A 41,962-nucleotide genomic window follows, 5' to 3' on the forward strand; every position below is an offset into this window, starting at 1 on the left:
GGGTCAGGGCGGGCGGCCGTCCCGGCGCCGTGGGCCACCTGCGTGCGGCGATGGTCCCGGTGGCGTCGCTCTCGCTGGCCGCCGGTGCCGTGACCTTCCTGATCGTCCCCGACCCCGCGCTGCGGGTGCTGGCGGTGGCGTTGCCCGCGGTGACGTGCTCGGGGGTCGCGGTGAGCGCGACCCGCGGGTTCGGGACGATGCGGCCGACGCTGCTGCTCACCGGTGTGCTCCAGCCGGTGGGCCAGCTCGCCCTGGTCGCGGCGGTGGTGATGCTGGGCGGGGGTGACGCTGCCGGGCCCGGTGGCTCCGGCGACGTCGGGGGCGTCGGGGGCGTCGGGGGCGTCGGGGGCGTCGGCGGTTCGGTGCCGCTGCTGGCCGCGGCCTGGGCCCTGCCGTACCCGGTGGTGCTGTCGCTGGCCTGGCTCTGGTTGCGCCGGCGGCTGCCGAGGACGTCCCGCCGCCCGCCGGGCACCGCGTCCGAACTGTGGCGCCACACCTGGCCACGGTCGCTGGCCGCCGGGGTCCAGGCGGTGTTCCAGCGGCTGGACATCGTGATCGTGGCCTCGCTGGCGGGACCTGCCGAGGCAGCCGTCTACACCGCCGCCACCCGGTTCAAGGTCGTGGGCCAGCTCGCCGGGCAGGGGCTGGCGCAGGCGGCGCAGCCGAGGCTGGTGCGGGCCATGGCCGGGGGCGACCTGGTCGGTGCCCGCGAGCTGTACCGGTCGTCCACCCGCTGGCTGGTCCTGCTCACCTGGCCGATCTGGCTGGGGTACGCGGTGTTCGCGCCGTGGCTGCTCGGCGCCGTCTTCGGCGAGGAGTACGCCTCGGGTGCGCCGGTGGCGCTGGTGCTGGCCGCGACGATGCTGCTCGCCACCGCGTGCGGGATGGCCGATGTGGCGCTCACCGCCGCCGGGCACACCGGCGCCGGTCTCGCGTACCTCGTCGCGGCCGTCGCGACGACGGTGCTGCTGGACCTGATGCTCATCCCCTCCCTGGGCTCGCTCGGCGCGGCCCTGGGCTGGGCGGGAGGCACGGTGGTCAAGAACCTGCTGCCGCTCCGGCACGTTCACCGCCGGTACGGCCTGCACCCCTTCGGACCGCGACAGGACCGCGACCTACGAGCGCCCCGGGCCCGGAGGGGGCGGAGGACGCGGTGACTCCCGTGCTGGTCACCGGGCTGCCCCGGAGCGGGACGAGCTGGACGGGCAGGATGCTCGCCGCCGGCGGGGAGCTGGTCTACGTCAACGAGCCGCTCAACCCCCAGCACCCGCCCGGCCACTGCCCGGGCGTGCTGGACGCCGTGGTCGGGCATCGTTTCCAGTACATCTGCCCGGACGACGAGCGGGACTGGCTGCCCGCCTTCACCCGGACCGTCGCGCTGCGCTACGGGTTCCTGGCGGAGCTGCGCCGCAACCGCTCGCCGTACGACCTGGCGAGGATGGTCCGCTACGGTGCCGCGTTCACGCTGGGGCGACTGGCCGGGCGCCGGGCGCTGCTGGACGACCCGTTCGCGCTCTTCTCTGCGGGATGGTTCGCCGACCGGCTGGGATGCCGGGTGATCATCCTGTTGCGCGACCCGGTGGCGTTCGTCGGTAGCTGGCAGCGGCTGGGCTGGACGGTCCACCTCGACGAGCTGTTCGACCAGCCGCTGCTGATGCGCGACCACCCGCACCTGGAGGAGCTGCGCGCGCTCACCGGCACCCGGGACCGGATCGCCACGACCACGGCGCTGTGGCGGGCGGCCGCGATCAGCGCCACCCGCCTGGCCGACCGGCACCCGCGGATCACGCTGGTCCGCTACGAGGACCTGGCCCTCGATCCGCTGACGGGCTTCCGCGGCCTGTACGAGCAGACCGGCCTGACCTGGTCCGCCCGTGCCCGGGAGCGCGTCCGCCGCGCGTGCACGGCCGCCCCCCGGGCGGGCACCGGCGGCTTTTCCTGGCACGGCCTGTCCCGCACGGCCTACCGGCCGACGGACTCGCGCCGTGCCCTCGCCGAGGCCGGTGCCCGGCTGAGTCCGCAGGAGGCCCACCGCGTCAGGGAGCTGGCCTTCGGCGGACATCCGGCCCCCTTCCCGGCGCTTTTCCCGGACCCCCTCCCGGGCACCTGACGACCGCCGTCCGGCGGACGCTCCGTCGCGACCCGTTCCCGTGACGGCGGAGCCGAGGGCCCCCGTCAGGAGAACAGGCCGCGGAACAGCGAGACGGTGAGAAGGCGGATCGCGTACGGCAGGTCGTCGACCAGGTAGCGGCGGGACAACCTGCCCGGCTCCCCCACCAGCCGGAAGAGCCACTCCAGGCCCGCGCGGCGCATCCACCGCGGCGCGCGGCGCGCGGTGCCCGCGGTGAAGGCGATCGCCGAACCGCATCCGACGAACCAGGTGGCCGGCAGGTCACGGCGGAGGGAGGCGATGAGCCGTTCCTGCTTGGGAAACCCGAGGCCGACGAAGACCAGCCGGGGCGCGGCGGCGATCACGGCGTCCCGTACCCGGGCGTGGCTCTCGGGGTCGTCCTCGAACCCGGACGGCGGGGCGTCGGTCCCGGCGACCACGAGCGCCGGATGGCGGGCCACCAGCTCGCGGGCGGCCCGCGCGGGTGCGCCCTTCGGGCCGCCGAGCAGGTACACCGGGTGGCGGTAGAAGGCGGCGGCCTCGGACAGCGACCAGATCAGGTCGGCGCCGGTGACCCGGCCGGGGACGGGGGTGCCGAGCAGCCTCGCCGCCCACACCAGCGGCATGCCGTCCGCGACGACGATGTCGGCGCCCTCGACGAGCGCCCGGGCCCGCGGGTCGCGGGCGGCGATCCGGCCGATGTCGACGTTGGGAGTGACGAGGTGGCCGCCCCTGCCGCCTTTCAGCGCGGCCACCACATGGTCGACGATCTCGCCCTCGGTCATCGGGTCGAGCGCGACCCCGGCCACGTGTACGCGCCTGCGCAGCCGTCTGCGGGTGGCCCGGTCCGGCCGGCGTCGCCGGCGGGAGGCGGCCCGCGCCGCCCCCCGCCCGGCGACCGGCGACCCGGCCTGCCCGGCGACGGAGGGCAGGCCGGGCACCGGACCGTGACCGCCGGCGGCCCGGTGCTCGGTGGAAGCGGGACGGTGACCGGTGACGGGCGGCGGCTGTGGAGGCGCCGGGATCGGGGTCATGGCGTGGCGGGTCACGGTGGGCACGGCCCGGCCCGGTGCGGGCGGAGCGCTCCGGAGATCGCGGCGTACGACGACCCGCGGACGCTCCACCTCCTGCCCACCCGCGAACGACGCCGGCACGAACGGTGTCGGCGCGAACGATGCCGGGACGAACGATGCCGGAACCAACGGTGCCGGGACGGACGCCGTCATGACGGGCGGCGTCGTCGCGGGCAGGATCGTCATGCGCGCCGCAGGGACGGGCAGAATCGCGACCGGCGCCCCCGTGGACCGGGTCACGGGAGCCGTCGTCACGGGAGCCGTCGTCACGGGAGCCGTCGTCACGGGAGCCGTCGTCACGGGAGCGGGGCGGGCGGTCACGCGCGGGCGTTCGGCCAGGGGCGCCATCAGATACCGCGTCCCCGGTGGTGCAGGACGCTGAGCAGCCCCCGCGCGGGGAGCAGCCCGGCCGCCACCGCGAGCGCGATGGGTGCCCGGAGCTCGCCGTGCCGGGCGGTGAACGCCCGCCAGGCCCAGCGGCCCGCCTCCCGCCTGCGGCCCAGGGCCGCGTGATGGAAGGCGAGCTGACCGTAGACCCGCGCCGCGCCGCGCGGGTCCACGGTCAGATCAGGGTGCCGGGCGAGCATCCACTCCAGCCCGGCGATTCGATCGGCCCAGCGCGTCACGTACGAGGAGCCGCCCCAGCGCACCCGGACCAGGGGCCGGTCGACGTGCACGATGGGGTGCTGGGCCGCGGCGCGCAGCGCCAGGTCCCAGTCCTCGTTCTGGCCCCCGGGGGCGCTCTCGTCCACCCAGAGGCCGCCGCGCCGGAACACGAACGTCGAGGAGTGCACCATCACCATCCGCGAGCGCACCAGGTGGCGGTAGGTGACGCGGCCGGTCCCGGCCAGGCGGGGAATGCGGCGCGAGCCGTACTCGACCTCGATGGCGCAGCTGGAGAAGCGCGCCCGCGGCTCGGCCTCCAGTGCCGCGACCTGAGCGGTGATCTTGCCGGGGAGCCACTGGTCGTCGTCGTCGCAGAACGCCACCAGGTCGGTGGCCAGCGCCGCGATGCCGGTGTTGCGGGCACCGGGCAGGCCGGGGGTGAGCCGGTTGGCCATCACCCGCACCCCGCGCGCGGGCGCCCCCTCAATGCCGGGGGTCAGTGCCCTGCCGACCAGCAGGTCGGCCACCTGGTCGGCGACCCAGGCCGGGTCTCCGCCGTCCACGACGACCACGACCTCGACGGGACCGGGGTGATCCTGGCCGAGCACGGCGAGCGTGGCCGCGCGCAGCTGGTCGGGCCGGTGTCCCCGGGTGGGGATGACGACACCCACCGATGTGTTCACGCGAGTCTCCTGTGGTAGCCGTACTTGATCATGAGGGGCCAGGTCAGCGCGGTGACCAGGCGCAGGCGGCGGGACGACGCCGCGGTCCGCCAGCCGTCGTCCCTGGTCAGCTCCGTGCGGCCGACCGTGAAGCGCACCGGGTTGCCCGAGGCCGTGTGCGCCGTGGACAGCTCCGCCCAGCCGCCCGAGAGGAAGTCGAGGCGGCACGGGACGCCGATCGCGGCGACCAGGCGCCGGAGCGTGTCGGCGGGCGCGTCGAGCAGGTCCTCGTAGCGGACCCGGGTGACCGGGACGCCCCTGCGGGCCAGCAGTTCCAGCCCGAGGTTCTCGCTCAGCCAGTGCAGCGAGGTGCGGGCCGGCGACCAGTGGGTCATCAGGTGCCCGTCCTCGGGACGCGCGACCCTCCGGCGCCAGGAGTGCGCGACCGCGCGGGGGTCGCGGACCACGTGGACGACGTGGACGTCGACCCCGGCCGCCGCCAGGCAGAAGGCCAGGGAGGCGTGCTTGCTGGAGTCGATCACGACCGGGCAGTCGGCGACCTCCCCTGCGGCGTCGTACAGCCGGCGATGGGCGGCGACGTACTCGTCCAGCTCGGCGGTGCCGGACGCCGGCCACCTGCCGGTGCCCGCCTGCTCCTCGGCCAGCAGCCTGGACAGGGTCGGGATCCGCCGGGTGCGGTCCACGCGCGGCCTGAGCTCGATCATGCGCCGGGCCGTGGCCGCGGACCAGCCGCCGAACGCGCGCTCGCCGACCTTCTCCCAGAACGGGCACGACCCGAAGGGCTCGCCGCACCCGCACGCCTCGTCCGCGAGCACGCTCCTGGCCCAGAGGTGGACGACCTCGCCGAGCGGCGCGATACCGGGGACCTCCCCGAGCAGGCGCTCCAGCAACGTGGTCCCGCTACGGCCGAGACCACCGAGGAAGACCACCCGGGCGGGTGACGGACTATCAGACACAGGCACGGACCCCAACCCCACGGATACGGAACGCGACGAGGCTAGCGCGTAGCGTAACGGAGGGGTCAGAGAACGGACAAAGGATCTACCCAGTGCCAGGAACGTCGCCCCCACCACGGCACGCCGTCCCGCCGCGGGTCACCAGGTCCTGGAACGCGGACGCCCGCGCCCGCCCTCGTGTCCCTCCCGTGGCGTACGGGAGGGGCGCGACGGCCGGCGCGGGCGTCGGGCACCCGGGTGGGCGGTCTACCTGGCGTCGACGATCATCCCGGCGCCGACGGTGTTGTTGGTGGCCTCGTCCACGAGGATGAAGCCGCCGGTGAGACGGTTGCGGGCGTAGTCGTCCACGAACAGGGGCTGGGTGACCCGGAGCGAGACGCGCCCGATCTCGTTGAGCCCGAGCGAGGCGGCCGTCTCGTCCCGGTGCAGGGTGTTGACGTCCAGCCGGTAGTGCAGCTCCTTGACCAGGGCGCGCGCGCTGCGGGTGGTGTGCTTGATGACCAGCTTGGAGCGCGGGGCCAGCTTGACCGTGTCGGCCATCCAGCAGATCATCGCCTCCAGCTCCTGGGAGGCCTGGGGCTGGTTGTTCGGGCGGCAGATCATGTCGCCGCGCGAGATGTCGATGTCGTCCTCCAGCCGGAGCGTCACCGACATCGGCGGGAACGCCTCGTCGATCGGCCCGTCGAAGGTGTCGATCGACGCGATGCGGGTGGTCAGCCCCGAGGGCAGGTGCATGACCTCGTCCCCCGGCTTGAGCACGCCGCCCGCGACCTGCCCGGCGTAGCCGCGGTAGTCGTGCAGGGACGGGTCGGTGGCCCGCTGCGGGCGGATGACGTACTGGACCGGGAAGCGCACGTCGACCAGGTTGCGGTCGGAGGCGATGTGCACGTGCTCCAGGTGGTGCAGCAGCGAGGAGCCGTTGTACCAGGGCGTGTTCTCCGAGCGCGCCACCACGTTGTCGCCGTGCAGCGCCGAGATCGGGATGAACGTCAGGTCCGGCGCGTTCAGCTTGGAGGCGAACGCGGTGAACTCCTCGCGGATCTGCTCGAACCTCTCCTGGGAGTAGTCGACCAGGTCCATCTTGTTGACGGCCAGCACCAGGTGCGGCACCCGCAGCAGCGTGGTCAGGAACGCGTGCCGGCGCGACTGCTCCAGCACGCCCTTGCGGGCGTCGATCAGGACGATGGCCAGGTCGGCGGTGGAGGCGCCGGTGACCATGTTGCGGGTGTACTGGATGTGGCCGGGGGTGTCGGCGATGATGAACTTCCGCCGGGGGGTGGCGAAGTAGCGGTAGGCCACGTCGATGGTGATGCCCTGCTCCCGCTCGGCGCGCAGGCCGTCGGTGAGCAGCGACAGGTCGGTGTACTCGGTGCCGCGGTCACGGGAGGTGCGCTCGACCGCCTCGAGCTGGTCCTCGAAGATCGCCTTGGAGTCGAAGAGCAGCCGCCCGATGAGCGTCGACTTTCCGTCGTCGACGCTTCCCGCCGTAGCAAAGCGAAGGATGTCCATCAGATTCTCGGCAGGAGACCGTCGGTGTCCCGACGGGCGGCGCCGTCCCTCCTCGTGAGGTGTCGTTCTTCCGTTGCGGGGGTCGGGAGCCGGCCACCGGACACGCGCGGGAGTCCGTCCGGGCCGGGGAGGGGGCGGGGCGCTCCGCGGGGGAGCCGCCGCCCGAGCGGGGACAGCGGGGACATCAGAAGTATCCCTCTCGCTTGCGGTCCTCCATGGAGGCCTCGGAGGCGCGGTCGTCGGCGCGGGTGGCGCCGCGCTCGGTGATCCGCGTCACCGCGATCTCGTCGATGATCTCCTCGACCGTCGCGGCCCCCGACTGGACCGCTCCGGTGCAGGTCACGTCGCCGACCGTACGGTAGCGGACCGTCATGTCCACCAGCGTCTCGTCCTCGTCGCGGACGATGAACTCGCTGTCGGCCAGCAGCATGCCGTCGCGCTCGAAGACCTTGCGGGTGTGGGCGTAGTAGATCGAGGGGATCTCGATGCCCTCACGCCGGATGTAGTCCCAGATGTCGAGCTCGGTCCAGTTGGACAGCGGGAAGACCCGGATGTGCTCGCCCTTGCGGATCTTGGCGTTGTAGAGGTTCCACAGCTCGGGGCGCTGGTTCTTCGGGTCCCACTGGCCGAAGTCGTCGCGGAAGGAGAACACCCGCTCCTTGGCGCGGGCCTTCTCCTCGTCGCGGCGGGCGCCGCCGAACACCGCGTCGTACTCGTTCTCCTCGATCGCGTCCAGCAGCGTGGTGGTCTGCAGGCGGTTCCGCGAGGCCCTGCGGCCGGTCTCCTCGACGACGCGTCCGGCGTCGATGGAGTCCTGGACGCTCGCGACGACCAGCCGCGCTCCCAGCTCGGCGGCGCGGCGGTCGCGGAACTCGATGACCTCGGCGAAGTTGTGGCCGGTGTCGACGTGCATGAGCGGGAAGGGGATCGGTGCGGGCCAGAACGCCTTCTCCGCGATGCGGAGCATGACGATGGAGTCCTTACCTCCGGAGAAGAGCAGACAGGGACGCTCGAACTCGGCCGCGACCTCGCGCATGATGTGGATGGCCTCTGCCTCGAGTACGTCGAGCTGCGACGTGGTGTAGTCGCGCTGAAGCATCTGTCTCTCCTAGCGGGGATTAGCGGTGCAGATCCCGGATTCCGGCGAGCAACGTTGGCGCCAGTCCCGGTAGGGATACCAGGATATCCGGCAGCGAGGGGTCGGGCTGGTTGTAGACCAGCGGCGAGCCGTCGATCCTGCTCGCGTGGGCGCCGGAGGCGAGGGCCACCGCGACGGGCGCGGCCGAGTCCCACTCGTACTGGCCCCCGGCGTGCACGTACGCCTCGACCTGGCCGGTGAGCACCGCGGAGATCTTGGCGCCCGCCGAGCCGATCGGCACCAGGTCCGCTCCGGCGAGCTCGGCGAGGGCGCGGACGAACTCCGGCGGCCGGGTCCGGCTGACCGCGATCCGCGGCCTGGCGCCGGGCCGGGGGGCGGGCGTCACCGGCGGTTCGAGCGTCGAGAGCGTGCGGCCCTGGGCGGGCAGCGCGACGGCGCCGGCGGTCAGCGTGCCGCGCTCCCAGAGCGCGACGTGGACCGCCCAGTCCTCGCGGCCCTCCTCGGCGAACTCCCGGGTGCCGTCGAGCGGGTCGACGATCCAGACCCGTTCGGCGCGGAGCCTGCGCGGGTCGAGGCGCTCCTCGCTGGTCGCCTCCTCCGACAGCACGCTGTCGTCGGGACGCAGCCGGGACAGGGCCTCCATCAGGAAGAGGTGGGAGGCGGTGTCGCCCTCCTTGCGCAGCTCGGAGGGATCGGCGAAGCCGCGCTCCGCGCGCAGGGCGGTCAGTCTCCCGCCCGCCTCGGTCGCCAGTTCCGCGGCGAGTACGTGATCGTCGTGAACGGTCATCAGTATGCTCCAGCTCCTCGCACGACGGCCGACCAGGTCTTCCACAGGATCTGCAGGTCCAGCATGAGGGACCAGCTCTCCACGTAACGCAGGTCCAACCGTACCGATTCCTCCCACGACAGGTCCGAGCGGCCGCTCACCTGCCACAGGCCGGTCATCCCCGGCTTGACCAGCAGGCGGCGGCGGACGTCGTCCCCGTACCGGGCGACCTCCTCGGGCAGCGGCGGGCGGGGGCCCACCAGCGACATCTCCCCCAGCACGACGTTGACCAGCTGGGGCAGCTCGTCCAGGGAGCGGCGGCGCAGCCGGGCGCCCAGCGGGGTCACCCGGGGGTCGTTCCTGATCTTGAAGAGCATGCCCGGGCCGTCGCTGGACAGGGTGATCTTCCGGTGTTCCGCGTCGGCGCGCATCGTCCGGAACTTGTAGATCGTGAACTCGGCGCCGTCGCGCCCCACCCGGCGCTGCCGGAACAGCACCGGCCCCGGCCCCGAGGTCCGCACCGCGAGGGCCAGGCCCGCCAGGAGCGGCAGCAGCGCCACGAGCAGCAGCCCGGCGCCGATCCGGTCGAACATGTTCTTGAGCAGCCGGCGCAGCCCGGAGAGCTCGGGGTGGTCCACGTGCAGCAGCGGCAGACCGGCCGCCGGGCGGATGGTGATCCGCGGCCCGGCCACCTCCATCAGCGCGGGGGCGACGACCAGGTCGGTGTCGCTCTCCTCCAGTCGCCAGGCCAGCCGGCGCAGCGCCGTTCCGTCCATCTCCGGGCAGGCGAGCACGGCCACGGTGTCGGCGTGGGCCCGCCCGGCCGCGAGGGCGACGTCGGAGAGGTCGCCAAGCACCGGGACGCCCTCCACCTGCCGCGTCCCGCCGGAGGGGACGCACACCCCGACGATCTCCAGGCCGTGGTAGCGCTCCCGGCGGAAGCGGCGGACCAGCTCGGCGACGGCCACCCGGTGGCCCGCCGCCACGACGCGCCGCATGCAGCCGCCCCGTGCCCGCCTGCGGTGCAGACGGCGGCGCAGCGCGTACCGCGCCAGGAGGGTGAGCAGCGTGGTCAGCGGCAGCGCAAGCACCACGTACCCGCGGGCCACCTCGGTCTTGGTCAGGTAGGCGCCGACGGCGAGGGCGGCGGTGAGCATGAAGCCGCACTGCAGGATGCGCTGGAACTCCTCCGAGCCCAGGCCGACCAGGCGGGCCTCGTAGGCGCGGTTCAGCGCCACCACACAGACCCAGACCGTGGGCAGGGCCGTGCTCAGCACGACGTAGGGGAAGACGTAGGCGGTAACCTCGCCGAATCGGAGGATCAACGCGAGTGCCCCGGCGAGGGCGGCGCAGACGGTGTCGGCGACGATCGCCATCGCCCGGTGCCCCCGCACCCAGTCCGGCTCGCGCCTGCGCGTGACCGGCGGCCTGCCGGTCGTCGCCCCGGGTGCCGCCTGGACTGCGGTCACGTCGTGCACGCGCTCCCCCTGCGTAACCGTTCGCGTACGGACAGTCATGGAATGCTATCGGCGGCTGGAGAGGCCCGAGGGTTGAAGACGGAAACGTACATCTCTGTAGACATAGAGGCCGATGGCCCGATTCCCGGGCCGTATTCGATGATCAGCTTCGGTATGGCGGTGGCCGGGCGGATGACCGGCCGGGTCTTCGAGCCCGTGGACCCGCGGAGCCGTACCTTCTACGCGGAGCTGCGGCCGATCAGCGACGACCACGTCCCCGAGGCGCTCGCCGTGAGCGGTCTCGACCGCGACACGCTGGTCCGCGAGGGCCGCGACCCGGCCGGAGCGATGCGGGAGGCCGCCGGGTGGATCCGCGAGGTGAGCGGGAACGGCTCGCCGGTGCTGGCGGCCTACCCGCTCTCCTACGACTGGATGTGGATCTACTGGTACTTCATGCGCTTCACCGGCGCCTCGCCGTTCGGGCACTCGCGCTGCATCGACCTCAAGACGCTGTACGCGGCCAAGGCGGGCGTGCCGATCGGCTGGGCCACCAAGCGGCAGATGCCCGCCCACCTGCGCTCCGGCAGCCCGCACACCCACAACGCCCTGGACGACGCGGTCGAGCAGGCCGAGCTGCTGCAGAACCTGATGGCCTTCACCCCGCCCGGCCGGCCCGGCCGGTCCCCCGCCCCCGAGGAGAAGGGCCGGCCGGGGGCCGTCCCGCCGGTCCCGCGGGGTGACCCCGCGGGACCGTGACGTGAGGACCGGGTCAGCAGAACATCGGCTCGGCGGCGTCCTCGGGAACCTCCGGCACGGAATCGACGACCTTCACCGTCATCACCGCCGCGCTGCCGCTCTCGATCTCCCTGACCCGCCCGCCCTCCCGCTGCCCGATCCAGCCCCGGTAGCCGAGGAACCGGTACGTGGCCGGCTCGAAGACGAGCTCCCCGCGTTCCCAGCCGTCGGGCGTCTCGTACCTGAGCGAGACGCCCACCCCGTGCCTCCCGGCGGGGTCGGTGAGGTCCGGCACGACGGTCGCGGTCGCCGTCCGGGACAGCGCGGCGAAGACCGCGGCCCTGGTCCCGGAGGGGGTGAGCGGGTTCTCCGCCAGCCTGAACAACCGGCCCCCGACGGCCTTCTCGACCCGCATGCCGATCTCGTCCCGGCTCAGGTCGCCCTCTCCCCGCCTGCTCTGGTCCGCCCGGACGAACGCCTCCGCGTCCCGGCGGACCGCCGCCAGGAGCCGGTCGGGGTCGGAGGGAAGGTCGGCGGCCCGGGGGGGAAGGCTCCGGGAGTCCGCGGGGCACTGCCCCGCGCGCCGGTACTCCACCGTTCCGGGGGACTGCACGTGCTCCGGGTCGCGTCCGCTGACGACACGCGTCCGCCCGTACGTCGAGCGCGTCAGGGCCCTGGCGGGATCGCCGGCCGGCATCCAGATCTCACGGCGCACGTCCTGGGTGTAGTCGCCCTCGGAGCCGCTCGCGTAGGTGACGGTCTTCTGGTCGACGTAGAGGTACCGCCCCGGCCCGGGCCGCAGGTCCTCCCGCGCCGCGGCGGAGGCCGCGTGCCGGAGCAGTTCGGCGGCGCTCGCCGGGGGCGTCCCGAACGGGACCGAGTCCCGATCGCCGCGCACCAGGATCAGCCCCGCGGTCACCGTGGCCGCGAGGCCCGCGGCCACGCCGGCCCTCATCGCCCATCTGCCGCCGGGGAAGGCGGACAGAGGCCGCCGGGGTGACCGTGCCGGTCGGCGCCGGCCGCTCCCGGCCCGCTCGGCCTCGACCTCCCCGGCCAGCAGCACGCGTGCGCGCGCGGTCACCTCGGGCGCGGGTCCGGGCAGGCCGTCGTGGTGATCCTTGATTGCTTCGAGTTCGTTCGTCATAGTTCCTCCCCGACGGGACCGATGATCGTGCGGAGCTTCCGGCGGGCGCGGTTGAGACGCGATCCCACCGTTCCCCGGGGTATGCCGAGGGCCTCGGCCACCTCCTCGTAGCTGAACTGGGCGCAGGCGACCAGCAGCAGGACCTCCCTGTCCCCGGCCGGGAGCCGGGCGAGACCCGCGGCGAGCCGCGGCCGCATGACCGACGCGGAGACCCGTTGCGCCACGCGCTCGTCGTGACCGGCGACCTCCGTGGAGGTGGCGCTTCTGGCCAGCGCCCGATATCTGCGCGCCTCGCCGCGACGATGCTCGGCGACCAGGTTGGAGGCGATGCCGTACAGCCAGGGGCGGGCGCTGGCGCGGGTGAGGTCGAAGCGAGCCCGGTCGTGGAAGGCGCGCAGAAAGGTCTCCGCCGCGAGGTCGTCCGCGGCCGCCTCGCCCAGGCGCAGGTGGACGTAGCGGTGGATCTGCGCGAAGTAGCGATCGAAGACGGCACCGAAGCGGTCGGGATGACGCAGTGATGCCTCCAGCACCTGCGCGTCGGTGTCCTCGCCGGGTGGCGCCGAGTCTTGGGGGGGAGCTGTCATGAACGCCGGTCTCTCAATCGGTTGTGTCGGCCACCCGTGGTTCGGCGAAGCCCCGGTTCTTGTTCACGGTCCGTCCCGGACCCGCGCTCCCCTCGCGACGCCACGGCGGGAGATCAAGCATGGGGGAGATCATCACCCCGGGCGCTCCGAGCGGCCTCGCCGCGACGCGGGAGGTCGCCGTGGGGGGGAGACTTGGCGGGTGACGATCGAGAACGTCCCCTCGGGGCCGCCGGTGACCAGCCCCTCCGTCGTGCTGCTCACGCTGGCGCACCGGATCGAGTCCGAGCTCGGCGCCGCCCTGGCGCCGCTCGGGCTGACGGTCAGCCGGCTGGGCCTGCTCGGCCACATCTCCTCGGTGCCCGGGGCGTCGTTCAGCGACCTGGCGCGGATGTCGGGGATCACCGTCCAGAGCGTGCACACGGCGGTCAAGGCATTGTCGGCCGCCGGGTTCGTCCGCGACACCACCGCCCGCGCCGGGTCCGCCTCGGCGATCGAGCTCACGCCCGAGGGCAGGCGTCTGATGCGGGCGGCGATGGGGGTGGTGTCCGAGGTCGACGAGCGTTTGTTCGGCCCGGACGCCGACCCGGTCCAGCGCCGGATCGCCGACACCGTGCGTGCCGCGTTCGGAGATCTCTCCCAGCCCTGAGGGGCGACGCGAGGCGCCGGGAGCGCCCGTCACCGCGCGACGACCCCCTCCCGACCTTCAGTCCGACTGAAAGCGCTGCTAGGCTTCAGCCTGACTGAAGGAAACGAGAGGAGAGCTCGTGGAAGGTCTGCTGCTGTCGATCCATGTACTGGCCGGCATCGTGTTCGTCGGGGGTTCGGCCGTCGCGGCCAGCCTGTTCCCCCGCTACGCCCCGGTCGCCGTCGGCGTCGCGGCGAGCACGGGCGCCGGCCCGGCGCCGGACCCCCGGGAGGCCCCCGAGGAGCGCAATCGGGCGGTGGCGGTCGCGATGCACCGCATCACCCGCGTGTACGGCGTCCTCGGCGTCGTCGTCCCCGTCGCGGGGATCGCCCTGGCCCTCGTCCAGGGCCGGATGGGCGAGATCTGGATCAACGTCTCCCTGGTCCTCACCGCCGGCGCGGGCGGGCTGCTCGCCCTGCAGATCCACCCGCGTCAGCGCGACGCCCTCGCCGACCCCGGCGACGCCGGGCGGCTGCGGACCCTGAGCATGCTCGCCGGGATCTACAACCTGCTGTGGGCGGTCGTCGTGGTCATCATGATCGTCCGCCCGGGCGCCTACCCCTAGCGGGGCGGGCCGGAGACGTTCAGGTCGAGACCGTGGAAGGCGTTCTGGGTCGGCTCCAGGCCCACCTTGATCAACGACTCCACCACGTCGGCGGCCCGGTCGACCAGGAACGCCAGATCCTTGCGCTCGGCCGTGGCGAAGTCGCGCAGGACGTAGGAGGCGGCGTCCATCCGGCCCGGCGGACGGCCGATGCCGAACCGCACCCGCAGGTAGTCCTTGGTCGCCAGGGACTTGGTGATCGACTTGAGACCGTTGTGACCGTTGTCGCCGCCGCCCAGCTTGGCCCTCAGCGCGCCGTACGGGACGTCCAGCTCGTCGTGGACCACGATCACGCGGGCCGGCTCGACCTTGTAGAAGTCCAGCAGGGCCTTGGTCGGCCCTCCGGAGAGGTTCATGAAGGAGAGCGGCTTGGCCAGCACGGCGGGGACTCCCGCCACGCGGCCCTCCATCACCTCGGCCCGTGACCTGTGCGCCTTGAACCGCCCACCGGCCCGCGCGGCGAGCTCGTCCAGCACCATGAATCCCGCGTTGTGGCGGTTTCCGGCGTACTCCGGCCCGGGGTTCCCCAAACCCACGACCAACCAGCGGTCCACGACGGCGATCCCTTTCGTGCGCGCGTCAGGGCGGCTCGCACGCGAGCCGCCCTGACGGATCCGGCAGGTCTGACGGAGAAGGCTACTCGGCCTTCTCGGTGTCGTCGCCCTCGGCGGCCGGAGCGTCCTCGGAGACGACGGTCTCGGCCTCGGGGTCCGGCTCGGCGACCGGGGTCGGGGCCACGATCAGGACCAGCGCCTCGGGGTCGGCGGCCAGGGTGGTGCCCTCGGGCAGCTTCAGCTCGGCGGCGGTGATCTGGGTGCCGATCTCCAGGCCCTCGACGTCGACCTCGACGCCCTCGGGGATGTGCGTGGCCTCGGTCTCGACGGAGACCGAGACGAGCTGCTGGTCGAGGATGCCGTCGGCGACCTCGCCCACCACGGTGACGGGGATCTCGACCGTGACCTTCTCGCCACGCCGGACCAGGATGAGGTCCACGTGCTCCAGGAAGCCCCTGATCGGGTCACGCTGGACGCCCTTGGGAAGCGCGAGCTCGGTGACCGCGCCCTCGAGGCGGATCAGGACGTTCGGCGTACGCAGGGCGAGCAGCAGGTCGTGACCGGGCAGCGACAGGTGCTGGGGCTCGGAGCCGTGGCCGTACAGGACGACGGGTACCTTGCTCTCGCGGCGGATCTTGCGCGCGGCGCCTTTTCCGAACTTGTCACGGAGCTCGGTGGTGATTACCACTTCGGACACGGCTGATCTCCTAGGGATCTCGGGAGCGGAAGAGGTGCGCTCCCCCTCACCCGCCCTAGCGGAAGGCGTTACGAGCGCACACAATTCCCCCACCCTATCGCGTCATGGCGACGCTTCGCGTCGCGGTGAGCCCGCTGGGATCCGGCTCCTTCCCTCGTCGGGTGAAATCGCTCGTTCCTCGCGATTCCTCCCTCCTCAGTCCAGTCGCCGGCGCGGGCTCACGGGGAGTCCCTATCGGGGGGATCGGGCAGGGGCGGTGGGCATGAAGGCGCCCGGGAACGGGGGTGAGGGTGTTCCCGGGCGGTTGTGCGGGTGAGGGTCAGCTGTCGCCTTCGAAGAGGCTGGTGACGGAGCCGTCGTTGAAGACTTCGGTGATCGCGCGGGCGATGAGGGGGGCTATCGACAGGACCGTGAGCTTGTCGAACCGCTTGTCCTCCGGGAGCGGCACCGTGTTGGTGACGATGACCTCGGAGATCTGCGAGTTCTTCAGGCGGTCGACCGCGGGGTCGGAGAAGACCGCGTGGGTGGCGGCCACGACGACGTTGGTGGCGCCCTGCTCGTAGAGCGCGTCGGCGGCCTTGCAGATGGTGCCCGCGGTGTCGATCATGTCGTCGATCAGCACGCAGGTCCGGCCGCGTACCCGGCCGACGACCTCGCTCACCTTCACCTGGTTGGCCACGTCGAGGTCGCGGCGCTTGTGGATGAAGGCCAGCGGGGTGCCGAGGGTGTCGGCCCAGCGCTCCGAGAGGCGCACCCGGCCGGTGTCGGGCGAGACGACCGTGGTCGTCTCCAGGTCGATCTTGTCCTTGAGGTAGTTCACCAGGACGGGCATGGCGAACAGGTGGTCCACCGGGCCGTCGAAGAAGCCCTGGATCTGGGAGGTGTGCAGGTCGATCGACATCAGCCGGTCGGCGCCCGCCGTCTTGAACATGTCGGCCATGAGCCTGGCGGTGATGGGCTCGCGCCCCTTGCTCTTCTTGTCCTGGCGGGCGTAGCCGTAGAACGGCATGATCACGGTGATCCGCTTGGCGGACGCGCGCTTGAGGGCGTCCACCATGATCAGCTGTTCCATGATCCACTGGTTGATCGGCCAGGTGTGGCTCTGCATGACGAAAGCGTCGCAGCCGCGGACGGACTCCTGGTAGCGGGCGTAGATCTCACCGTTGGCGAAGTCGCGCAGCGTGGTCGGCGTCGCGTCCACCCCCAGGTGGCTGGAGATCTCGTCCGCCAGTTCCGGGTGTGAGCGACCGGAGAAGAACATCAGGTTCTTCTCGCCGGTCTGCTTGATGCCGCTCATGCCGTCCTCCTCGCCTGACGGCACGCCGATGTCCGCGCGATGCCGCCGCCGTGACCGCCGGGCCGCTCGCTTCGCTCACTCACTCTGGCTCCCCTGCCGTTTCCCGGTCTCGGTGGCGCCCAGCGCCGCCTTGGCCGATCTGGTGCCCGCGCGCCTGCGCGCGACCCACCCTTCGATGTTGCGCTGCCGCCCGCGGGCCACGCCGATGGCCCCGGCGGGGACGTCGGTGTCGATGACCGAACCCGCGGCCGTGTAGGCGCCGTCGCCGATGCTGACCGGCGCGACGAGCATGGTGTCGCACCCGACGAAGGCGTGCTCGCCCACGGTCGTGTGGTGCTTGTTCACCCCGTCGTAGTTGACGAAGATCGCCGAAGCGCCGATGTTGGCGCCGGCTCCGATGGTGGCGTCGCCCACGTAGCTCAGGTGCGGCACCTTGGCGCCCTCGCCCACCCGGGCGTTCTTCATCTCGACGTAGGTCCCGGCCTTGGCCTTGCGGGCCAGCACGGTGCCGGGCCGCAGGTAGGCGTAGGGACCGACCAGGGCCTCGGGGCCGATCTCCGCCTCGACGCAGACGGCGTTGCGGACCAGCGCGCCCTCGCCGACGACCGTGTCGGTGAGCGTGGTGGCGGGGCCGATCTCGGCGCCCTCGCCGACGCGGGTACGGCCGTGCAGCTGGGTGCCGGGATGGATCACCGCGTCGGGTTCGACGACGACGTCCACGTCGACCCAGGTGGTGGCGGGGTCGATCACGGTGACCCCGGCGCGCATGTGCGCCTCCAGCAGGCGCGCGTTGAGCACCCCGCGGGCGAAGGCGAGCTGCACGCGGTCGTTGACGCCCTCCACCTCCACGTGGTCGGCCGCGATGTGCGCGCCGACCCGGTGCCCGTCCTCGCGGAGGATCGCCAGGACGTCGGTGAGGTACTCCTCGCCCTGGGCGTTGGAGGCCGACACCCGCTTCACGGCGTCGGCCAGCAGGGTGCCGTCGAAGGCGTAGACGCCGGAGTTCATCTCCCTGATCTCCCGCTCCCGCGGGTCGGCGTCCTTCTCCTCGACGATCTTCAGGACCGCCCCGGAGTCGTCGCGGACGATCCGGCCGTAGCCGTGCGGATCGGGGACCTCTGCGGTCAGCACGGTGACGGCGTTGCCGTCCTCGCCGTGCCGTTCCAGCAGGGCGGCCAGGGTCTCGGTGCGCAGGAGCGGCGTGTCGCCGTAGGTCACCAGCACGGTGCCGCCGATGGCGCCCACCGTCTCCAGGACGGTCCTGACCGCGTGGCCGGTGCCCTTCTGCTCGGCCTGGACGACGACCTGGGCGTCGGGGCCGGTACCGGCCAGGTGCGCCTGGACCCGTTCCCGCTCGTGGCCGATGACGATGATGAGCCGTTCGGGTTCGAGCCCCCTGGCGGCGGTGAGCATGTGGTCGACCAGACTGCGGCCGCACAGCTCATGAAGAATCTTCGGTGTTCTCGACTTCATCCGGGTGCCCTCACCTGCGGCGAGGACGATGACGGCTGCCGGGCGCGGCACACTCACGGACGAGGCTCCCTCGGCGTCGCGGCTGAGACATGACGAAACGCGATGACGGATGGCCATCCCCGGGGCACGGCGCCGTCACCTGCTCGACAACGTGAGGATACCTCTCCCCCCTGGAACCGACCCAGCCGACCAGGCGGGTCGATAAATCAGACAGAGGGGATGGCTCCGGCACCAGGACTCGAACCTGGACAACAAGGACCAAAACCTTGCGGGCTGCCAATTACCCAATGCCGGACCGGCCAGGCGATCGGGACGGAGGGCCCGCACGCCCGGCCCCCCTACGATACAGAGCCTTCCATGTCGAACGCGCCCCGTTTGCGCTCCCGTCTCCCCCCGCTCCGAACCGGTCCGGACGCCCCGCGACGGCGCGCTCCCGTTTAGTGGGGTGAGGGCGGGTAGAAGTCGAGGTGGACCAGATACGGCATCGGCCCGAAGAGTCGTCTTCCAACTTTCGGCCCTCACGCATTCCTAACTTACGATGGCGTAGGTTACGGTGGCGTAGCCGCATGAGTTCTGTCTTTCCCGAGTCACCGCGAGGTAGCGCATGACCGTCATCGAAGAACGTCCTGCTCAAGGACCCAAATCCGACGTGGACCCCGAGCGGAAGACCCTGCCCGAGATCCTCACCTTCGGCGTGGTCGTGGGCGCCCCGCTGATCGCCCTGCTGGTGGCGATCCCGTTCGCCTGGGGCTGGGGGCTGGGCTGGTCGGACGTCGCGATCGCGGGCGTCTTCTACGTGGTCACCGGGCTGGGCGTCACCGTCGGCCTGCACCGCCACTTCACGCACGGCTCGTTCAAGGCCAAGCGGCCGCTGAAGATAGCCCTGGGCATCGCCGGCAGCCTCGCGATGGAGATGTCGGTGCTCGACTGGGTGGCCACCCACCGCAAGCACCACAAGTTCTCCGACAAGGACGGCGACCCGCACTCGCCGTGGCGCTTCGGCACCGGCTTCCTGGCCGTCTCCAAGGGCCTGTTCTGGGCGCACATGGGCTGGCTGTTCGAGACCGACCGCGCCAACCGCCAGAAGTACGCCCCCGACCTGGTCAAGGACCCCGACATCGTCCGCCTGCACAAGCTCTTCCCCGTGCTGGCGATCACCACCATCGTCGCGCCCGCCCTGCTGGGCGGCCTGCTGACCTGGTCCTGGTGGGGCGCGGCGACCGCCTTCTTCTGGGGCACGCTGGTCAGGATCGGCCTGCTGCACCACGTGACCTGGTCGATCAACTCGATCTGCCACGTCTTCGGCGAAGAGGTCTTCGAGTCCCGCGACAAGTCGCGCAACGTGTGGTGGCTGGCCATCCCCTCCTTCGGGGAGTCCTGGCACAACCTGCACCACTCCGACCCCACCTGCGCCCGGCACGGCGCCCTGAAGGGGCAGATCGACCTCAGCGCCGGCGTCATCCGCATGTTCGAGAAGGCCGGCTGGGCCTACGACGTCCGCTGGCCCACCCCCGAACGCCTCGCCGCCAAGCGCATCGCCACCACCTGACCCCCGGCCCGGGCCCCCCGGCCCGGCCCGGCCCTCCAGGAATCCACATTCACCGGCGCCACCACAACGCGCCCTCCTCCCCGCCATGGCGCCCACCGCGACACCGGCCCCATCGCGCCATGGCCGCCGCCACGACACGGCCCGTGCCGCCGTGCTCCTGCCGTGCCCTGTGCTCTCGCACCTCCGCGCCCCGGCCGCTCTCCGAACCTCCTCGCCCCGAGGCCACACCGTCGACCGCCCTGAAGCCCCAACCTTTTTCCGGTGGGACTCCCCGTGAGTCCGCGCCGGCGACTGGACTGAGGAGGAAGGGGTCGTGAGGAACGAACGACCCCTTCCGACGAGGGAAGGAGCTGGGTCTGAGCGGACTCACCGCGACGCGCTAGCGTCGCCATAGACAGGTCATTATGAGAACCGTGAGTGAACCCCGTCGGCGCATGTCAGGTAAGGAACGCCGGGAACAGCTGATCCAGATCAGCAGGACCCTCTTCGCGGAGAAGGGATTCGACGGCACCTCGGTGGAAGAGATCGCGGCGACCGCCAACGTCTCCAAGCCGGTGGTCTACGAGCACTTCGGCGGCAAGGAGGGCGTGTACGCGGTCGTCGTCGACCGCGAGATGCAGAAGCTGCTGGCCATGGTGACCGAGGCCCTGTCCGCCTCGCACTCGCTGATCAAGCTGGAACGGGCGGCCCTGGCCCTGCTGGCGTACGTGGAGGAGAACAGCGAGGGGTTCCGCATCCTGGTCCGCGACTCCCACGCCGCCTCCGGGACCGGCACCTTCGCCAGCCTGATCAACGACATCGCCAGCCAGGTCGAGGACGTCATGGTCGACGAGTTCGTCGAGCGCGGCTACGACTCCACCCTGGCCCCCATGTACGCCCAGATGCTGGTGGGCATGGTGGCACTGACCGGTCAGTGGTGGCTGGACGTGCGCACGCCGCCGCGCCAGGAGGTCGCCGCGCACCTGGTGAACCTGGCGTGGAACGGTCTGACGGGCCTGGCCCCGACCCCTCGGCTGACCTCGGCCTCGCGCGACCTGGAGCAGCGCCCGGCGCCGCAGCGCGCCGGGGAGCCGTCGCCGGCCTCGCCCCGGGAGCGCCCGCGTCCCGAGCCTCAGCCGCCGCCCCGTACGGACAAGGAGGTGCGGGAGCTGGCCAAGGCCCGCGAGCGGGAGGTCAAGGAGCAGGAGAAGGCCCATGAGCGCGAGCGGCGCGAGGCCGAGAAACTAGCCCGCGAGCAGGAGAAGACCCGTCTGCGCGACCTGCGCGAGCAGGAGAAGGCCCGTGAGCGCGAGCGGCGCGAGGCCGAGAAGGCCGCCCGCGAGCAGGAGAAGATCCGCCTGCGCGACCTGCGCCAGCAGGAGAAGGCCCGCGAACGCGACCTGCGCGAGCAGGAGAAGATCCACGAGCGCGAGCTCAAGGAGCAGGAGAGGGCGCGGCCGAAGGAGTCCAGGGCGGCCGGGCGTGGCGAGGTCGCGCGGGCCGGGGACGTCGGCCAGGAGCGGGCAAAGATCCAGGCAAGTGGGTAAGCAACAACGCCCGTTGAGCCGAAGTTAACGTTCTGTTCAACCAAAGCGGGCATTCTGGTCATATGTCCGCTGAACCCACCCAACCCGCACCCGATGGGCTCCCCCCGACACAGGATCGCTTCCTGAACCGGGAGGAGAGCTGGCTCCAGTTCAACCAGCGCGTTCTGGAGATGGCGGAGGATCCGTCCCTGCCGCTTCTGGAGCGGGTGCGGTTCCTCGCCATCTTCGCCAGCAACCTGGACGAGTTCTTCCGGGTGCGGGTGGCCGGGCTGAAACGGCGGATGGCCACCGGCCTGCTGCTGCGTACCAAGAGCGGGCTGAAGCCCAGCGAGGAGCTGGCCAGGATCGCGGCGATCGCCAACGGTCTGGCCCAGCGGCAGTCGGCCTGCTTCTACGAGCGGATCTGCCCGCAGCTGGGCGCGGTGGGCATCGAGATCGTGCGCTGGGACGACCTGGGCCGCGACGAGCGCACCGAGATGCGCAAGCTGTTCCGGGAGCGGATCAGGCCGGTGCTGACCCCCCTGGCCGTCGACCCCGCCCACCCCTTCCCCTACATCTCCGGCCTGTCGCTGAACCTGGCCGTGACCGTGCGCAACCCGTCCACCGGCAACACGGTCTTCGCCCGGGTCAAGGTGCCCAGCCAGCTCCCCCGCTTCGTCACCGCGTCCACCAACCGGTTCGTCCCGCTGGAGGACGTGATCGCCGCCCACCTCGGGCAGCTCTTCAAGGGCATGGAGATCGTCGAGCACCACGTCTTCCGGGTGACCAGGAACGAGGACCTCGACGTCGACGAGGACGTCACCGAGAACCTCATGCAGGCGCTGGAGCGCGAGCTGCTCAAGCGCCGCTTCGGCCCGCCGGTGCGGCTGGAGGTGGAGGAGACCATCACCCCGGAGGTGCTGGAGCTCCTGGTGGACGAGCTGGGGGTGGCCGACCACGAGATCTACCGGCTGCCGGGGCCGCTGGACCTGACCGGGCTGCACGCGATCGCCGACCTGGACAGGGGCGAGCTCAGCTTCCGCCCTTTCGTCCCCGCCGAGGTCGTGCACGTCGAGGATGACATCTTCGCGGTGCTGCGCGAGCGGGACGTGCTGCTGCACCACCCCTACGACTCCTTCTCCACCAGCGTGCAGCGGTTCATCGAGCAGGCCGCCGCCGATCCGGCCGTACTGGCGATCAAGCAGACGCTCTACCGCACCAGCGGCGACTCGCCGATCGTGGACGCGCTGATCGACGCCGCCGAGGCCGGCAAGCAGGTCGTGGTGGTCGTGGAGATCAAGGCCAGGTTCGACGAGCACGCCAACATCACCTGGGCGCGCAAGCTGGAACGGGCCGGCTGCCACGTGGTCTACGGCGTCGTGGGATTGAAGACCCACTGCAAGCTGGCCCTGGTCGTACGGCAGGAGCCCTCGGGCGAGCTGCGCAGCTACTGCCACATCGGCACGGGCAACTACAACCCCAAGACCGCCAGGCTGTACGAGGACCTGGGCCTGCTCACCGCCGACCGGCTGGTCGGCGAGGACGTCACCGACCTGTTCATCCACCTGACCGGCTACTCCAACCACTCCGCCTACCGGCGGCTGCTGGTCGCCCCGCACTCGCTGCGCGGCGGGCTGCTGGCCAGGATCGAGCGGGAGATCACCCATCACGAGGCCGGCCGCCCGGCCAGCATCAGGATGAAGACGAACTCCCTGGTCGACGAGCCCATCATCGACGCCCTCTACCGGGCCTCGAACACCGGCGTGCCGGTCGACCTGTGGGTGCGGGGGGTGTGCACGCTGCGGCCCGGCGTCCCGGGCATGTCGGAGAACATCCGGGTCAGGAGCGTGCTGGGCCGCTTCCTGGAGCACTCGCGGATCTACGAGTTCGGGTACGGGCGCCGCCCGGAGATCTGGATCGGCAGCGGCGACATGATGCGCCGTAACATCGAACGCCGGGTGGAGGCGCTGGTCAAGGTCTCCAGCCAGCAGCAGCGGAACTACCTCAGCGACCTGCTGGACCGGGCCATGGCCGAGGGGACCGCCACCTGGTGGCTCAACCCGGACGGGACCTGGACCCGCCACCCCGGTGACGACCTGCAGACCTATCTGATCGGCACGCGCCGGTGGAGGACGATCGATGACTGACAGAGGCCGCGAGCCGGACGACCTGATCCGCGCGGCCGGGGCACTGGTGTGGCGCGACTCCCCCGGCGCCCCCGAGGTCGCCATCGTCCACCGGCCCGCCTACGACGACTGGTCGTTCCCCAAGGGGAAGCTGAAGCGCGGCGAGCACGTGATCGCGGCGGCGCTGCGCGAGGTGACCGAGGAGACCGGACTGACCGTGGAGCTCGGCCGGTCGTTGCCGCCGAGCCGCTACGTCCATCGCGGCCGGCCCAAGCGCGTCGACCACTGGGTGGCCAGGATGGTCGCCGAGGGGCCCTTCACCGCGAACGACGAGGTGGACGAGGTGCTCTGGCTGCCGGCGGCGGAGGCCGCGAGGCGCCTGAGCTACGAGGCGGACGCCGCGCTGCTGCGCGCGTTCGGAGCGGTCTCGCCGGCGACCACCCCGCTGGTCCTGGTCAGGCACGCCCTGGCCGGCAGCCGCCGGGACTGGAAGGGCGACGACGACGACCGTCCGCTGGACAAGCACGGCCGCAGGCAGGCCGAGACGCTGGCGGCCGTGCTCGGTGCCTTCGGCCCGGAGGAGCTGGTCACCTCGCCCAGCGTGCGCTGCGTGCGGACCCTGCAGCCGTACGCCGAGCGGTCCGGGCTGCCGATCCGGCTGGAGCCCGCCCTGTCGGAGGGCCGCTACGACCCCGATGCCTGCCTGCGCCTGGCCGCCGAGGCCCTGACCTCGCAACGGCCCGTGGCGCTCTGCGGCCACGGCAAGATCCTTCCCGAGCTGATCTCCGGGATCGTGGACGCGGCCGCGGCCGCGGGCGACCGGCTCGGGGCGGGGGACGCCGTGGCGGGGGGCGGCCTGGGCGACGGGAAGCCGCGCAAGGGCGCGTTCACGGTGCTGCACCACACCGGCGGCCGCGTGGTGGCCGCCGACTCCTACCTCACCTGACGAGGACCCCCGGCCTCCTCGGTCGACGAGGCCGGGGAGACCCCCGGAAGGCCCGGGGAGGTCACAGGAGCCTGGCGACGGCCTCCGAGGTCTCCTCCCAGACCCGCGGGAACTCCTCGTGCGCGCGCTCGGCCCCGGCGCGCTCCAGCCCGGTCAGCACGCCGTAGGTGAACGTGTCCTCCCCGGCCCGGCGGGCGTTCCCCGCCTCGGCCGCGAGCCGTTCCTGGGCGACGACGCCGTCCATGTGGGTGCCCAGTACCTCCTGGACGGCCTCGGCCAGCTTGGCCATCCGGGTCATGCCGATCACCTCGGCGGTGTACCGGGCCCGCTTGGCCGCCTTGCGCACGTCGTGCATGGCGTGCTCGCGCTCGGCGGCGTCCTCCTTGGCCTGGGCGGCGCCGTAGGCCCGGGTGACCCTGCGCCAGCTCTTGGCGGCGACGGCGTCCAGGGTGCCGGCGGGCTCGCGGGCGGCCTTGGTGAGCACGGGGGTGGCGACCAGGTCGTCCAGGGCGTCGAGCAGGGCGAAGTAGCGTTCGCCGCCGAGGACGTCCCTGATCCGGTCGAGGGCCTCGTGCTCGTCGTCCAGCAGGTCGGAGCTGAGGCGCGTCCTGACCGGGCCGACGATCAGGGCGCCGTCCAGCGCGTCGAGCCTGCTCGCGAACCGGTCGCGGACGACCTCCAGGTCACGCGCCTCGCCGAGGACCCCGCCGAGCCACTTGAGCTCCTCCTGGACGTTCTCCGTCCCCTTGACGATCGTCTTGAACGACTTCAGCGCGCTGCGGAGCCGCCGGGCGGCGACGCGCATCTGGTGCACGGCGTCCGGCTCGGCCTTGCGGACCCGGGGGTCCTGCGCCAGCAGCGCGCCGGCCTGGGCGGTGAGGTAGGACAGGACGACCTCGCCCGCCGATCCCGGCTCCGCCTCGGCGCGGGGCTGCTCGGAGACCGCTCCGGCGGCGCCGAGCAGGCGGGCGAGCTTGCTGGCCGCGTCGGCGGGGACGGCCCCGGCCTTGGTCAGCCGCTTGCCGACCTTCTTGAGCAGCTTCTCGTCGCCCTCGATGATCTCGGCCTCGACCTCGCGCCAGCGCTCGACGTGCGGTGTCCCCCCGAGCACGGTGCCCTTGACCCGGTCGTCGGCGACCTCGATCAGCCGGATGCCCGCGCCGTTGACCACCGTGGTGACGGCGCGGCGGGTGTCGAGCTCGGCGATGGGCGCCAGCGGCACGCCCCGCGTGTAGGCGAGCACCAGGTCCGCCAGCTCCGCGGGAACGATCTTGGCGCTCCGGGTCAGCGGGTGGACGATCTCCTGCCGGGCGCCCTTGGCCTTGGGGAGCTTGAGATGCCAGCCCGGGTCGGTGCCGCCCCTGCGCCGGCGCAGGGTGATGCCCCTGGCGGCGAGCCTCAGATCGGGCGTGTCGAAGTAGAGGGCCACCAGCTGGTAGGTCTTGGGGCCCACGACCTCGGTCGATCCCGGCAGGCCGCCGAGATCCGGCACCTGGTACTCCGCCGGTACGTCGAACTTGTCCTCGATCTCCATCGCCACAGGTCATCCCCTGAATTCCACAGATGTCCGTACGTCTTCGCAGTACTCATAGATGCCCCTTCATCCGTCCAGGAACCGGAATCGGACGCACATACCCGATGAACCGCGAGCCGAGAGGAGGATCCGCGCGCCAGGACGGGCGAGCAGGCCCGGAAGAACCGGGCGGGTGGATAACCGGATGACCGGGACGACGACCGGCCTTACCGTGGCGGTGTGGACGTGACCTTCAAACGCACCGGCGAACGGCGTTACGGGGTCGTCGTCTCCCTGCCCGGCCGGACACCCCTGTGGATGGACCCGGCCCCCGGATACGACGACCACATCCCGCACGACATGATCCATTACACCGTGGAGGCGGAGCTGGGACTGGCCTCCGGCGTCTTCGGCCGGGCCGCCAGAGGTGGCGGCGGCGGCTTCGTCCTGGGCGGCGACGACGACCTCGACCACCGTGAGCGGCGCCGGCAGCGCCGCAGGCTGCTCAGGCGCGAGGACCGGTTCCGCCAGGACGACCAGCGGGGCCAGGGCGACATGGCCCTCTCCGAACGCCTCACCGGCCTGTGCCACGTGGCGTGGAAACGACACCACGGACCGCCCGCGGAGCGGCCCGCGTGGCTGAGGCCCCAGACGACGACGCCGGAGGACGAGGCCGCCGTGAAGCGGGTGCTGGCCCGCCTCGACCGGCTGGCCCCCCTCTGGAACCGCCTCCCCGTCGGCGGCTCCCTCACCTTCACCTGGCCCGCCACCGAACCCGCCCGGATCCTGGCCGAGGGGACGCCCCGTACCCGGGAGACGTGAGGTCGATCGAGGCCGGTCGCCGCGGAAGCCCCAGGAGGGGCTGTCCGAGCCGATCGGACGTGCCCGCCGGCGACTCACCTCTCGGCGGAGGTCACTTCCGGGCGACCACGAAGATCCTGCGGAAGGGGAAGACGGTGCCGTACGGGCCGGGAGGGTAGGCGGTGCGCAGCGACGCGGCGCAGTCGGCGAGGAAGCGCGCCGACTCACCGGGGTCCAGCCGGTCGAGCATGGGACGCAGGGCGGTCCCGGTGATCCAGCCGAGCACGGCGTCCTCGCCGGGGAGCACGTGCAGGTAGGTGGTCTCCCAGGCGTCCACGCGGCAGCCCAGGCCGGTGAGCAGGTCCAGGTATCCGGCCGGGTCGTCGACCGGCGAGCCTGGAGCCAGGTCGCCCAGCCGGTCGCGCCAGGTGGTGAGGCACAGCTCGCGGACCAGGGCGTGGCTGGGGGCGTCGAAGTTGCCGGGGACCTGGAAGGCGAGCCAGCCGGAGGGGGCGAGCGCCTCCACCCAGCGCGGCAGCAGCTCGCGGTGTCCGGGCACCCAGTGCAGGACGGCGTTGGAGACGATCACGTCCACCGGCGTCTCGGGGCGCCACCGGGTGACGTCGTCCACGGAGAAGGTCACGGAGCCGCCCGCCGGAGCCTTCGCGATCATGGCGGGCGAGGAGTCGAACCCGTGGACGCGGGCGTCCGGCCAGCGCCCGGCGAGTTGGGCGGTGAGCTCGCCGGTGCCGCAGCCCGCGTCGACCACCCGGGCCGGGCCCGGCGCGGCTATCCTGTTCACAAGATCGAAGAAGGGGCGCGCCCGCTCGTCGGCGTAGCGGCCGTAGACAGCCGGGTCCCACAGGTCTCTTGACATCAAGACGATTGATACCCGGGAAGATATCTCGATGTCAAGAGAGATAGACTCGGCCCCATGAGCCTGCACCACGCCGACCGCGACGCCGGGTCCGACGACGGGCTCGACGACACCACGACGGACGAGGTCGACCTGCTGGTCGCCGCCTGGCGCCAGGAGCGGCCCGACCTGGACGTGGAGCCGCTCCAGGTGCTCAGCCGGGTCTCCCGGCTCGCCCGCCACCTCGACCGCGCCCGCCGGGCCTCCTTCGCCGAGCACGACCTGGAGACCTGGGAGTTCGACGTGCTCACCGCCCTGCGCAGGGCCGGGGAGCCGTACGAGATGAGCCCCGGGGCGCTGCTGCGCGCGACGCTGGTGACGTCGGGGACGATGACCAACCGGATCGACCGCCTGGCGGCGGCCGGGCTGGTCAGGCGGCGCCCCGACCCCGAGGACCGGCGCGGCGTCCTGGTCTCGCTCACCGACGCCGGGCGTACGCGCGTGGACGGCGCCTTCGCCGACCTGCTGCGCCGCGAGCGCGAACTCCTCTCGGGCCTGGGCGAGCGCGAGCGGCGAACCCTGTCGGACCTGCTGCGCACGCTGCTCGTCCCCTTCGACGCGGGCGACTCCGGGGCGCACTGACCGCCGGCGGAGCGCGCCGATCGTCCGTGGAGCACACCGGCCGCCCACAGAGCGCGCCGATCATCCGCGAGGCACACCGACCGCTCGCGGAGTACACCGGTCATCCGTGGAGCGCGCCGATCATCCGCGCGCGTGCCGGCGACTCGCGGAGCGCGCCGGCCGCCGGAGGACTCACTCGCCCAGGCGGTCGGCCAGCTCCAGCCACTCGCTCTCGATCGCGTCCTTCTCCGCGACGATCTCCTTCAGCTCTGCGTCGAGCGAGGCCAGCCGCCCGTAGTCGGCGGCGGCGTCGGCCATGGACGCGTGCAGCTTCGCCTGGCGGCCGTCCAGCTTCTGGAGCTGGCGCTCCAGGCGGGAGAGCTCCTTGCGCAGGTCGCGCTCGTCGCGCGCCGACAGGCCGGGGCCGGACTCCCTGGCCGCGGTGGAGGAGATCGCCGTGGCCGTGCCCGAGATCGCGCCCGAGGCCGCCCGCGCGGACAGCGCCGCACCCGAGGCCCGCCGGGCCAGGTACTCGTCCACCCCGCCGGGGAGCATCGACAGCCGGTGGTCGCCGAGCAGCGCCACGGTCTTGTCGGTGACCCGCTCCAGGAAGTAGCGGTCGTGGCTCACCAGGATCAGCGTGCCCGGCCAGCCGTCGAGCAGGTCCTCCAGCTCGTTGAGCGTCTCGATGTCGAGATCGTTGGTCGGCTCGTCGAGCAGCAGCACGTTGGGGTCGTCCATCAGCAGGCGGAGCAGCTGCAGGCGGCGGCGCTCGCCACCGGAGAGGTCGCCGACGACCTTCCACTGCGCGTCCCCCTTGAAGCCGAGGCGCTCCAGCAGCTGGGAGGCGGTCCACTCCTTCTTGCCGACCTGGATGAACTTGCGGACCTCCTCGACCGTCTCCAGCACCCGGCGGTCCGGGTCGAGCTCGCCGAGCTCCTGCGACAGGTGCGCCAGGCGGACCGTCTTGCCCTGCACCAGCCTGCCCGAGTCGGGCCGTACGGTCCCGGCGAGCAGCCGCAGCAGGGAGGACTTGCCCGACCCGTTCACGCCGATCAGGCCGACCCGGTCGCCGGGGCCGAACTGCCAGGTCGTGTGGTCCAGCACCAGCGGCCCCTGGCCAGGTCCCCCGGCGTGCAGGGTGACGTCCTCCAGGTCGTACACCGTGCGGCCCAGCCGGGCGGCGGCGAACTTGACCAGCTCGACGCTCTCCCGCGCGGGCGGCTCGTCGGCGATCAGCGCCTGGGCGGCGTCGATGCGGAACTTGGGCTTGGAGGTACGGGCGGGCGGGCCCCGGCGGAGCCAGGCGATCTCCTTGCGCATCAGGTTCTGGCGGCGGGCCTCGGTGGAGGCCGCGACCCGGGCGCGCTCGGCCTTGGCCAGCACGTACGCGGCGTACCCGCCCTCGTAGCGCTCGACCGTGCCGTCCACGACCTCCCAGGTCCTGGTGGAGACCGCGTCCAGGAACCACCGGTCGTGGGTGACGACCACCAGCGCGGTCCTGCGCCCCGCCAGGTGCCTGGCCAGCCAGTCGATGGCCTCGATGTCGAGGTGGTTGGTGGGCTCGTCCAGGATGATGAGGTCGTGCTCGTCGATGAGCAGCTTGGCCAGGGCGGTACGGCGCCGCTCACCGCCCGACAGGCTCCCGGCGAGCGCGGTCAGGTCGATGTCACCGAGCAGGCTGGCCAGGATCTCGCGGATGCCCGCGTCCCCCGCCCACTCGTGCTCGGGCCGCTCACCGAGGACGATGTCGCGCACCGGCCGGGCCGGATCGAGATCGTCCCCCTGGGAGAGCGACCCCACCTGGAGCCCTCGGTTGTGGGTGACCCGCCCGCCGTTGGGCTTGAGATCACCGGCTATCACCGAGATCAGGGTCGTCTTGCCGCCGCCGTTGCGGCCGACCACACCGATGCGGTCACCCGCCTCGATGCCGAGGGAGACGTCGCTGAGCAGGGGCTTGGGACCGTAGGAGTGGGAGACCGACTCAAGATTGACCAGATTCATCGCGACACAAGCGTATCCGCTCCCGGCCGGCGAGGCCCCCGCCCCGGGGGACGGCCCACGTCACCGGGCGTGACCGGGCCGGGCGGGTGCCCGGGACGACGCGGGGAGCCTGGGACGACGCAGGGGCCCGGGACGACGTGGAGGGCTGGGACGACGCAGGGGCCCGGGACGACACGAAGGGCTGGGGCGGCGCCGCCCGACCCGGCGGGACCGGACAGGCCCGGCAGGACCGGACAAGCCCGGCAGGATCGGAGGCCCGGCAGGATCGGCTACGCCGGCACCGGGCCGGGGACGGGGCCGTGGGCGACGATCACGTCACGTGCCACGTCCGCCTCCTTCAGCGACGCGGCCAGCTCGCCCGCGTGCGCCTCCGACCCGGCCAGGAAGGCGCAGGTGGGCCCGGAACCGGAGACCAGCGAGCCGAGGGCGCCGTACTCGCGTCCCGCCGCCAGGGTGCGGGCCAGGGAGCCCTTCAGCATCACCGCCGCGGGCTGCAGGTCGTTGCCGAGGCCGGCGCCGAGGGCCTCGGCGTCCCCGGCGCGGAGCGCGGCCAGCAGCGGCTCGGAGACGCGGGGCCAGGGGGTCTGCTCACCGGTCGCCCGGCGCAGGCGGTCGCACTCGGCGTAGACCGTGGCGGTGGACAGGCCGCCCTCCGCCAACGCGAACACCCAGTGGAAGGTGCCCGACACCTCCAGCGGGGTCAGCCGCTCCCCCCTGCCGGTGCCGACGGCCGTACCGCCGAGCAGGGCGAACGGGACGTCGCTGCCGATGTCGGCGGCGATCTCCATCAGGTCCTCCAGCGGCAGGCCCAGGCCCCACAGCTCGTTGCAGGCGACCAGGGCCGCGGCGGCGTCGGCGCTGCCCCCGGCCATGCCGCCCGCCACCGGGATCGCCTTGCGGATGACCAGGTTCACCCCGTACGAGCGGCCCGCGTGACCGGCCAGCGCGGACGCGGCCCTGATCGCGAGGTTGTCGCCGTCCTCGGGCACCTGGTCGGCCGACTCGCCCTCCACCCGGACGCTCATCCCGGTCTCCGCGGTGGCCGTGACCTCGTCGAAGATCGAGACGGCGTGGAAGACGTTGACGAGGTCGTGGTAGCCGTCGTCCCGCAGCGGCCCGACGGCCAGCTGCAGGTTGACCTTCGCGGGCACGCGGACGGTCACGGAGTTCATGCGTCCCTCACGGAGGCTCGCTCACTGGTCACGACGACAAATCGTAACGGTCTCCCTCACCGCTCACGCAGACGGATCGACGAATCACCCATGTACCGCTGTCGGCGGGCTGATCAGGTCAAATCCCCCTCACCGGTACGGTCGCCGGCACCGCGGTTCCCGGCAGCGCCGGGCCGGGCGTCGTCGTTCCGTGCACCGTCGGGCCGGGCGTCGTCGTTCCGTGCACCGTCGGGCCGGGCGTCGTCGGGCCGGGCGTCGTCGGGCCGGGCGTCGTCCTCGGCACCGCCGGGCCGGGCGCCGCCGTTCCCGGCACCGTCCTCGGTCACGCGGTTCTCGGTCACGCGGTTCTCGGCGATGCGCGCGAAGTCCTCCACGGTGAGCTGCTCACCACGCGCCGACGGGTCGATCCCCGCCGCCCGCAGCGCCCGCTCGGCGGCGGGAGCGCCTCCCGCCCAGGAGGCGAGGGCCGCGCGGAGGGTCTTGCGGCGCTGCGCGAAGGCCGCGTCCACCACCGCGAAGACCTCCCGGCGGGTGGCCACGGTGCTGGGCGGCTCCCGCCGGGTCATCGCCACCAGGCCGGAGTCGACGTTGGGAACCGGCCAGAAGACCGTACGGCCCACCGGCCCGGCCCTGCGGACGTCGGCGTACCAGGCGGCCTTGACCGAGGGGATGCCGTACACCTTGGAGCCCGGGGCGGCGGCCAGCCGGTCGGCGACCTCGGCCTGAACCATGATCAGGACCTTGCGCAGCGAGGGCTGCGTCTCCAGCAGGTGCAGCACCACCGGGACGGACACGTTGTAGGGCAGGTTGGCCACCAGCGCGGTCGGCCTCTCCGCGGGCAGGTCCGCGGGCAGGACGCGCATGGCGTCGGCGAGCACCACGGTGAGCCGGTCGGCCAGGTCGGGCGCGTGCCTGCCGACGGTCAGCGGCAACTGGGCGGCGAGGACGGGGTCGATCTCCACCGCGATGACCCGGCGGGCCTCGGGGAGCAGCGCGAGCGTGAGCGACCCCAGCCCCGGGCCGACCTCGATGACGACGTCGCCGGGGTCGAGCCCGGCGACCCGTACGATCTTGCGGACCGTGCCCGCGTCGATCACGAAGTTCTGGCCGAGCTTCTTCGTGGGGCGGATATTGAGCGTATCCGCCAAAGTACGTATTTCCGCTGGACCGAGAAGGCTCATGCTTGTTCCTCGTACGACGCCACGGATCCGGCACCCGCCGGTCCGCCGCGCTCCCCTGCTCGTCCGCCTCGATCAGCCAAGGTCGCTCTCCAATGCCATCCGACAAGTTTCCCGCACGGAAGCCCCGGCACGAACGTGTGATGGAACACGAGAGGTTCCGTTGTGGATAACGTTGCCCTACTCGGGACCAACGGCGAGGAAGGGACCCTTCCCGGTGAAGAGGACGTGAACCAGCCCGGCGTCGAAGGGTTACGGCCCGCCGACCCCGAGCAGATCGGGAGTTACCGCCTGCTCGGCCGCCTGGGCGAGGGCGGAATGGGGACCGTCTACCTGGCGCTGGCCCCGGCCGGGCGGCCGGTGGCGCTCAAGGTCGTGAAGGCGGAGTTCGCGATCGAGGAGGGCTTCGCGTCGCGGTTCCACGCGGAGGTCGAGAACGCGCGGCGGGTGGCGTCCTTCTGCACCGCGCAGGTGCTGGACAACGGCACCGCCGACGACGGCCGGCCGTACATGGTCACCGAGTACATCGCGGGCACGCCGCTCTCCCGGCAGATCTCCGGGCACGGAGCGCTGGAGGCCGGGACGCTGCACGGCGTGGCGCTGGGGGTGGCGGCGGCGCTGGCCGCGATCCACGTCTCCGGGCTGGTGCACCGCGACCTCAAGCCCGCCAACGTGATCCTGTCCATGTCGGGACCCCGGGTGATCGACTTCGGTATCGCCAGGGCGCTGGACTCCACGCACAGTTTCACCCGTTCGGGCGAGGTGCTCGGCAGCCCGGGCTGGTGGGCCCCCGAGCAGGTCCGCGGCCTGGAGATCACCCCGGCCGCCGACATCTTCGCCTGGGGCTGCCTGGTCGCGTACGCGGGCAACGGCCGCCACCCCTACGGGCGGGGCGACCTGATGACGATGGCGACCCGGCTGCTCAACACCCCGCCGGACCTGGGCGCGCTCCCGGCCCCGCTGAACGACCTGGTGCGGCTGGCGACCGCGATGGACCCCTATCGGCGGCCCAGCGCCCAGGACCTGCTGATCGCCCTGGTGGGCGGCCAGATCGCGGCCCCCGCCGCGCCGGCCCCGCTCCCGGCCGACCCGCCCACCCTGATCGCCACCGACCTGCTGAACGAGTCGTGGCTGCCGCCCTCCAACGTGGAACCCGACTCCACCCAGACCCTCAGCGCGCTGAACCTGGACGCGGGGTTCGACGACCCGGCCACGGCGCCGACGCCCGTGCCCTCCAGGTTCACGAGCCGCAGGCCGCTGCCCCCGGCCCGCCCCCCGGTCCCACCGCCGGTGACCCTCCCGCCGGCGACGACACCGTCCGCGTCACCGACGAAGCCGGGGACGTCGGGGGCGCCGGGAACGCCGCCGGTGGCCGCGGACCCGGCCACGGCACCCGCCCCGGCCTCGCCCCCCTCGTCCCCCGCGACGCGCGTCGACTCCTCGACGTCGCCCTCGTACTCGTTCGCCGGCCCCTTCCAGAACCGGGCCGGGGAAGGGAGCGAGGGCCGCTCCTCCACCCCGCCGCCGCGTCCCTCGTTCCCGCCCGCGGCCGGCCCGGACGCGCCGGACGGCGAGAGGGCGGGCTCCACCGGGACAGCGCCCCGCAGGCGCTGGCTCTTCGCCGGGCTGGCCGCGCTCGCGGCGCTGGTCGTCACGGTCGTCGTACTGCTGAACACCGGTACCACCAGGTCGGGGGGAACCGCGCGCGGCGACCTCGCCGGCACCGCAGGCACCGCCGTCAGCGACGTGGGCCACCGGATCGCCACCGGCGCCCGCGTCAAGGACCCAGAATTGATCATCACGCGCTCCCCCGCCTGCGAGCTGACCTCCTACCAGGGGACCACCCCGGAACGCGGGCGTTTCTGCACGATCCCCTGGACGCTGGTCAACACCGGCGGGGAGACCGTCTCGCTCGCCCCCGCCCCGCTCACCCTCCAGGACGACCGTGGCGCGACCCACCAGGCCCACAGGGCCTCGACGGGCCTGCCGTCCACCCTGCCCCCGGGGGCCCGCGCGGACGGCGTCCTCGTGTACGACCTGCCTCCCTCCCGCAGGCCCGCGAAGCTGACCGGCGTGGTGATCAAGGGGGGCTCCGACGTGGAGGTGAGGTTCTCGTGAGACCGCTGCTCGCCGTCCTGACCGCGACCGCGGTCGCCGTGCTGTCACCGGCCGGGACCCCCCTGACCGCCTCGGCCGCCACCTCGTCCGCTCCCCTGACCGCCGTCCCGGCGGCCCCGGCCGGCGCGGCGGCCGTCGTCCCGGCCCCGGCCTCGCCCACGGACTGCTCCGGGACGGGGACGAGCGACTTCGACGGGGACGGTGTCGACGACGCCGCCGCCGGTGACCCGTTCACCGACCCCGGCGGGGCGGCGGGCGCCGGGGCCGTGCACGTGCTGTTCAGCCGCGGCGAGAGAGGAAAGGTCGTGACCGCGCCCACGCCCGGGGCGGGAGACGGGTTCGGCTGGTCGGTGCGGCTGGCCGAGATCAACGCCGACGGATGCGCCGACCTGCTGGTCGGCGCGCCGTACACGGACGTCGGGGGCCGCAAGGACGCGGGAGCGGTCTACGTGATCTACGGCGGCCCGGCGGGCAGGACGGTTCGGCTGGTCGCCCCCGAGCCGGAGGCCGACGCCCACTTCGGCTGGTCCGTGACCTCCGGCGCGTCCCTGGTGGCGGTGGGCGCCCCGCACGAGGACGCCGACGGCGTGACCGACTCCGGCGCGGCCTACGTGTTCGACGTCTCGGCGCCCGGCCCCGGCAGGCGCGTCTCCCAGGAGACCGGGGGCGTCCCGGGCAACGGCGAGGACGGCGACATGTTCGGCTGGTCGCTGGCGATCGGCAGGCTGGGCGGCGAGGCGGGCGATCTCGACCTCGCGGTCGGTGCCCCGTACGAGAACGACGACGGGGCGGGCCGCCAGAGCGGCGGGGGCAAGCGCGACTCGGGATCGATCGCGGTGGTCTTCGACGTGAACCGGGAACGGGACACGTACAGGAGCAGGAAGTGGGACCTGCGCGAGGTCGCCGACACCGACGAGGACGACCGGTTCGGGTACGCGATGTCCTACGCCCAGCAGGGCGACGTCGGCTACCTCGCGGTGAGCGCCCCGCTCGGTGACGGCGGGGGCGTGCCGGACACCGGGCTCGTCCAGCTCTTCCAGGCCTCCAGCTCCCTGGAGCTCACCACGGCGGCCACCCTCCACCAGGACACCGGGAACGCCACGGGCGACGGGTACGGGATGTCGCTGGCCCTCAACGCCGAGGGGGGCGTCAGGCTCGCCGTGGGCGTGCCCTTCGACGGCAAGGACCAGAAGGGCGGCGTGCACCTGGTGACGGTGGGCGACGGGACGCCGGGACGCATGATCGCCCAGGGCGGGGCCGGGGACCACTTCGGCCGGTCGGTGGGCTTCAGCGGCAACCGGCTGGTCGTCGGCGCCCCCGACCGGGCGGGCTCGGGAGCGGTCGTCCTGCTGGGCCGCAACGACGCCGAGGGGCTCGTGCTCGCGCCGGGCACCGGCAGGATCCCGGACGTCGACGGTGCCGCCCCCGTCGAGTTCGGCTCCACCGTGGGCTGATCCCGTTTCCGCGGCCTCGGGCCGGGACGCTCACCAGGAGCCGAAGACGTTCTCCCCGTTGGCGCTGACGGCGGCGGCGAGGGCGGCGACGTCCATTCCCTTGACGTCGGCGAGGCAGCGCAGCGTGAGCGGGATGAGGTAGGGCGCGTTGGGCTTGCCCCGGTGCGGCGTGGGCGGCAGGTAGGGCGCGTCGGTCTCGACGAGGATGAGCTCGGGGGGTGCGACGCGGGCGGCCTCGCGCAGGTATCCGGCGTTCTTGTAGGTGACCGGCCCGGAGAACGACATGAAGTAGCCGGCGTCGACGCACCGTTCCGCCATGCCGGCGTCGCCGGAGAAGCTGTGGAAGACCACGACCTCGGGGGCGCCCTGGTCGGCCAGCACGCGCAGCACGTCGTCGTGGGCCTCGCGGTCGTGGATCACCAGTGCCTTGCCGGTCCGCTTGGCGATCTCGATGTGCGCCCGGAAGCTCGCGTGCTGGTCCTCCCTGGAGGCCCAGTCGCGGTAGTAGTCGAGCCCGGTCTCGCCCACCGCCCGCACGTGCGGCAGGCGGGCCAGCTCCTCGATCTCGGCGAGGGTCTCCGGCGTCGCGGAGTGCGCCTCGTTGGGGTGGACGGCCACCCCGGCGTACACGTCGGCGTGCAGGGCGGCCGTCTCGGCGTTCCAGCGCGAGGACGGCAGGTCGTAGCCGATCGTGACGAGCCGGGTCACCCCGACGGCGCGGGCGTCGTCGAGGATGCCCTCGACACCGGCCCGGGCCGCCTGTGCCGCCTGGGCGACCGGGTCCCCCGAGGAGGCCTTGCGGTCGCCCACCATGATGTCCAGGTGGCAGTGGCTGTCGAACACCTCTGCCGGGAGGGGTTCGGGGGCGGCGGGAAGCTTCGTGGCGCTCACGCCGCCCAACCTATCGAGACTCCGGGACGGCCCGCACCGGCCCCCGTCGCCGAGGGCCGCCCCCGGCGACCCGCACCACGGGCACGGCCCGCCCGGGACGTGCCGGGCGGGCCGTGATCGTTCGTCGCCGGTACGGCCGGGGCCTGGGGCCCCGCCCGGACGTCACTCCGCCAGGCGGGCCAGCTCCTCTTCGACGATCTTCGGGTCGAGCTTGGCGAACAGCGGGGTGGGCGGGGCCAGCGGGGAGCCCACCCGGATCGGCATCGACTCCCAGCGCGCGGCGTCGCCCTCGTAGGAGCCGGTGATGATCGGGTAGGTCCGGCCGTCGTCGTCGGTGACCTCGTGGATCTCCGGCATGCCCGACCAGACGCCGGTGCCGCCGAGCATCGCGTAGATCTTGTTCGAGGAGTTGGGCAGCACCGGGGTCAGCAGGGTCTTGGCGTCGTCGACCACCTGCAGCGCCACGTGCAGGATGGTCTTCACCCGCTCGGGGTTGTCCTTGATCTTCCAGGGCTCCTGCTCGGCCAGGTACCTGTTGGCCTCGCGGATGACCTCGAACGCCTCGTTCGTCGCGTTCTTGAACCGGCAGTGGTGGAACTCGGCCGCGGCCTTGGGGAAGGCCGAGCGGCTGCGCTCCAGCATCACCCGGTCGGCGTCGGTGAACTCGCCCGCCTCGGGCACGACCCCGAAGTTCTTGGCGGCCATCGAGATCGACCGGTTCACCAGGTTGCCCCAGGCGGCCACCAGCTCGCCGTTGTTGCGGTTGAGGAACTCCGACCAGGTGAAGTCGGTGTCCTGGTTCTCCGGGCCGGCCACCGCGATGTAGTAGCGCAGCGCGTCGGCGTCGTAGCGCTCCAGGAAGTCGCGCACGTAGATGACGACCTGGCGGGAGGAGGAGAACTTGCGCCCCTCCATGGTCAGGAACTCGCTGGAGACGACCTCGGAGGGCAGGTTCAGCGCGCCGAACGAGCCCGGCTCGCCCCCGCGGGCCGCCTGGCCGTTGTAGCCGAGCAGCATCGCCGGCCAGATCTCCGCGTGGAAGACGATGTTGTCCTTGCCCATGAAGTAGTAGCCCAGGGAGTCGGGCTCCTGCCACCACGCGCGCCACGCCTCGGGGTCGCCGGAGCGGCGGGCCCACTCGATGGAGGCGCTGAGGTAGCCCACGACCGCGTCGAACCAGACGTAGAGCCGCTTGTTGGCCTGGTCGCTCCAGCCCTCCAGCGGGATCGGCACGCCCCAGTCGAGGTCACGGCTGATCGCCCGGGGGTGCATGTCGCCGAGCATGTTGAGGGCGAACTTCAGCACGTTGGGCCGCCAGTCGCCCTCCTTGGAGGTCAGCCACGACGCCAGGACCTCGGCGAACGCCGGCAGGTCCAGCATGAAGTGCTCGGTCTCCACGAAGACCGGCGTCTCGCCGTTGACCTTGCTGACCGGGTTGATCAGCTGGACCGGGTCGAGCTGGTTGCCGCAGTTGTCGCACTGGTCGCCGCGGGCGCCCTCGTAGCCGCAGATGGGACAGGTGCCCTCGATGTAGCGGTCGGGCAGGGTGCGGCCGGTGGAGGGCGAGATGGCGCCCATGGTGGTCTGAGGGAAGATGTAGCCGTTGGCGTGGAGCCCCGTGAAGATCTCCTGCGCCACCGCGTAGTGGTTCTCGGTGGTGGTCCGGGTGAACAGGTCGTAGGAGAGACCCAGCGCCTGGAGATCCTCGACGATCACCCGGTTGTAGCGGTCGGCGAGCTCCCCCGCGGTGAGGCCTTCCTTGTCGGCCTGCACCTGGATCGGGGTGCCGTGCTCGTCGGTCCCGCTCACCATGAGGACCTTGTTGCCCGCCATCCGCTGGTAGCGGCTGAAGACGTCGGACGGCACGCCGAATCCGGATACGTGCCCGATGTGGCGGGGGCCGTTGGCATAGGGCCAGGCGACCGCGGTCAGGATGTGCTGGGACATGGTGTCAAGCCTAAGGGACGTCGGCTCGGACCTCGCTCAGGTTTTGTCGCTCTCCAGGTCGCCCACGCTCACCGGGACGTCGGCCGGATCGCCCGCGGCGGCCCGGCTGACGGCCTCGGCGGCCTCCTCGGCGGCGGAGGCGGCCACGTCGATGGGGGTCTCCTTGGTACGCCGGATGCCCAGGATGCTGATGAACAGGGCCGCGAAGATCGTCTGGAAGCTCACGATCAGCGCGGTGGCCGAGGGCACGACGAGGCGCAGCGACTCCGAGGGGATCAGCGGGCCGAAGCTGCGCGTCTGCCAGTGGACCAGTGAGGCCACCAGGCCCGCCAGGCCCGCCAGGGCCAGCAGGCCGCCGACCACGAGCCCTTTCTCCAGGGAGACGATGTCGACGAGCTTGCGCACCCGCCGGCTCTCCGGCAGGAAGCCCTCCTCGGCCGCGTAGACCTTGGCGAACAGGGCGAACAGCACCGCCTGGAAGCCGATCACCACCATGGCGGAGGCGCCGACCAGGGTGTCGACGTCGAAGGCGAGCTTGCCGATGTAGACCGGGCCGAAGGTCAGGGCGGCGCCCGCGACCAGGCCGAGGGTCATCACGACCAGGCCGGGGATGAAGAACAGCCAGCGCGGGCTGTAGAGCAGCAGGAAGCGCAGGTGGCGCCAGCCGTCCCGCCAGGAGCGCAGGTGCGGCGGGCGGGAGCGGCCGTCGGGCGAGAGCGTGGTGGGCACCTCGCGCACGTCCAGCCCGGACAGGGTGGAGCGGACGACCATCTCGCTGGCGAACTCCATGCCGCCGGTCTGCAGGCCGAGCCGCAGGATGGAGTCGCGCCGGAAGCCGCGCAGGCCGCAGTGGAAGTCGCCGATCGCGCTGGGGAAGAACAGCCGCCCGACGAAGGAGAGCACCGGGTTGCCCAGGTAGCGGTGGAGCGGGGGCATGGCGCCCGGCGCGATGCCGCCCCTGAAGCGGTTGCCCATGACCAGGTCGGCCCCGTCGCGGAGCTGCTCGACGAACGGCAGCAGCCCGGTGAAGTCGTAGGAGTCGTCGGCGTCTCCCATGATCACGTAACGGCCCCGGGCGGCGCGGATGCCTCCCATCAGCGCATTGCCGTACCCCTTGGCGTCGACGTGCACGACGCGGGCCCCGGCCTCGCGGGCGAGCTGCTGGGAGCCGTCCGTACTGCCGTTGTCGGCGATCAGGACTTCCCCGTCGATCCCGTGCTCCCGCATGCAGGCGAGTGCCTTGCGTACGCAGGTCTCCACGGTCTCCGCCTCGTTCAAGCAAGGCATGACCACGGTCAGTTCCACGTCTCAACCCTTCACTCGCGGCACAGCTCAATCTCACCATGATGCCCTCTGCGAGAGGGTGGCCGGGTCAACTCCCTGAAACGGGCTGGCATCCTGTAATGCATGGTGACCGTCACCGACCGCCCTCGCCTGGACGCTCTTCCGCCCGAGCGGGGCGCTCGCCTGCGAGCCTTCCTGTACCGGCATCGTCTCTTCGTGGCCGCCCTCGCGCTGGCGTTCCTGCTGCGTGTGGTCACCATGCTCGGCTACGGCCCGGCCCTGTGGTTCAACGACTCCTACGAGTACGTCTCGGGGGCCGTCAACCCGAGCCGGCCCAGCGCCCTGCGCCCGAACGGCTACTCCTTCCTGCTGCTGACGCTGAGGCCGCTGCACAGCTTCGCGCTGGTGACCTTCGTCCAGCACCTGATGGGCCTGGGCATCGCGACCCTGGTCTACGCCCTGCTGCGCGCCAGGTTCGGGCTGCCCGGCTGGGGGGCGACGCTGGCCGCGGTGCCGGTGCTGTTCGACGCGTACCAGATCCAGCTCGAACACCTGATCATGTCCGACGCGATGTTCATGCTGCTGGTGGTGGGCGTGATCACGCTGGTGCTCTGGCACCGGCGGATGTCGTGGCGGCTCGGCGCGGTGGTCGGGCTGCTGCTGGCCCTCACCGCCCTGACCCGGTCGATCGGGCTGCCGATCCTCGCGCTGGTCGTGGTCTACCTGATGGTCAAGCGCACCGCCTGGAGGACGATCGCGGCGATGGTGATCGCGTGCGCCCTCCCGGTGACCGGCTACATGGCCTGGTTCGCCTCGGCGCACGGCAACGTCGCGATGACCAACAGCGACGGCGCGATCCTCTACATGCGCACGGCGCTCTTCGCCGACTGCACGAAGATGGGGGTGGACCCGCGCAAGGAGCTGGAGCTGGCGCTGCTGTGCATCAGCGTGCCGCCGCGGGAGCGTGGGCAGTTCGGGCAGAAGTACCTCTGGTGGGCGCAGAACGGCCAGCGCTTCCACGCCTTCGGGGTGGGCAGCACGTTCACGCCGGAGATGAACAAGACCGCGGGCGCGTTCGCCCAGCGGGCGATCCTGTCCCAGCCCCTGGACTATCTCGGCACCGTGGCCGGCGACTTCCTCCGCGCCTTCCACTGGGGCCGGCCGCGGTTCCCCGACACCCAGACCTACCTGCAGTACGAGTTCCCGGCGACGAACAAGGTGCTGCCCGCCTGGTCGTCGTACCGGGGCAGCACCGACACCGACGCGCGCGCGTACGACCCGGGCCTGCGGATCGCGCGGATCCAGGACAAGCCGCGCGTGATCGGCACCGACCTCAGCGACCCGTGGGCCACCTTCCTGCAGGGCTACCAGCGGGTCGTCCGGGTGCCCGGCATCGTGATCGGCGCGCTGCTGCTGGTCGGCCTGGCCGGGGTGGTGGTGCGCTGGCGCAGGCTGGGCGGGGCCGTGCTGCTGCCGTGGCTGGCGGCGTTCGGGCTCATCCTGGCCCCGGCGGCGACGGCGGAGTTCGACTACCGCTACCTGCTGCCCGCGGTGCCGCTGGCCTGCATGGCGGCGGCGATCTCGCTGCGCCGCGGGTTCTCCCGGCCCGCCGCCGCACCGGCCCCCGCCGCGCCGGACGCGCCGGAGGCCCTCACACCCAGCCGCGGAACAGCATCCGCGCCCACCACTGCGAGTGCGGGATGACCTCGGCCACCAGCACCGGGTAGAGCCACCAGAAGTTGACCAGTGCCAGCAGGGTGAAGGCGCCCACGACCGCGGCGCCGACCGCCCTGCGGTTGGGCGTGGCGCCCGCCCTCCCGATGATCAGGCCGGCGGCCATGGTCAGCGCGAGGATCATGAACGGCACCATGGTGATCGCGTAGAACAAGAACATGGTCCTGTTGTCGGCCAGGGCGTAGTAGAACCAGGGCAGCCATCCGGCGGCGTAGGCGAGCAGGACGGCTC

34 protein-coding genes, 1 tRNA gene and 2 pseudogenes are annotated in these 41,962 nt (G+C 72.4%); 14 read left to right on the forward strand and 23 right to left on the reverse strand.

Going from position 1 to position 41,962, the window contains the following annotated elements:
* On the forward strand, positions 1-1,157 hold a 1,157-nt coding region (locus ACLQ2R_RS38275), incomplete at its 5' end, for a lipopolysaccharide biosynthesis protein (protein WP_425966324.1).
* A complete protein-coding gene (locus ACLQ2R_RS38280; RefSeq protein ID WP_425966325.1) occupies positions 1,154-2,110 on the forward strand; it encodes a sulfotransferase in 957 nt (318 codons plus the stop codon). The genes ACLQ2R_RS38275 and ACLQ2R_RS38280, both read left to right, overlap by 4 nt.
* Positions 2,111-2,175: 65 nt before the next feature.
* Here ACLQ2R_RS38280 and ACLQ2R_RS38285 read toward each other — a convergent pair whose 3' ends face one another.
* The 7 genes from ACLQ2R_RS38285 to ACLQ2R_RS38315 all read right to left on the reverse strand — a co-directional run bounded on the left by ACLQ2R_RS38285 (position 2,176) and on the right by ACLQ2R_RS38315 (position 10,319).
* Positions 2,176-3,144 (reverse strand): WecB/TagA/CpsF family glycosyltransferase, encoded by a 969-nt coding sequence (locus tag ACLQ2R_RS38285; RefSeq protein ID WP_425966326.1) that lies wholly within the window; start codon positions 3,142-3,144, stop codon positions 2,176-2,178.
* 386 nt (positions 3,145-3,530) lie between these two features.
* Positions 3,531-4,472 carry a glycosyltransferase family 2 protein gene (locus tag ACLQ2R_RS38290; RefSeq protein ID WP_386234747.1) on the reverse strand — a complete coding sequence of 314 codons (942 nt, stop codon included), beginning with the start codon at positions 4,470-4,472 and terminating at the stop codon, positions 3,531-3,533.
* Positions 4,469-5,428: a sulfotransferase gene (locus ACLQ2R_RS38295; RefSeq protein WP_425966327.1), complete on the reverse strand. Its 960-nt coding sequence runs from the start codon at positions 5,426-5,428 to the stop codon at positions 4,469-4,471. Before ACLQ2R_RS38295 ends, ACLQ2R_RS38290 begins: the two co-directional genes overlap by 4 nt.
* A gap of 246 nt (positions 5,429-5,674) precedes the next feature.
* A complete protein-coding gene (cysN, locus tag ACLQ2R_RS38300) occupies positions 5,675-6,937 on the reverse strand; it encodes a sulfate adenylyltransferase subunit CysN (protein WP_425966328.1) in 1,263 nt (420 codons plus the stop codon).
* A gap of 184 nt (positions 6,938-7,121) precedes the next feature.
* Positions 7,122-8,036: a sulfate adenylyltransferase subunit CysD gene (gene cysD / locus ACLQ2R_RS38305; RefSeq protein ID WP_425966329.1), complete on the reverse strand. Its 915-nt coding sequence runs from the start codon at positions 8,034-8,036 to the stop codon at positions 7,122-7,124.
* Positions 8,037-8,055: 19 nt separating this feature from the next.
* The gene (locus tag ACLQ2R_RS38310) at positions 8,056-8,823 is read right to left on the reverse strand and encodes a 3'(2'),5'-bisphosphate nucleotidase CysQ (protein ID WP_425966330.1); all 768 of its coding nucleotides are present in this window, start codon (positions 8,821-8,823) and stop codon (positions 8,056-8,058) included.
* Positions 8,823-10,319 (reverse strand): sugar transferase, encoded by a 1,497-nt coding sequence (locus ACLQ2R_RS38315; RefSeq protein ID WP_425966331.1) that lies wholly within the window; start codon positions 10,317-10,319, stop codon positions 8,823-8,825. Before ACLQ2R_RS38315 ends, ACLQ2R_RS38310 begins: the two co-directional genes overlap by 1 nt.
* A 99-nt stretch (positions 10,320-10,418) precedes the next feature.
* On the opposite strand from ACLQ2R_RS38315, the gene ACLQ2R_RS38320 reads away from it, so the two are divergent.
* Complete coding sequence (locus ACLQ2R_RS38320; protein ID WP_425966332.1) at positions 10,419-11,015, forward strand: exonuclease; 597 nt, start codon at positions 10,419-10,421, stop codon at positions 11,013-11,015.
* A gap of 13 nt (positions 11,016-11,028) precedes the next feature.
* Here the strand turns inward: ACLQ2R_RS38320 and ACLQ2R_RS38325 are convergent, their stop codons facing one another.
* Positions 11,029-12,138: a CU044_5270 family protein gene (locus tag ACLQ2R_RS38325; protein WP_425966333.1), complete on the reverse strand. Its 1,110-nt coding sequence runs from the start codon at positions 12,136-12,138 to the stop codon at positions 11,029-11,031.
* Entirely contained in the window at positions 12,135-12,722 is a 588-nt protein-coding gene (locus tag ACLQ2R_RS38330; protein ID WP_425966334.1) for an RNA polymerase sigma factor, read from the reverse strand. The genes ACLQ2R_RS38325 and ACLQ2R_RS38330 overlap by 4 nt, the downstream gene beginning before the upstream one ends.
* Positions 12,723-12,921: 199 nt before the next feature.
* On the opposite strand from ACLQ2R_RS38330, the gene ACLQ2R_RS38335 reads away from it, so the two are divergent.
* Positions 12,922-13,368, forward strand: coding sequence for a MarR family winged helix-turn-helix transcriptional regulator (locus ACLQ2R_RS38335; protein WP_425966335.1), 447 nt, complete (start codon positions 12,922-12,924; stop codon positions 13,366-13,368).
* A gap of 118 nt (positions 13,369-13,486) precedes the next feature.
* Positions 13,487-13,972: a hypothetical protein gene (locus tag ACLQ2R_RS38340; RefSeq protein WP_425966336.1), complete on the forward strand. Its 486-nt coding sequence runs from the start codon at positions 13,487-13,489 to the stop codon at positions 13,970-13,972.
* On the opposite strand, the gene pth is transcribed toward ACLQ2R_RS38340, so the two are convergent.
* The 5 genes from pth to ACLQ2R_RS38365 form a co-directional block, all read right to left on the reverse strand.
* The gene (gene pth, locus ACLQ2R_RS38345; protein ID WP_425966356.1) at positions 13,969-14,574 is read right to left on the reverse strand and encodes an aminoacyl-tRNA hydrolase; all 606 of its coding nucleotides are present in this window, start codon (positions 14,572-14,574) and stop codon (positions 13,969-13,971) included. The two genes, ACLQ2R_RS38340 and pth, sit on opposite strands and share 4 nt — an antisense overlap.
* A gap of 73 nt (positions 14,575-14,647) precedes the next feature.
* Positions 14,648-15,262, reverse strand: a complete 615-nt coding sequence (locus ACLQ2R_RS38350) for a 50S ribosomal protein L25/general stress protein Ctc (RefSeq protein WP_425966337.1) — start codon at positions 15,260-15,262, stop codon at positions 14,648-14,650.
* 319 nt (positions 15,263-15,581) lie between these two features.
* Complete coding sequence (locus tag ACLQ2R_RS38355; RefSeq protein WP_425966338.1) at positions 15,582-16,559, reverse strand: ribose-phosphate diphosphokinase; 978 nt, start codon at positions 16,557-16,559, stop codon at positions 15,582-15,584.
* 75 nt (positions 16,560-16,634) lie between these two features.
* Positions 16,635-18,089 (reverse strand): bifunctional UDP-N-acetylglucosamine diphosphorylase/glucosamine-1-phosphate N-acetyltransferase GlmU, encoded by a 1,455-nt coding sequence (gene glmU / locus ACLQ2R_RS38360; protein WP_425966339.1) that lies wholly within the window; start codon positions 18,087-18,089, stop codon positions 16,635-16,637.
* 163 nt (positions 18,090-18,252) lie between these two features.
* Positions 18,253-18,327, reverse strand: a tRNA-Gln gene (locus ACLQ2R_RS38365).
* A 309-nt stretch (positions 18,328-18,636) separates the two neighbouring features.
* Here ACLQ2R_RS38365 and ACLQ2R_RS38370 point away from each other — a divergent pair.
* The 4 genes from ACLQ2R_RS38370 to ACLQ2R_RS38385 all read left to right on the forward strand — a co-directional run bounded on the left by ACLQ2R_RS38370 (position 18,637) and on the right by ACLQ2R_RS38385 (position 24,158).
* Positions 18,637-19,581, forward strand: coding sequence for an acyl-CoA desaturase (locus ACLQ2R_RS38370; RefSeq protein WP_425966340.1), 945 nt, complete (start codon positions 18,637-18,639; stop codon positions 19,579-19,581).
* 404 nt (positions 19,582-19,985) lie between these two features.
* Positions 19,986-21,107: a TetR family transcriptional regulator gene (locus tag ACLQ2R_RS38375; RefSeq protein WP_425966341.1), complete on the forward strand. Its 1,122-nt coding sequence runs from the start codon at positions 19,986-19,988 to the stop codon at positions 21,105-21,107.
* Between the two features lie 62 nt (positions 21,108-21,169).
* A complete protein-coding gene (locus ACLQ2R_RS38380; protein ID WP_425966342.1) occupies positions 21,170-23,233 on the forward strand; it encodes an RNA degradosome polyphosphate kinase in 2,064 nt (687 codons plus the stop codon).
* A complete protein-coding gene (locus ACLQ2R_RS38385; RefSeq protein ID WP_425966343.1) occupies positions 23,226-24,158 on the forward strand; it encodes an NUDIX hydrolase in 933 nt (310 codons plus the stop codon). The genes ACLQ2R_RS38380 and ACLQ2R_RS38385 overlap by 8 nt, the downstream gene beginning before the upstream one ends.
* A 61-nt stretch (positions 24,159-24,219) precedes the next feature.
* Here the strand turns inward: ACLQ2R_RS38385 and ACLQ2R_RS38390 are convergent, their stop codons facing one another.
* Positions 24,220-25,692 carry a CHAD domain-containing protein gene (locus tag ACLQ2R_RS38390; protein WP_425966357.1) on the reverse strand — a complete coding sequence of 491 codons (1,473 nt, stop codon included), beginning with the start codon at positions 25,690-25,692 and terminating at the stop codon, positions 24,220-24,222.
* Positions 25,693-25,911: 219 nt separating this feature from the next.
* Here ACLQ2R_RS38390 and ACLQ2R_RS38395 point away from each other — a divergent pair, with 219 nt between their 5' ends.
* Positions 25,912-26,493 (forward strand): hypothetical protein, encoded by a 582-nt coding sequence (locus tag ACLQ2R_RS38395; RefSeq protein WP_425966344.1) that lies wholly within the window; start codon positions 25,912-25,914, stop codon positions 26,491-26,493.
* A gap of 91 nt (positions 26,494-26,584) precedes the next feature.
* Here the strand turns inward: ACLQ2R_RS38395 and ACLQ2R_RS38400 are convergent, their stop codons facing one another.
* A complete protein-coding gene (locus ACLQ2R_RS38400; RefSeq protein WP_425966345.1) occupies positions 26,585-27,349 on the reverse strand; it encodes a trans-aconitate 2-methyltransferase in 765 nt (254 codons plus the stop codon).
* A gap of 57 nt (positions 27,350-27,406) precedes the next feature.
* Between ACLQ2R_RS38400 and ACLQ2R_RS38405 the strand changes: the two genes are divergently transcribed.
* Positions 27,407-27,970 (forward strand): MarR family winged helix-turn-helix transcriptional regulator, encoded by a 564-nt coding sequence (locus tag ACLQ2R_RS38405; protein WP_425966346.1) that lies wholly within the window; start codon positions 27,407-27,409, stop codon positions 27,968-27,970.
* A 171-nt stretch (positions 27,971-28,141) separates the two neighbouring features.
* Here the strand turns inward: ACLQ2R_RS38405 and ACLQ2R_RS38410 are convergent, their stop codons facing one another.
* From ACLQ2R_RS38410 to rsmA, 3 genes and pseudogenes are all read right to left on the reverse strand, one after another.
* On the reverse strand, positions 28,142-29,953 hold the full coding sequence (locus ACLQ2R_RS38410) for an ABC-F family ATP-binding cassette domain-containing protein (protein WP_425966347.1): 1,812 nt from the start codon (positions 29,951-29,953) through the stop codon (positions 28,142-28,144).
* 269 nt (positions 29,954-30,222) lie between these two features.
* Positions 30,223-31,125: a 4-(cytidine 5'-diphospho)-2-C-methyl-D-erythritol kinase gene (locus ACLQ2R_RS38415; RefSeq protein ID WP_425966348.1), complete on the reverse strand. Its 903-nt coding sequence runs from the start codon at positions 31,123-31,125 to the stop codon at positions 30,223-30,225.
* A 341-nt stretch (positions 31,126-31,466) separates the two neighbouring features.
* Positions 31,467-32,306 (reverse strand): annotated as a pseudogene (gene rsmA / locus ACLQ2R_RS38420) (16S rRNA (adenine(1518)-N(6)/adenine(1519)-N(6))-dimethyltransferase RsmA); the annotation flags it as partial.
* 225 nt (positions 32,307-32,531) lie between these two features.
* On the opposite strand from rsmA, the gene ACLQ2R_RS38425 reads away from it, so the two are divergent.
* The gene (locus tag ACLQ2R_RS38425) at positions 32,532-34,421 is read left to right on the forward strand and encodes a serine/threonine-protein kinase (RefSeq protein WP_425966349.1); all 1,890 of its coding nucleotides are present in this window, start codon (positions 32,532-32,534) and stop codon (positions 34,419-34,421) included.
* On the forward strand, positions 34,418-35,875 hold the full coding sequence (locus ACLQ2R_RS38430) for a hypothetical protein (protein WP_425966350.1): 1,458 nt from the start codon (positions 34,418-34,420) through the stop codon (positions 35,873-35,875). Before ACLQ2R_RS38425 ends, ACLQ2R_RS38430 begins: the two co-directional genes overlap by 4 nt.
* A gap of 30 nt (positions 35,876-35,905) precedes the next feature.
* Here ACLQ2R_RS38430 and ACLQ2R_RS38435 read toward each other — a convergent pair whose 3' ends face one another.
* The 3 genes from ACLQ2R_RS38435 to ACLQ2R_RS38445 form a co-directional block, all read right to left on the reverse strand.
* Positions 35,906-36,766 carry a TatD family hydrolase gene (locus tag ACLQ2R_RS38435; protein ID WP_425966351.1) on the reverse strand — a complete coding sequence of 287 codons (861 nt, stop codon included), beginning with the start codon at positions 36,764-36,766 and terminating at the stop codon, positions 35,906-35,908.
* A gap of 162 nt (positions 36,767-36,928) precedes the next feature.
* Entirely contained in the window at positions 36,929-38,713 is a 1,785-nt protein-coding gene (gene metG / locus ACLQ2R_RS38440) for a methionine--tRNA ligase (protein ID WP_425966352.1), read from the reverse strand.
* Between the two features lie 36 nt (positions 38,714-38,749).
* The gene (locus ACLQ2R_RS38445) at positions 38,750-40,018 is read right to left on the reverse strand and encodes a glycosyltransferase (protein WP_425966353.1); all 1,269 of its coding nucleotides are present in this window, start codon (positions 40,016-40,018) and stop codon (positions 38,750-38,752) included.
* A gap of 102 nt (positions 40,019-40,120) precedes the next feature.
* On the opposite strand from ACLQ2R_RS38445, the gene ACLQ2R_RS38450 reads away from it, so the two are divergent.
* On the forward strand, positions 40,121-41,701 hold the full coding sequence (locus ACLQ2R_RS38450) for a hypothetical protein (protein ID WP_425966354.1): 1,581 nt from the start codon (positions 40,121-40,123) through the stop codon (positions 41,699-41,701).
* On the opposite strand, the pseudogene ACLQ2R_RS38455 reads toward ACLQ2R_RS38450, so the two are convergent.
* A pseudogene (locus ACLQ2R_RS38455) lies at positions 41,649-41,962 on the reverse strand (phospholipid carrier-dependent glycosyltransferase); the annotation flags it as partial. The gene ACLQ2R_RS38450 and the pseudogene ACLQ2R_RS38455 sit on opposite strands and share 53 nt — an antisense overlap.

The sequence above is a fragment of the Streptosporangium sp. DT93 genome, from assembly GCF_049844535.1.
Classification (GTDB): domain Bacteria; phylum Actinomycetota; class Actinomycetes; order Streptosporangiales; family Streptosporangiaceae; genus Streptosporangium.

What these genes read in the sequence shown, in the direction of transcription:
- ACLQ2R_RS38285 (WP_425966326.1), bottom strand. Translation starts at nt 3,144, where the DNA reads ATGACCCCGATCCCGGCGCCTCCACAGCCGCCGCCCGTCACCGGTCAC.
- cysN (WP_425966328.1), bottom strand. Translation starts at nt 6,937, where the DNA reads ATGGACATCCTTCGCTTTGCTACGGCGGGAAGCGTCGACGACGGAAAG.
- cysD (WP_425966329.1), bottom strand. Translation starts at nt 8,036, where the DNA reads ATGCTTCAGCGCGACTACACCACGTCGCAGCTCGACGTACTCGAGGCA.
- ACLQ2R_RS38310 (WP_425966330.1), bottom strand. Translation starts at nt 8,823, where the DNA reads ATGACCGTTCACGACGATCACGTACTCGCCGCGGAACTGGCGACCGAG.
- ACLQ2R_RS38315 (WP_425966331.1), bottom strand. Translation starts at nt 10,319, where the DNA reads ATGACTGTCCGTACGCGAACGGTTACGCAGGGGGAGCGCGTGCACGAC.
- ACLQ2R_RS38320 (WP_425966332.1), top strand. Translation starts at nt 10,419, where the DNA reads ATGATCAGCTTCGGTATGGCGGTGGCCGGGCGGATGACCGGCCGGGTC.
- ACLQ2R_RS38325 (WP_425966333.1), bottom strand. Translation starts at nt 12,138, where the DNA reads ATGACGAACGAACTCGAAGCAATCAAGGATCACCACGACGGCCTGCCC.
- ACLQ2R_RS38330 (WP_425966334.1), bottom strand. Translation starts at nt 12,722, where the DNA reads ATGACAGCTCCCCCCCAAGACTCGGCGCCACCCGGCGAGGACACCGAC.
- ACLQ2R_RS38355 (WP_425966338.1), bottom strand. Translation starts at nt 16,559, where the DNA reads ATGAGCGGCATCAAGCAGACCGGCGAGAAGAACCTGATGTTCTTCTCC.
- ACLQ2R_RS38370 (WP_425966340.1), top strand. Translation starts at nt 18,637, where the DNA reads ATGACCGTCATCGAAGAACGTCCTGCTCAAGGACCCAAATCCGACGTG.
- ACLQ2R_RS38375 (WP_425966341.1), top strand. Translation starts at nt 19,986, where the DNA reads ATGAGAACCGTGAGTGAACCCCGTCGGCGCATGTCAGGTAAGGAACGC.
- ACLQ2R_RS38380 (WP_425966342.1), top strand. Translation starts at nt 21,170, where the DNA reads ATGTCCGCTGAACCCACCCAACCCGCACCCGATGGGCTCCCCCCGACA.
- ACLQ2R_RS38385 (WP_425966343.1), top strand. Translation starts at nt 23,226, where the DNA reads ATGACTGACAGAGGCCGCGAGCCGGACGACCTGATCCGCGCGGCCGGG.
- ACLQ2R_RS38390 (WP_425966357.1), bottom strand. Translation starts at nt 25,692, where the DNA reads ATGGAGATCGAGGACAAGTTCGACGTACCGGCGGAGTACCAGGTGCCG.
- ACLQ2R_RS38400 (WP_425966345.1), bottom strand. Translation starts at nt 27,349, where the DNA reads ATGTCAAGAGACCTGTGGGACCCGGCTGTCTACGGCCGCTACGCCGAC.
- ACLQ2R_RS38405 (WP_425966346.1), top strand. Translation starts at nt 27,407, where the DNA reads ATGAGCCTGCACCACGCCGACCGCGACGCCGGGTCCGACGACGGGCTC.
- ACLQ2R_RS38410 (WP_425966347.1), bottom strand. Translation starts at nt 29,953, where the DNA reads ATGAATCTGGTCAATCTTGAGTCGGTCTCCCACTCCTACGGTCCCAAG.
- ACLQ2R_RS38415 (WP_425966348.1), bottom strand. Translation starts at nt 31,125, where the DNA reads ATGAACTCCGTGACCGTCCGCGTGCCCGCGAAGGTCAACCTGCAGCTG.
- metG (WP_425966352.1), bottom strand. Translation starts at nt 38,713, where the DNA reads ATGTCCCAGCACATCCTGACCGCGGTCGCCTGGCCCTATGCCAACGGC.
- ACLQ2R_RS38450 (WP_425966354.1), top strand. Translation starts at nt 40,121, where the DNA reads ATGGTGACCGTCACCGACCGCCCTCGCCTGGACGCTCTTCCGCCCGAG.